A 57,671-nucleotide genomic window follows, 5' to 3' on the forward strand; every position below is an offset into this window, starting at 1 on the left:
TCACGGCCTCGTCTTTGTACTCAGGAGTGAACTCCCGGCGTGTCTTTCCCATGTGAACATTCTCTCTTGTGAGGTGTCCACTCAACGGGGGCAAGGCCAGGGACGGCAACGTGTGGTCATGATACGCGGGTGCCCTATGAAGGCAGGATGCTTCATTCCCGTAAGACGCCCGAGAAGATGCCCGGTCAACGGGTGCTAAACGCTACAGCCAAAACTATGACCGTTATGCCCACCGGCTCACCGAAGGTGTCGAGACAACGGCATAGGTCGCGCGCGCTTTCGGAATATCCCGCGCCGCCTTCTATAGTCGGGCACGCTCCCTAGGGCTAATGCCAGACCGATCCGGTGACGAGACGGACGACGGCGCTAGCTAGCGAAGACAGAACGTGCGCAGAGAACCAACGCACTCTTGCGAATTTCTTAGTTCGATCCGCTCGCGCGCGGGGGCTTGCCGACTCACAACTCCCCGCCCTGACAACGGAATATAGGCATCGCGTCAGGAAACGAGACTATGGCCAGTTGCTCAGTTGCGGCTTGTCCGAGCTAGGTGGCAGAAGTCCGAATTAGCGTGGGACGTGACAGGTGTGCCCCCAGGCAGATTCGAACTGCCGCCCCTGCCTCCGGAGGGCAGTGCTCTATCCCCTGAGCTATGGGGGCCAGGGTGGTTCAAGGTTAGCATCATGGGCCGGTTGCGATGAGCCATCCGGGCCGGGCCGCCAGCATCCGCTACCCGAGGTGCGCCAGAATCACCGAGAGGAGACCCTCAGCGTCTCCGGGCTCACCGAATGCGGGGGTACTCAGGGTGATCCAGTAGGTTCCGGTGAACACCTGCGCCTGGCCGCTGCCACCGGAGTAGGTGAAGAAGCCGTCCACAGTTGGCGGGGTGCCGTAGGTCGGCACGGCCTGGCTGTCGGCATCCGCTTGCTGCTTGAGCGTGGCCATCAACACATCGTTGGGGGCCACGACCGAGACCTCGATGAGCTCGCCGCTGGTCTGGTTCGACCAGCCGCAGGTCAGCCCGTTGTAGGTTGCGGCGGTCGCGGCCAGACCGTCAGCGGTCGGCGAATAATCCGGGGCGGAGCCGTAATTCGGGTTGAAATCGTAGACATCCTGCAGGGTGAGAAGGTCACCACAGATCTGCGTGATCGGAGCGCCGGTCGCTTCCGGTGTCGGTGTCGGGGTCGGAGACGACGCCGACTCAGCGCTCGTCGTCGGGTCAGCGGATGCCCCGCTCGTCGCGACCGCAGAATTCGTCGGCGTCGGTTCGCCTCCTGCGCTGCAGCCGGCCAACAGGAGGGCGAACAGTGCTCCGCCGGCAAGCATCAGCCCGGTACGGCGGCGTGTGGACGCTCCGCCGGTGCGTGCAGCGGTACGAGCAAAAGAGGGGTAGACGCGTGTATCAGTCACGCGTTGACCTTACCAACAGGACGGGCCGGTACGATTATGCAGTGACTCCTGCCGAACTCTCCCAGTCCCTTTTCAACCTCATCCAGAGCGTCAGCGAACGCCGACGCGAGGCTGATACGGCAGGGGTAGACCTTGGACTCACCCTCGCCGACGTGGCTGTCGAACGACCACGCAACCGCGACCACGGCGATTGGGCTTCAAGCATCGCGCTGAAGATTGCCAAACCTCTCGGCACCAACCCGCGTGAAATCGCGGCCGAATTAGCTGCCGGTCTCGAACAGCTGGCGGATGTCTCATCCGTCGAAATCGCCGGCCCTGGCTTCATCAACATTCGTCTCGAAGCGGCGGCGGCCGGTGCGCTCGCCAAAACCATCGTCGACCAGGGCTCGGTCTACGGCACCGGCCACCTGTATGACGGTCTCAAAATCAACCTCGAATTCGTTTCGGCCAACCCCACCGGCCCCATCCACATGGGCGGCGTGCGCTGGGCCGCGGTCGGCGACAGCCTGGCCCGCGTGCTGGCAGCCGAGGGCGCCGACGTGACCCGTGAGTACTACTTCAACGACCACGGTTCGCAGATCGACCGCTTCGCCCGCAGCGTGCTCGCCAGCTACCTCGGCGAACCCACCCCGGAGGACGGTTACGGCGGCGCGTACATCGGCGACATTGCCGCCAACGTACTCGATAAGTACGACGGTGACGTCGCAGCCCTTTCCCGCGATGAACAGCAGGAAGTGTTTCGCTCGATCGGCGTCGACCTGATGTTCACCGAGATCAAAGACAAACTACACGGATTCGGCGTCGACTTCGACGTGTACTTTCACGAGGATTCGCTGCACGAATCTGGCGCCGTCGACCGCGCCATCGATCGCCTGCGCGAACAGGGCCACATCTTCGAAGCGGACGGCGCGATCTGGCTGCGCACGACCACCTTCGGTGACGATCGTGACCGGGTGATCATCCGCTCCAATGGCGAGCCCGCCTACATCTCAGGCGACCTTGGCTACTACCTCGACAAGCGCGAACGCGGATTCGACCAGTGCCTGATCATGCTCGGTGCCGACCACCACGGCTACGTCGGCCGCATGATGGCCATGGTCTCTGCCTTCGGCGACGAGCCCGGTGTGAACCTGCAGATTCTGATCGGTCAGATGGTCAACCTGCTCAAAGACGGCGAACCGGTGCGCATGAGTAAGCGGGCCGGCACCATCGTCACCCTCGACGACCTCGTCGACGCGGTCGGTGTCGACGCCGGCCGCTACGCTTTGGTGCGCTCGAACAGCGACTCGCAGCTCGACATCGACCTCGACCTGCTGGGCAAGCGCACCAACGACAACCCCGTCTTCTACGTGCAGTACGCCCACGCCCGCACCTGCTCGGTCGCCAACAATGCTGCCGCCAGCGGCGTCGAACGCTTTGTCTTCGCCCCGGAACTGCTGGTGCACGACAGCGAATCCGCGCTGCTGGGCGTGCTGCAGGAATTTCCGCGCGTCGTCGCGCAGGCTGCGCAGCTGCGGGAGCCGCACCGCGTCGCCCGCTATATCGAGGAGGTCGCCGGCTACTACCATCGCTGGTACGACAACTGCCGTGTCATTCCGCTCGGTGAAGAACCGGTGACCGACCTGCACCGCACCCGTTTGTGGCTGAACGACGCGACCGGCCAAGTGATCCGCAACGGCCTGGGCCTGCTCGGCGTCACCGCGCCGGAGCGCATGTAATCATGGCCAAAACCAAGCGTCGCGGCCTCGTTCCGCTGATCATCGTCGGCGTACTCGCGATTCTGCTGGTCGTCGCCTACTTTCTCATCGATAGCGGCGTGCGTGCGTTCGCGCAGGACCGCGCCGAAGTCGAAATCAGCAACCGGATGCCCGCTTCCGTGACCGGCGACATCACCGTCACCATCGGCGGTACCTCCGTCATTGCACAGTTCATCGCCGGCAGCTTCGATGAGATTGAGTTGACCGCGCCGAACCTGGCGGTCGACGGAGTGCCGGCATCCGTTCACGTGATCGCCCACGATGTGTCGACGAACACCGCTAAGGCCATTGGCTCGCTCACCGCCACGCTCGACCTCGATCAGGACGCGGTCAATCAGCTGGTGCGGGCTTCCGGAACCGCGCCCGCCGACGCTGTGATGACCCTCGGCGACGGCACGGTGGCGTACACCGGCACGGTGAAGTTGTTCGAGTTCAACGTCGGCTATAGCGCCACGGCCACGGCCAGCGCCGTTGGCGACACCCTGAACTTCACTCCCACCGAAGCCACCGTGACGAGCGGTGTCGGCGACATCGACGCGACACCCCTCGTGAACCTGATCCTGCAGCAGGCACCGATCGCGGTCTGCGTTGCGAGTTATCTGCCCGAAGGAGTCGAACTGAGTGGCGTCGATATTTCGCCCGAGCGGGCACGCGTTACGCTGGAGTCAAGCACTCTCATGCTCACCGCGCAGTCGCTGACAACCCTCGGCAACTGCGCCGGCTAATTCGAACCTCGCCACTCGCGACGGTAGAATCGTAGCCAGGCACGCTCGCTCACCCGGGCTGGCCAATTTTCCGGCTTCAGGGACCAATCCGGGTTCGCTCGCTGAGACTCCCCTTCGACTCTCGTGAGGTACCTCCCGTGACATCTGCACCGAATCCGCTGGCGCCCGACTGGCTGCGCCTTCCCGCCGACGCCAATGCGCTCGCGCCCGGTCTCTGGCCCACGTCCGCTACCCGCACCAGCACCGGCGAACTCGTCGTCGGCGGGGTCAGTGCCACGGCTCTTGCCGCCGAATTCGGCACACCCCTCTATGTCATCGACGAAGAAGATGCCCGCGCGAGCGCCGCCGAGTTGCTCGCCGTGTTCCAGGCCGAGTTCGCCCGTATCGGCACGAGCGCCAAGGTGTATTACGCGGGGAAGGCTTTTCTCTCGACCGAGGTGGTGCGTTGGATGATCGCTGCCGGCCTCAACATCGACGTGTGCAGTGGCGGAGAACTCACCGTCGCACTGGCCGGCGGCGCCGATCCGGCCCGGCTCGGTTTTCACGGCAATAACAAGTCACTGGCCGAGCTCGACCAAGCCACCAGGGTCGGTGTCGGCACGATCGTGATCGACAGCGAGGTTGAAATCGGTCGCGTTGCCGAAGCCGCCACCCGCAACGGCCGGGTGCAGAACGTGCGCCTGCGCGTGAACAGTGGTGTGCACGCCCACACCCACAATTTTTTGGCTACCTCGCACGAAGACCAGAAATTCGGCATCGTGCTCACCGACGCTCCGAAGCTCGTCGCACGTATTCGCGCCGAGCCAGCCCTCAATTTCGTCGGCCTGCACTGCCACATCGGCTCGCAGATCTTCGGCGCCGAGGGATTCGCCGAGTCGGCCGCACGGTTGCTCGATGTGCACGCCGAACTGCTCGCGGACGGCCCGATACCCGAGCTCAACCTTGGCGGCGGGTTCGGCATTGCTTACACGAGTGCAGACGAACCCACCCCGATTCGCGAACTGGCCGTCGCCCTGGCCGACATCGTCGCCACCGAGTGCGCGCGGCTGAACATTCCGCTGCCGGTCGTCGCGTTCGAACCCGGGCGCGTCATCATCGGTCGCGCCGGCGTGAGCCTCTACCGCGTCGGCACGACCAAGGCCGTCGATATCTCCGGCACCTCGCGGCTCTACGTGAGCGTCGATGGTGGAATGAGCGATAACGTGCGCCCCGCCCTCTACGGCGCCGATTATGCTGTGCGCCTGGCCGATCGTGCGTCGACCGCTCCGCCGGTGCTCGTGCGCATCGCCGGCAAACACTGCGAGAGTGGCGACATCGTGGTCGATGCCGACTATCTACCCGGTGATGTGACCCCCGGCGACCTGCTCGCTGTACCTGCCACCGGCGCTTACTGCTGGGCGCTGTCCAACAACTACAACTTTCAGGGTCGTGCGCCCGTCATCGCCGTACTCGGCGGCACAGCGCGCGTGCTCATGCGCGGCGAGACGATTGCCGACCTGCTCGCGCGGGACACCGGGGCGCAGCAGCCCTCCAACGGAGGACAATCGTGAAGATCGAATACCGCAATCTGCGCGTAGCCCTCCTCGGCGGTGGATCCGTCGGCGCCCAGGTCGCCCGCCTACTGCTGGAACAGGGTCCCGAGCTGGCCAACCGCGTCGGGGCCACGCTCGAACTGGTCGGTATCGCGGTGCGCGATGTCAACGCGGAGCGCTCTGTCGACCTGCCCCGCGAACTGTTCACGACCAACGCTGAGGAACTCATCCTCAGCGCCGACATCGTCATCGAACTGATGGGCGGCATCGAGCCGGCCCGCAGCCACATTCTGCTCGCGATCAGCAGTGGAGCGGATGTTGTCACCGCCAACAAGGCGCTCCTCGCCCTCCACGGATCCGAACTGTTCGCGGCCGCGAACCAGGTCGGTGCCCAGATCAACTACGAGGCGGCTGTCGCCGGGGCCATTCCCATCGTGCGCCCGCTGCGGGAAAGCCTCGCCGGAGACCAGATCAAGCGAATCCTCGGCATCGTCAACGGCACCACCAACTTCATTCTCGACCGGATGGACACCGAAGGGTCCAGTCTCGAAGACGCGCTGGCCGAGGCGACCGCGCTCGGTTACGCAGAGGCCGATCCAACCGCCGACATCGGGGGCTACGACGCGGCGCAGAAAGCGGCCATTCTGGCGAGTCTGGCGTTTCACACGACGGTTCCGCTGGCATCCGTCTATCGCGAGGGCATCACCTCGGTCACCTCCGCGCAGATCGAGTCGGCGCGCAAGGCCGGCTATGTCGTGAAGCTGCTGGCCATCTGCGAACGCGTCACAGACGACAATGGCGTGGACGGGGTGTCGGCACGGGTCTACCCGGCTATGGTGCCGCGCAGCCATCCGCTCGCCGCGGTACACGGCGCGAACAATGCCGTCTTCGTCGAAGCGGAATCCGCCGGCAGCCTCATGTTCTACGGAGCTGGAGCTGGGGGAGTGGAGACGGCCTCGGCCGTGCTCGGCGACGTCGTCTCCATTGCCAGGCGTCATGTCGCCGGAGGGCCGGGAGTCGCCGCATCGAGCTACGCTACGCTGCCCGTGTTCGACATCGGCCGGGTCACCACACGCTACGCGGTCACCCTCGAGGTCACCGACGAACCCGGCGTGCTCGCGACCATTGCGAGTGTGTTCAGCAAACGCAAGGTCTCGTTGGCGCTCGTGGAACAATCCATGACACCGGCCGTGGTGGCGACGAAGAGTCGCGCAGCCCGCTCAGCCACGGCTACCCTAGTAATCGGGACCCATGACGCAACGGAGGCCGCACTCGCCGCCACCGTGCATGATCTGGCCACCAATAGTGTCGTCAGCGAAGTCGCATCCGTTTTGAGAGTTGAAGGAGTCTGATGTTTAGCCCAAGTGAGACCAGTGCCAACCTGACCAAGCCCGGCGCGATTGTCAGCCGCCAATGGCGCGGGGTGCTGAACGAATACTCCGACCGGCTGAATGTCTCGGCCGCGACCCCGATTATCACTATGGGTGAGGGCGGAACACCGCTGATTCCAGCCGCAGCACTCTCTGCCCGCACCGGCGCCAAGGTCTGGATCAAGTTCGAGGGTATGAACCCGACCGGTTCGTTTAAAGACCGCGGCATGACCATGGCCATCTCCAAGGCCATGGAAGACGGCGCGAAAGCGGTCATCTGCGCCTCGACCGGCAACACCAGCGCCTCCGCTGCGGCCTATGCCGCCCACGCTGGCATCACCGCCGCAGTGCTCGTGCCGGAGGGCAAGATCGCCATGGGCAAGCTCAGCCAGGCCGTCGCGCACAACGCGCAGCTGCTGCAAGTGCAGGGCAACTTCGACGACTGCCTCGATATCGCCCGCGACCTCGCCACAAACTACCCGGTACACCTGGTCAACTCGGTCAACCCCGATCGCATCGAGGGCCAGAAGACGGCCGCGTTCGAGGTCGTCGAGGTGCTCGGTGACGCTCCCGATTTTCAATTCGTTCCGGTCGGCAACGCCGGCAACTACACGGCCTATTTTCGTGGTTACAGCGAAGAGGTAGCTCGCGGCGCCACCACGAAGCTGCCGCGCATGTTCGGCTTCCAGGCCTCGGGCAGCGCTCCGATCGTGCTCGGCCACCGCGTCGATCACCCCGACACCATTGCGAGCGCCATCCGCATCGGAAACCCGGCGTCCTGGGACCTCGCGCTGAGCGCACGTGAGCAGAGCGACGGCTACTTCGGTGCCATAACCGACGCGAAAATTCTCGAAGCCCACCGCATCCTCTCGGCCGAGGTCGGAATTTTCGTGGAACCGGCATCCGCTATCGGTGTCGCCGGCCTGCTGGAGCGTGCCGAAGCCGGATTTATTCCCCGGGGTTCGACCGTGGTTATCACCGTGACCGGCCACGGTTTGAAAGATCCGCAGTGGGCGCTGCGTACCGCCGACGGCTCCGACGTTGCACCGACCATTGTTCCGGTCGACACCGCCGAAATCGCCAGCGTGCTCGGCCTGGCTAAGGCATGAGCAGCCCGGTCTCGTTGATCGGCCGCGCAGTCTCGGTGCAGGTTCCGGCTACAACGGCCAACCTCGGCCCCGGCTTCGACACTCTCGGCTTGGCGCTGGCTAAATATGACCAGCTCGAGGTGACCGTGCGAAGCGTTCCCGGCGTGTCCGTCGAGGTGCACGGTATCGGTGCCGGTGTGGTTCCCACCGACGAGAGCAACCTCGTCGTGCGCGCCATCGCACACGCCTTCGCCGCCGTCGGCCAGCCCATGCCCGGGCTCAACATCGTCGCGCACAACGTCATCCCGCACGGGCGTGGCTTGGGCTCATCGGGCGCCGCGATCGTGTCGGGCATCATGGCGGCGAAAGGCCTGCTCGAGGGCATCGTCGACATCGATGCCGAAATGTTGCTCGTGCTCGCCACCGAGATGGAAGGTCACCCTGACAACGTCGCGCCGGCGCTGTTCGGCGGCCTGACCATTGCCTGGACCACCCCGGAGGGGCCGCGTCACAAGAAGCTCATGGTGCATCGCGGCGTCAAGCCGCTGGTTTTCGTGCCCGAGCAGGAGATGTCCACCGCGCTTGCGCGTAGCCTGCAGCCGGCCTCGGTGCCGCACGAGGATGCCGTCTTCAACCTGTCGCGTTCCGCTTTGCTCATCGCCGCGCTGATCCAGAGTCCCGAATTGTTGCTCGCTGCGACCGAGGACAAGCTGCACCAGAGCTACCGCGCAGCCGCCATGCCGGAGACGAACAAACTCATCACCCTGCTGCGCGCCGCCGGCTTCGCCGCCGTCGTGTCCGGTGCCGGGCCATCCATTCTCGTGCTGGCGAGCGACCCGGGCCAGCGTCTGGTGGCGGCCGAACTCGTTGCGAGCAAATCCGATACCCCGTGGCGTTCCCTGATGCTGGCCGTCGACGTTCAGGGTGCAACCGTGCATCCGCTCACCGCGGAGAACGCCGCGTAACGAGCATTCTGATCGGGCCGACCTGCCGCGTGCACGTCGGCCCAACTGGCGGTTCGACTGGTGCAGAAGTGCTATGGTTGTATCGCACCCGATAGAAACCGCCCACGGCGACATCTTCTCCGGTGCATTCCCTGTACCTCACTGCTATTGCGATTTCGTGCGTAGCTGTGTGTGTTTACACCAATCCCCTCCACTGTCGGATTGGATCACCCGCAGCGCATTCGTCGCTGCACACATCTCTCCTGGCCTGAATTTTTGTTCGGCAGGGGAAAGGAACCCCCTTCGTGACTGATGTCAACCTCCGCGCCACCGGCTCGGATCTTCCCCGCCTGAGCACCCTTCGCGTGTCTGAGCTTCAGGCTCTGGCCCTCGAACTAAAAATCCCCGGCGCTTCCAAACTTCGTAAAGGCGAACTCGTCGTTGCAATCGAAACGGCCCAGGCCGGCACGAGCGGCGCTGCTCCGGTTGAGCCTGCACCGGTTGAGCCTTCTTCGGTAGTCGAGACTGCACCGGTAGTCGAGGCTGCTCCGGTCGAGGCTGCTCCGGTCGAGGCTGCTCTCGAGAGCGTACCGATCGCGAGTCTCGCTGAGGCACTCGAGACGGTTCCGCGCAAGCGTGCGCCCCGTCGTGCCAGCACCTCCACCGCCGCTCCCGCCAAGTCCCACGTCAATGCCGACGCCAGCACCGGATTCGGAATCATCCTGCCCGATGCTCCGGCAGCCGGCTCGCGGATCGCACGCAATGCCCGTGGCGCGGTGGCATCCAACGCTCTCGTTCCCGTCGTTGACGAAGCTGCAACCGCCACACCGGACACGGACAAGCCGGTTCGGCAGACACGCAAGCGTGTGCAGGTCTCACCCGTTCACCGCGATGACGCGGGCGCTGTCGTCGTTGACTCCTCCGATGCGCCGGCTGATGCGCCGGTCGAGGCATCCGTCGAGAACACGCCACCCGCTCGACGTCCATCCCGGCGAGCTTCGTCGCAGCGCGCAGCCGCTGAGTCGCCCGCTGAGTCGCCCGCCGAGTCGCCCGCCGAGCCAACCGATGTCGTCGTCGAAGCTCCCGAAGCTGGCGATTTCACCGATTCAGCCGACGAGGCAAACGATTCCGCAGCACCCCGTCAAGGGCGAAGCCGCAGCCGGAGCCGCGGTGGTGACCGTGCGCAAGGTGCTGATCGCAACCAGGCTGACCAAAACCAGAACACCCAGAACCAGAATGACCGCGGCCAGAACGACCGCAGCCAGAACGGCACGAACGACGAGGGTATGACCCGGGCGCAGAGCCAGCGTCAGGCCCGCAACGAGCGCAATCAAGAACGCAACCAGGAGCGCGCCCAGGCGCAAGCCGACCGCAACCAGGGTCAGAACGATCGTGGCCAGGATCGCAACCAGGGTCAGAATGACCGTGGCCAGGATCGCAACCAGGGTCAGAATGACCGTGGCCAGGATCGCAACCAGGGTCAGAACGATCGTGGCCAGGATCGCAACCAGGGTCAGAACGATCGGCTCGACGACGACCTGAACGGCCGCGGCAACCGCAATCGGTACCGTGACCGCAAGCGTCGCGGGCCGAACCAGGGCGATGACTTCGAACCCGAGGTCAACGACGATGACGTACTCATTCCCGTTGCCGGAATTCTGGACGTGCTCGACAACTACGCGTTCGTGCGCACCTCGGGCTATCTGCCCGGGGCGAGCGACGTCTACGTGTCGCTCGGTCAGGTCAAGAAGTACAACCTGCGCAAGGGTGACGCCGTTGTCGGCTCCATTCGCCAGCCGCACGAGGGTGACCAGTCCGGTCGTCAGAAGTACAACGCCATCGTCAAGGTCGACTCGATCAACGGTCAAACCGTTGAGGAGGCTGCCACCCGCGTCGACTTCCACAAGCTCACCCCGCTGTACCCGACGGAACGCCTGCGCCTCGAGACCGAGCCGGGCAAACTCACCCAGCGCATCATCGACCTCGTCGCCCCGATCGGCAAGGGCCAGCGCGGCCTGATCGTCGCACCGCCCAAGGCAGGCAAGACCATCGTCATGCAGCAGATCGCCAACGCCATCGCCACCAACAACCCCGAGGTACACCTCATGGTCGTTCTGGTCGATGAGCGCCCCGAAGAGGTCACCGACATGCAGCGCACGGTGAAGGGTGAGGTCATCGCCTCCACCTTCGATCGCCCCGCCGAAGACCACACCACGGTCGCCGAACTCGCCATCGAGCGCGCCAAGCGTCTGGTCGAACTGGGTCACGATGTCGTCGTGCTGCTCGACTCGATCACCCGCCTCGGCCGCGCCTACAACCTGGTGGCGCCAGCCTCCGGTCGTATCCTCTCCGGCGGCGTCGACGCATCCGCTCTGTATCCGCCGAAGCGCTTCTTCGGCGCGGCGCGCAACATCGAGAACGGTGGCTCGCTCACCATCCTCGCCTCCGCGCTTGTCGAGACCGGCTCCAAAATGGACGAGGTCATCTTCGAGGAATTCAAGGGCACCGGCAACATGGAACTGCGTCTGTCGCGCCAGCTGGCCGACAAGCGTATTTTCCCCGCAGTGGATGTGAACGCATCGGGCACCCGCCGCGAAGAAATGCTGATGAGCGCCGATGAAGTCAAGGTCACCTGGAAGCTGCGCCGCGCCCTCGCCGGGCTTGAACAGCAGCAGGCACTCGAACTCATCCTCGGTCGTCTCAAGGAGACCTCGTCGAACGTTGAATTCCTCATGCAGGTTCAGAAGTCGATGCCGACCCTGAACGGGTCAGACAAGGACAAGTAATGTTCGAATCCGTCCTCACGCTGCTGGCCGAGCACGACGACCTGCAGTCGCAGTTGGCGGATCCGGAGCTGCACGCCAATCCGGTCCGTTCGAAGAAGGTCAACCGGCGCTACGCCGAGCTGAGCCGCATCATCGCGGCGTACCACGAGTGGAAAGAGGTTGACGACAACCTCGAGGCCGCTCGTGAGCTCGCCGATGAAGATGCTGCCTTCGCCGAAGAAATTCCGGATCTGGTGGAACAGCTTGACGTCACGGCTGAGAAGCTGCGACGCCTGCTGATTCCGCGTGACGAACTCGACGCCCGCGACGTGATCATGGAGATCAAGATGGGGGAGGGCGGTGCCGAATCGGCACTGTTCGCCGCCGATCTGCTGCGCATGTACCTGCACTACGCCGAGTCAAATCGCTGGAAGACCGAGATTATCGAGCAGACTTCGAGCGACCTCGGCGGCATCAAAGATATTCAGCTCGCCATCAAGGGCAATTCGAGTGACCCGGCCGAGGGCGTGTGGGCGCACCTGAAGTATGAGGGCGGCGTGCACCGCGTCCAGCGCGTGCCGGCCACCGAGTCGCAGGGACGCATCCACACCTCGGCGGCCGGCGTCCTGGTCTTCCCCGAGGTTGATGAGCCCGAAGAGGTCGAGCTGCACCCGAATGATCTCAAGATCGACGTGTACCGCTCGAGTGGCCCTGGTGGACAGTCGGTCAACACGACCGACTCGGCCGTGCGGATCACCCACCTCCCGACCGGAATCGTCGTCGCGATGCAGAACGAGAAGTCGCAGCTGCAAAACAAGGAAGCCGGCATGCGCGTTCTGCGGGCCCGGGTTCTGGCGCGCCAGCAGGAAGAGATCGATGCGGCGGCGAGCCTCGTGCGCAAGGGTCAGATTCGCACCATGGATCGTTCCGAGCGCATCCGCACGTACAACTTTCCGGAGAATCGCATCGCGGACCACCGCACCGGCTACAAGGCCTACAACCTCGACGCCGTCATGAACGGTGCCCTCGGCCCCGTCATCGACTCCTGCATCCACGCCGACGAGGAAACCCGCCTGGCCGAGCTCGGCGACCCCGAGTAGTACCCCACTGCACGAACCGGGCCCAGGCCCAAAACATCGGCCCAGTCTGCAAACTGGACCGACGTTTTGAGCCTGGGCCCGGTGTACTGCGGGGACTAGAGGTAGTACTCGGGCTCGAGGTTGCCTCCGCGGGCTGACTCGACCGTTGCTGGCGTTTGCGGGCGAATCGTCGCCGGTACGCCCACTAAGAGCGACCGCGGCGGAGAATCCTTGGTCACGACGGCGTTAGACCCGATCGTGCTCCAGGCCCCGATGGTGATCGGGCCGAGCACCTTGGCGCCGGCCCCTACAGTGACGCCGTCATCGAGAAACGGATGCCGCCGCACCCCCCGCGCATGCCCGTGACGGCTCTTGCCGCCCAGCGTCACCGCGTGGTACAGCATCACGTCATCGCCGAGCACCGCCGTCTCCCCGATCACGACTCCCATACCGTGGTCGATGAACAGTCGGCGCCCGATCGTCGCGCCGGGGTGAATCTCAATCCCGGTCAGAAACCGGCTCACCTGGGACAGTAAACGGGCGGGAAGATGCAACCCGGCACGCCACAAGCGGTTCGCAACCCGATACGACCAGACCGCGTGCAACCCGCTGTAGGCAAGGAATACCTCGGTGTTGCTGCGCGCGGCGGGGTCGTGGGTGCGCGCTGCCTGGATGTCTTCGCGCAGGCGCAGGAAAGGATTCATTGAGGGGCAGACGACGTCCGCTTAGTCCAGCAGGTCTTCGTAGAGCACGGTCGAGATGTACCGCTCGCCAAAGCCGGGAATGATGACGACGATGGTCTTGCCGGCATTCTCGGGCAACTTAGCCTGCTCGAGCGCTGCCCAGACGGCGGCGCCGCCGGAGATTCCGCCGAGGATGCCCTCGTCTGTGCCAAGAATGCGGGCCGTGGAGAGCGAGTCGGCCAGGGTCACGTCGGTGATCGAATCGTAGATGCTGCGGTTGAGGGTTTCCGGCACGAAGTTGGCGCCGAGGCCCTGAATCTTGTGCGGGCCAGGCTTGCCGCCCGTGAGGATGGGGGAGTCGATCGGTTCGACACCGACGACCTTGAGACCCGGCTTCCGCTCCTTGAGGTAGCCGCCAGTGCCCGAGAGGGTCCCGCCGGTACCGATGCCAGCGACGAGAATGTCGACTGTGCCCTCGGTGTCGTCCCAGATCTCAACCCCGGTGGTTGCTCGGTGAATGGCCGGGTTGGCCGGGTTCGTAAACTGGCTGGCCAGTACGGCGCCCGGCGTGTTTGCGACGATCTCGGCGGCCTTTTCGACTGCTCCGCGCATGCCATCGGCACCGGAGGTCAGTACGATCTCGGCGCCGTACGCCCGCATCATGACACGGCGTTCCTTGCTCATCGTTTCGGGCATGGCCAGAATGACGGTGTAACCGCGGGCCGCGCCGACCATGGCGAGAGCGATGCCCGTGTTGCCACTGGTCGCTTCAACGATGGTCCCACCCGGCTTGAGCGAACCGTCCTTCTCCGCCGCGTTGATGATTGCAACGCCGATGCGGTCCTTCACGCTGCTGGACGGGTTGTAAAACTCGAGCTTCGCAAGCACTGTTGCACCGAGGCCGGCGGTCAAACGGTTCAGTTTGACGAGGGGAGTCCGGCCAACGGCTTCGGTGATGTCGGAGTAGATCTTGGGCACGAGGGCAACTTTCATTCGGTTTTCATTCGGTGAAATTCGGTGTGAGGGCCAGGTCCAGCCTAGGTCTCTCGACCGAAATCCTATTGGTGCGTTACATTTCACTACGTGCCTTCTTCAGATTCTGCCCTGCCAGCCACCGTGACTTCCCTGCGAAACCGAGCGATCAGCCTGCTTGCCGCGGCCGGGGTCACCGACGCCGAGGTTGACGCCGATCTACTGATCGGTCACGTGCTCGGCCAGAGCCGCGGCGAAGTTCAGGCTGGCAGCATCCTGAATCGACCGATCAGCCCGGTGGATGCCGCCACCATTGAGACCCTGCTGGTCCGTCGCAGTACGCGCGAACCACTGCAGCACATCACGGGGCGGGCCCCGTTCCGGTCGCTGTCGTTGAACGTGGGACCCGGCGTCTTCGTGCCACGGCCCGAAACCGAACAGGTCGCTCAATTCGCCATCGATGCTCTTCGATCCATGCCCGACCCGCAGCCGATCGGCATCGACCTCGGCACCGGGAGCGGCGCGATCGCGTTGGCCCTGGCCACCGAGGTGCCCCACGCACGCATTTTCGCGATTGAGAACTCGCCGGAGGCCTTTCCCTGGACCACTCGAAATTTCGAAGAAGTGGCCGCCGAAAACGCCATCCTCATCTTCGGTGATCTAGCGGACGCGTTCGCGGAACTCGACGGTACGGTTGCCGTCGTCATCTCCAATCCGCCGTACATTCCAGCCGACGCGATTCCCCGCGACCCCGAGGTGCGCCTGTTCGACCCCGCCCACGCCCTGTTCGGCGGCCCAGACGGCCTTGACGTGGTCCGCAGCGTGTCGGCAACAGGTCTTCGGCTTCTGCGCCCCGGTGGGGTGCTCGTGATCGAGCACGGCGAGCTGCAGGGTGCAGCGATTAGGGAGTTGCTGGCGATCGATGGTTGGCGCGCCGCGGCCACCCACCGCGACTACACCAGCCGAGACCGGGCCACGACAGCACTTCGACCCTAAACAATACGCGCCATGCGCCGTTGAGATGTATGGTCTGCGCACCCGTTCTTCACAACCACACTGGGTTAGGATTGCCGGAAATGACACGCATATACGATTGCACGAGTGACTCGCACGCGAGCGACACAAACACGAGCGAAAACTACCAGGCGCACATCGCGCTGGCTCGCACGGCTATCGGACGCGGGGCGCTCGTCGTCATCCCTACCGACACGGTCTACGGCGTTGCTGCTGACGCATTCAACCCCGAAGCGGTTCAGCTGCTCCTCGACGCGAAGGGCCGAAGCCGGCAGTCGCCGCCGCCGGTGCTCATCCCCGGCCTCGCCGCCCTCGACGCCCTCGCCGTGGACGTGCCGCAGCCGGTACGTGACCTGGTCGCGGCGTTCTGGCCCGGCGGACTCACCGTCATCGTCAATGCCCAGCCGTCGCTGGTCTGGGATCTCGGCGAAACCCGCGGCACCGTGGCGCTTCGCATGCCAAGTAACCAAGTCGCGCTCGACCTGCTCGCGCAGACCGGTCCGCTGGCCGTATCCAGTGCAAACCTCAGCGGCATGGCTGCCACCGTTGATGCACAGTCCGCCGCAGCCGCGCTCGGCGAGAGCGTCGACGTGTACCTCGACGGTGGAACCGCCGGCAGCACCTATGAAAGTGTGTTCAGTCAGACCAGTGACGGGGCGTCGACGATAGTGGATGCCGCCGGTTTCGAGGTCAACGGTGGTTTTCTGCACATCGTGCGCAGCGGCGTCATTTCCCGCGAGGCGATCGCGGCCGTCGTGGGAGACGTGCTCGCGGCCGTTCCGCCTATTCCCGGTACACCGGCGGAAGTGACTGAAACGGATGCTGCGCCATCCATCGTTGCCCCGTCCCAGAATGACAGCACGGAAGACGCGCACGACGGAACGGAGGCCAGCCGGTAGCCCATGACCCTTTTTCTTCTCCTCGCGCTCGTTTCAGCGATCGTGACTTTTGTGCTGTCGATCGTGGTTTACAAGCTCAGCCACAAGTACCACCTGTACCCGAAAATTCGCGAACGCGACGTACACACCCGTCCCACTCCGCGCCTTGGCGGCATCGCCATGTTCCTCGGAATTCTCGTGGCTTTCGGTGTCGCCTATCTCATCTCGGCTCACTTTGCCCCGCTGCGTATGCTTTTCGCCGATCCGCAGCAGATCCTGGCCATCCTCGGCGCCGCCCTTCTGATCGTTCTCGTCGGCGTTGCCGACGATATCTGGGATCTCGACTGGATGACGAAGCTCGCTGGGCAATTCATTGCCGCCGGACTCGTCGCCTGGCAAGGCGTACAGATCTATTCCCTGCCGATCGGTGGACTGACGGTCTGGAGCGGCTGGATATCGATTGTGGTCACGATCGTCGCCATCGTCGTCGTCATGAACATGATCAACTTCATCGACGGCCTCGACGGTCTCGTCACCGGCGTGGCCCTGATCGCCAACGGTGTCTTCTTTCTCTACAGTTACCTTCTCGTGCGGGATACGTCACCGACCAACTACTTCAATCTTGCGTCCCTCATCGCCGCCATCCTGGTGGGTGCCTGTGTGGGGTTCCTGCCATTGAACTGGCATCCGGCCAAAATGTTCATGGGCGATGCCGGCGCACTCCTGGTCGGGCTGCTCATGGCCACGAGCGCGATCGCCATCACCGGCCAGATCGACCCCACCGCCATCAACCGCTCAGAACTCTTCCCGGCATTCATCCCCATTCTGTTGCCGGTGGCGATCATGATCATTCCGCTGCTCGACTTCGCACTCGCCGTGTTCCGGCGGGTGCGGGCCGGCAAATCGCCCTTCAGCGCCGACCGAAAACACCTGCACCACCGCCTGCTCGATATGGGACACTCCCACCTGCACGCCGTATTGATCTTCTACGGGTGGACAGCAGCAGCGTCTATCGGATGCCTGCTCTATTACATTCTTCCCGTGTATTTCGGTCTACCGACCTGGTACGCGACCATCTTCCTGATTACGTCGCTGCTGATCTGCACCATCGTCACGCTCGCCCCGCTCGGCCGCCGCAAGACCGGTGAATGGGTCAGTCAGTCAGCACCGGCGCAGATAGCAGTACTGCACCAATTCGACCCGCTTGACGAGGCCGCTGCGCCCGCGACAGCACTACCAGTCCCAACAACGACACGAGCGACCGCCTCCGCGGCGGCGCCTGCCGAGGAGAACGTATGACCAGCGCCACCCCACCCGTCGCTACCCAACCCACCTCGATCCCCGTGCTGCGCCGGATCCTGATCTACGGTGGATATGTCGCCCTCGCCATCGCCGTGGTGGGTTCGGTCGTCGGCTATGTCATCGATGGCGGCACGGGTGTGATCAGCGCCCTGATCGGAACGCTCATGTCAGTTGTCTTCATGGGCGTCACGGCCGGCAGCATTCTGCTGGCCAACCGCGTCGCTGGAAACGAATCAGCCATTGGTGCCTTTTTCGGCATCATCATGGGAGGCTGGTTGCTCAAGTTTGTGGTGTTCCTGGTGTTGCTCGTGGTGTTGCAGGATCGCGGGTGGATTCAACCGATGGTGCTGTTCTTCTGCATTATCGCCGGCGTCGTGGGTTCCCTCGTCGTCGACGCTGTCGTGGTGTTGAAGAGCCGGATGCCCTACGTCGGCGACGTTGTACTGCCCCCCGCCCCGGTCGACGACTAGCCCTTCGACCCATTCACCCACGGATCCTGCTCTCGATTCGGCTCCGCGCCTGATCTTTGCTAGAATAATGTCAATCCCACACCGGTTTACGCATGCTCTCTAGCGTCGTAGACCTGCCCACATTCGTCGTTGCGCGAGCAGAGCTCACCGCCCCGAAACAGGAGAAAGCGCTGCTAGAAATCGCCGTAAACCTGATGGTCCCGTCTGCCACCGGCGACGGTGAATTCCACGGTCCCTCCATCAATGAGTTCTTCCCCGACGTAATATTTTTTGCCGATACTCCGTTCGAGATCAACCGCATCATCCTGATTCGCTTCCTCGCGGTCGCGGTGTTGATGTTGGTCTTCTGGCTTGGCACTCGTCGCATGAAGGTCATCCCGACCCGCGGCCAGAGCCTGGCCGAAATGGGTCTCGACTTCGTTCGTCTGAACATCGCCGAAGACCTGCTGGGCAAGAAAGACGGCAAACGTTTTCTGCCGCTTCTGACCACAATCTTCTTCATGGTGTTATTCATGAACCTCACGGGAATCATTCCATTCCTCAACATCGCCGGCACGTCGGTGATCGGGGTCCCGCTGCTTCTGGGGCTTATCGCCTACGCCACGTTCATCTACGCCGGCGTCAAGAAAAACCCCGCGAAGTTCTTCCGTAACTCGCTCTTCCCGCCCGGAGTGCCGGTGGGGCTCTACATCATCGTGACGCCGATCGAATTCATCTCGACGTTCCTGGTGCGGCCATTCACCCTCACGCTCCGACTGATGATGAACATGATCGTCGGGCACCTGCTGCTTGTGCTGTTCTTCAGCGCTACCCAGTTTTTCTTCTTCACTGCCGACGGCGGGTTCAAGCTCTTCGGCGCTGGCACTCTCATCTTCGGTTTCGCGTTCACGCTCTTCGAAGTGCTGATTGCGCTCCTCCAGGCTTACATTTTCGCCCTACTCACCGCCGTCTACATCCAGCTCGCGCTGGCTGAGGAACACTAGACACTTTAGGAATCCGGCACTCGCCGCATTCACCATCACGGAAGGAAACATACGTGGACGCAACAACCGTTCTCGCGGAAATCAACGGAAACATCGCGACCGTCGGTTATGGCCTCGCAGCCATCGGCCCGGCAATTGGTATCGGTATCGTCGTTGGCAAGACCATCGAGGGTGTCGCTCGCCAGCCTGAACTGGCCGGCCGCCTGCAGGTGCTGATGTACATCGGTATCGCCTTCACCGAGGCGCTCGCCTTCATCGGCATCGCCACCTACTTCATCTTCACGAACTAGTCCTCTTCACTGCTGAGTAAGGAGGCATAATGCTTCACGCAGTAATTGCAGCCGCGACGGAAGAAGTCGCTAAGAACCCGCTCATCCCAGAGTGGTACGACATTATTTGGTCGGCGGTTTGCTTTGTCGTGATTTTCTTTTTCTTCTGGAAGCTTGTGTTGCCCAAAATGCAAAAGCTTCTCGATGATCGTGCTGAAGCCATCGAGGGCAACATCGCCAAGGCAGACGACGCCCAGCGCAAGGCCGAAGCTGCACTCGTGCAGTACACGGCTCAGCTTGCTGACGCTCGCGCCGAAGCCGGTGCTATTCGTGACCAGGCCCGTACCGACGGCCAGCGCATTGTCGCTGAGCACAAGGATCAGGCAGCTGCCGAAGCCGGTCGCATCGCGGCCAGTGCCAAGACGCAGATCGAAGCCGAACGTCAGGCCGCCGTCGTGTCCCTTCGCAGCGAGGTCGGCACCCTTGCCATTGACCTCGCCTCGGGTGTCATCGGCGAAAGCCTGTCCGACGACGCTAAGGCCAGTGCCATCGTCGACCGTTTTCTGGCCGAACTCGAAGCCAGCGAAGTACCGTCTCAGGCAACAGCTCCTACAGTTGGAAAGATCTAGCACATGGGAAGCGCCACCAGAGAAGCACTCGCAACGTCGAGGGCGGCACTGTCCGTTCCCGGCGGCACGACTGATCTGGCGACGGGCGAAAGCCTGTTCGGTGCCGGTCGTGTAATCGGTTCGTCGTCCCAGCTACTGTCAGCGCTCGGTGATGCGTCAGCGGATGCTGCGGCCAAGGTCACCCTCGTGCGCGCCGTTTTCGGCGCAAGCGTGACACCTCGGGCGCTGGACCTGCTTGCCGCCGCTGTGTCCGAACGATGGTCCAACCACGACGACTTGCTCGCCGGGATCGAAGAACTGGGCCTGCGGGCACTGGCACTGTCTGTTTCGGACGGTGGAGCGTCAGCCGCCGGAACGTCGATTGAAGGGGAACTATTCGCCTTCGGTAAGACGGTGTCCTCCGACGCTGAGCTCGAGCTGGCCCTGGCCAGCAAGCTGGGCAAGATTGACGCCAAAGCGGCCCTGGTTGAAAAACTTCTGGCCGGCAAAGTCTCCGGTCAGACGCTCGCCATTGTTCGTCACCTGGTGCAGCAGCCTCGCGGCCGTCGCATCGGTGAACTGCTGAGACAGGCAGCAGCCGTCGTCGCGGACGAGTCTGGTACGTCGATCGCCACGATCACGTCGGCCAGTGTTCTCACAGCCGACCAGCTCGCCCGCTTGCAGAAGAACCTCCAGCTGCGTCACGGACGGGCACTCACCACCAACCAGGTCGTTGACCCGGAACTGGTCGGGGGAGTGCGCGTACAAATCGGTGATTTGGTCATCGACGGCAGCATTGCAACCCGCTTGGCGGATTTGAGACTCCAGCTCGCTCGCTGAGTCACTTCCGTGACACCATAAACCCAGCAGTACCAGATGACTCAGGGCGGCAGCGCCCTCGAACAGACAGAACCTGTACAGCCGTACAGAAAAGGGAAGATGATGGCAGAACTAACGATCAGCCCCGATGAGATCCGTGGTGCTCTCCAGGACTTCGTCAAGTCCTACGAGCCCAACAAAACATCAACGACCGAGGTTGGCTACGTCACCACGGCCGGCGACGGCATCGCGCACGTTGAGGGCTTGCCCGGCGTGATGGCGAACGAGCTCATCAAGTTCGCCGATGGCACTCTGGGCCTGGCCCAGAACCTCGACGAGGATGAAATCGGCGTCGTCGTGCTCGGCGAGTTCGGTGGCATCGTTGAGGGCATGGAAGTGCACCGCACCGGCGAGGTACTCTCCGTTCCCGTCGGCGACGGCTACCTCGGCCGCGTTGTGGACCCGCTCGGCGCGCCTATTGACGGACTCGGCGACATTGCAGCTGAAGGCCGTCGCGCCCTCGAACTGCAGGCCCCCGGCGTCATGAGCCGCAAGTCGGTTCACGAGCCGATGCAGACCGGTATCAAGGCCATCGACGCCATGATCCCGATCGGCCGCGGCCAGCGTCAGCTGATCATCGGTGACCGCCAGACCGGCAAGACCGCGATCGCGATCGACACCATCATCAACCAGAAAGCCAACTGGGAGTCCGGCGACACGAATAAGCAGGTTCGTTGCATCTATGTCGCCATCGGCCAGAAGGGTTCCACCATCGCTTCGGTGAAGGGTGCGCTCGAGGATGCCGGAGCGATGGAGTACACCACCATCGTCGCCGCTCCCGCGTCTGACCCGGCCGGCTTCAAGTACCTCGCCCCGTACACCGGCTCGGCTATCGGCCAGCACTGGATGTATGCGGGCAAGCACGTTCTCATCGTCTTCGATGACCTGTCCAAGCAGGCCGAAGCATACCGCGCCGTATCGCTCCTGCTGCGTCGCCCGCCGGGACGCGAGGCGTACCCCGGTGACGTGTTCTACCTGCACTCTCGCCTGCTCGAGCGTTGTGCCAAGCTCTCCGACGAGCTCGGTGCCGGATCGATGACCGGTCTTCCGATCATTGAAACCAAAGCCAACGACGTTGCGGCTTACATTCCGACCAACGTGATTTCGATTACCGACGGTCAGATCTTCCTGCAGTCCGACCTGTTCAACGCCAACCAGCGTCCCGCTGTTGACGTTGGTATCTCCGTCTCCCGAGTCGGTGGCGACGCGCAGGTCAAGTCGATCAAGAAGGTTTCGGGCACGCTCAAGCTTGAGCTGGCCCAGTACCGTTCACTCGAGGCGTTCGCAATGTTCGCCTCCGACCTCGACGCGGCCAGCCGTCGTCAGCTCGCCCGCGGAGCCCGCCTGACCGAACTGTTGCGTCAGCCGCAGTACTCGCCGTACCCCGTCGAGGACCAGGTCGTCTCTATCTGGGCCGGCATCAACGGCAAGCTCGATGAGGTCCCCGTTGCCGACGTGTTGCGCTTCGAGCGCGAGCTGCTCGACTTCCTCGGACGCAGCACCGACATCCTGAAGACCCTGCGCGAGACCAACGTTCTCTCCGATGAGACCGTTACCGCCCTCACCGCCGGCGTTGACAAGTTCAAACTAGAATTCCAGACCGGTGAGGGCAAGCCGCTCGCCTCGGTGGGCAAGGAAAAGTTTGAGGCTATTGCCGTTGAAGACGTCAACCAGGAAAAGATCGTCAAGCACCGCCGCTAATTTCGTCGATTTCGACGAGGCAGTCACACTGATGATGCTGTAACACTGACGACGACAAACTGAAAGACAAGGAAGCAGACACATGGGAGCGCAACTTCGGGTCTACCGGCAGAAGATCAAGTCTGCCCAGACGACCAAGAAGATCACTCGGGCCATGGAGCTGATCTCCGCCTCGCGCATCCAGAAAGCGCAGGCGCGAGTAGCTGCGTCAACCCCGTACTCGCGCGCGGTAACGCGTGCCGTTTCAGCGGTGGCCACGTACTCGAACGTCGAGCACGTACTCACAACGGAGCCCGAGAAGATCGAGCGCGCAGCGGTCGTCATTTTTGCGTCCGACCGCGGCTTGGCCGGTGCCTTCAGCTCGCAGGTACTGCGGGAAGCGGAGTCGTTGAGTGAACTGCTCCGCGGCCAGGGTAAAGAGATTGTCTATTTCCTGGTGGGCCGAAAGGCCATCGCGTATTTCAACTTTCGAAACCGCGCCTCGGAGCGAATTTGGACTGGCGGAACCGACCAGCCGCAGTTCGAAACGGCCAAGGAAATCGGCGAGGCCCTTCTGGAAACGTTCCTGACGGACTATTCCGATGGTGGCGTCGACGAGATCCACATCGTGTACAACCGTTTCGTCAGCATGGTCACCCAGGTGCCCGAAGTCGTTCGACTGCTTCCCCTCGAGGTCGTCGAGGGAGTGGAAGAGCCCGGCGACAACAAGGTCCTTCCGCTTTACGAGTTCGAACCCGACGTTGAAACCGTTCTAGACAGCCTCCTCCCGGTGTACATCGAGAGTCGTCTGTTCAACGCCATGTTGCAGTCGGCGGCGTCGGAGCACGCGAGTCGTCAGAAGGCGATGAAGTCGGCCAGCGATAATGCCGACAAGCTGATTACGGACTACACACGCCTGTCGAACAATGCGCGCCAGTCCGAGATTACCCAGCAGATTTCCGAGATCGTGGGTGGAGCCGACGCGCTCTCATCCGCTAAGAAGTAGTTCACATGTCCCATGGGCAGAGAAGAGAGAGCAATGACTGACACCGCAATCGCGCCAGTCCGGGCGGAGGACACGGCCGGCTCGGTTGGCCGCATCGCGCGCGTCACGGGCCCCGTTGTCGACATCGAGTTTCCGCATGACTCGATCCCCGGCATCTACAACGCCCTGAAGACCACGATCACCATCGGTGACGAGTCGAACGAGATCACGCTCGAGGTCGCTCTGCACCTCGGTGACGACCTCGTTCGGGCTATCGCGCTCAACCCGACCGACGGTCTCGTCCGCGGGCAGGAAGTACGCGACACCGGCAGCCCCATCACGGTTCCGGTGGGAAACGTCACCAAGGGCAAGGTCTTCAACGTTATTGGTGATGTCCTCAACGCCACGCCCGGCGAGAAGATCGAAATCACCGAGCGCTGGCCCATCCACCGCAAGCCGCCGGCCTTCGACCAGCTCGAGTCCAAGACTCAGCTGTTCGAAACCGGAATCAAGGTCATCGACCTTCTGACGCCGTACGTTCTCGGTGGAAAGATCGGCCTCTTCGGTGGTGCCGGAGTCGGCAAGACCGTCCTCATCCAGGAAATGATCCAGCGCGTCGCGCAGGACCACGGTGGAGTATCGGTGTTCGCCGGAGTCGGCGAGCGTACCCGTGAGGGCAACGACCTTATCGCCGAAATGGAAGAAGCCGGCGTCTTCGACAAGACCGCCCTAGTCTTCGGCCAGATGGACGAGCCGCCGGGAACGCGTCTGCGCGTCGCCCTCTCCGCCCTCACCATGGCTGAGTACTTCCGCGACGTGGAGAAGCAAGACGTCTTGCTCTTCATCGACAACATCTTCCGATTCACCCAGGCTGGTTCCGAGGTGTCGACCCTACTGGGCCGTATGCCTTCGGCCGTGGGCTACCAGCCCAACCTGGCCGACGAGATGGGCATCCTGCAGGAGCGCATCACGTCGACCCGCGGTCACTCGATCACCTCCCTCCAGGCGATCTACGTTCCCGCCGACGACTACACCGATCCGGCACCGGCGACCACCTTCGCTCACCTGGACGCTACGACCGAGCTGTCTCGGGCGATCGCGTCGAAGGGCCTGTACCCGGCCGTTGACCCGCTCACCTCGACCAGTCGTATCCTCGACCCCCGCTATTTGGGTGCCGATCACTACAACACGGCCGTTCGCGTCAAGGCCATCCTGCAGAAGAACAAAGAACTCCAGGAGATCATCGCGATCCTCGGTGTCGACGAGCTGTCGGAGGAAGATAAGGTCACGGTTTCCCGTGCCCGCCGCATCGAGCAGTTCCTGTCGCAGAACACGTACATGGCGAAGAAGTTCACCGGTGTCGAGGGCTCAACGGTTCCGCTCAAGGACACCATCGAGTCGTTCACGGCAATTGCCAACGGTGACTTCGACCACGTGGCCGAGCAGGCTTTCTTCAACGTCGGTGGCATCAACGACGTCGAAGAGAAGTGGGCTCAGATTCAGAAGGAGAACGACTAAGCATGGCGAAGTCGTTGTCTGTCAGCGTCGTTTCGGCCGACCAGCAGGTGTGGGCCGGCGAGGTGACCATGGTTGTCGCCAAGACGGTCGAGGGCGAAATCGGCATCCTGGCCGGTCACGAACCGATGCTGGCGATTCTGGCCGCGGGTGACGTGCGTCTCACCCTGCCAGACGGCTCCAAGGTTCTGGCCCAGGCTGAGGATGGATTCTTGTCGGTCGACAACGACACGATCACCATCGTGGCCCGCAAGGCTGAACTCGTGGGTTCCAAATAGCCCGTCTGACACGCCAGTGCTGATACTGCTTCCGCCGTCGGAGACGAAACGCTCCGGCGGCGAAGCTGTACCCCTGGACTGGGAAAAACTGGCCTACCCGAGCCTGAACGTGAAACGTCGTGCGCTGGCGCGGGCGCTGGTAGCGCTGACACGGTATCCCGAAGCTGCCAGCACCGCCCTCAAACTTGGCCGCACACAGCTGTTCGAGATTGACCGCAACCGGGAGTTGCTTGCCTCTCCGACCCTTCCGGTAATTGATCGCTATACCGGGGTGCTGTTCGACGGTCTGGATGCTGCCACGCTCTCAGGCTCGCAGCGCGAGTTCGCGCACGCTCACCTGGTCGTACACTCTGCGCTGCTCGGGCCGCTCGCTGCACTTGATCCAATACCGGTCTACCGGCTGTCCCACGATTCGCGCGTGCCGGGCGTCACGCTGGCCAACCACACTCTCAAACAGCACTGGAGCAGCGATATTCAGCGGCTCCTGGGACGGACCGAAGGACTCCTGCTCGACCTGAGGTCCGAGGCTTATGTTGGCCTCGGCGCCCGACCCGTGCGGGCGGACTCACTGTACCTGCGGGTGGTCGCCGACGGCGCAGACGGTCAAAAGCGTGCCCTGAACCACTTCAATAAGAAGTCGAAGGGCGAGTTCACCCGGGCTCTGCTCGAACACGAACACAATTTCACGAACGCGCAGGAACTTATCCGCTGGGCGCAATCGGTCGGAATCCGACTCGGCCATGGAGCACCCGGCGAACTCGAGCTCGTCGTTGAGCAGCACCTCGCTGCCCCGGGACGCGCAGCCTCATCGACGATCTTTACCGGGGCTAGGCTGGGCGCGTGAGTACAGACACCAGCACCTTCCCCCCAGCGGTCAATGTTCCCATCCTGCGGCAAACGGTCAATGTGACCGTCACCGGGGCAGGCGGGCAGATCGGGTATGCGTTGCTCTTTCGCATTGCTGCCGGCGCGCTGCTGGGGCCGATGACGCCGATCCGTCTCACCCTGCTGGAGATTCCCCAGGGGTTGAAAGCAGCTGAGGGCACTGCGCTCGAGCTCGAGGACTGTGCCTTCGGCCTGCTGCGCGGTGTGACGGTCACCGATGACCCCACAGTCGCATTCGACGGGGTGAATATCGCACTGCTCGTTGGATCTCGCCCGCGTGGGCCGGGGATGGAACGTGCTGATCTTCTAGGGGCCAACGGTCGCATTTTCGCACCGCAGGGGGCAGCCATCAACGCGGGCGCAGCCGATGACGTGCGCGTGCTGGTGGTGGGCAATCCAGCCAATACAAATGCCCTCATCGCCGCCGCTCACGCGCCGGATGTGCCGAGTGACCGATTCACTGCCATGACCCGGCTTGACCACAACCGGGCCGTCGGGCAATTGGCCAGCCACCTGGACGTCTCAGTAGGGGCGATTCATGGGCTGACCGTGTGGGGAAACCACTCGGCCAGTCAATACCCGGATATCTTCCATGCCACCGCAGAGGGCCGAGCGGTTCGCGATCTCGTCGATGAGCAGTGGCTGGCGCAGACGTTCATCCCGCGAGTCGCCCAGCGTGGGTCGGAGATCATTGCCGTGCGGGGAGGCTCGTCGGTCGCGTCCGCCGCCAATGCAGCTATCGATCATGTGGGCGACTGGGTCACCGGCCGCGGCGTCGACTGGACCAGCGCCGGGGTCGTTTCCGATGGCTCCTACGATGTTCCGCCTGGACTGGTGTGCTCGTTCCCGGTGCGCTCGGTTGAGGGGCATTGGCGCATCGTGAACGGGTTGCAGCTCAACGAATTCTCGCGCAGTCGAATCGCGGCATCTGTTGCAGAACTCGTGGAGGAACGAGACGCAGTGCGGGCGCTCGGCCTGCTGCCATTGGACCGTCGCTGAGTTTCACGGTCATGCTGCCCAGCTACCGGTGCGCGATGCCCTCGTGGTTGAGCAGCCAAGCTTTCGTGGGGATGCCCTGCCCGGCGCTGTAGCCGGTGATCTGCCCGCTCGTCGCGAGTACGCGGTGACAGCCGATGATGATCGGCACCGGATTGGCGCCGACGGCCCCGCCGATGGCGCGGGCCGCACCCGGCCGACCGACGTCACTGCCGAGCGCCCCGTAGGAGATGACATCGCCGAAGTTGAGGCTGGTCAGCCGAGCCCATACGCTGCGCTGAAAATCGGTGCCGCGCGTGAGGTGTACGGGAAGATCGAACGACCGCCGCGTTCCGGCGAAGTACTCGTCGAGCTGTTCGGCCGCGCGTCGTAGCACGGGAGAAGGCATCTCCGCGGTCGCGTCGAGCGGTAGTTGACCGTCGGTTTCGATGGAAAGAGAGAGGATACCCTCATCGTCGGCGGTAAGTTCCAGGCGACCGACGGGGCTGGGGATGCGTAGGAGCGCGTTCGCCGTTGTGGGGCGCTGGGCGACATGCGCCGGGATGCTGTCCATGATTCGACTGTAGCCCTCGCTTCGGCCGAAACCATGTGGGGTTCAGACCGGGGTGCACAAGTGCCCGGTACGCGCACCTGTGCAGGAGATGGCTGCGCCCCTATTCTGTAGTGATGGCTCAAATTGAATATCGCCGACTTGGCTCCTCCGGGCTGACCGTCTCGACGATCGGGCTCGGGTGCAATAATTTCGGTCGCGCCGGGACCGCATCCAAGAGTCAGGAAGGCACGACGGCGGTGATCGACGCCGCTTTCGAAGCAGGCGTGACGCTCTTCGACACCGCGGATATTTACGGTGCGGAGCGAGGATTGAGCGAAACGCTCATGGGACACTCGCTGAGCGGCAAGCGCGACCAAATCGTGCTGGCCTCGAAATTCGGCATGGACATGGGTGGGTCGAACGGTCCGGACTGGGGCGCGCGGGGCTCACGCCGGTACATCCGCTTGGCCGTCGAGGCGTCCCTCCGCCGACTGCAGACCGACTGGATCGACCTGTACCAGCTGCACGTGCCCGACCCGTCAACACCGATCGAAGAGACCCTTTCAACCCTGCACGACCTCATTACCGAGGGCAAGATTCGTTACATCGGTCACTCCAACCTAGCCGGATGGCAGATCGCCGAAGCCGAGTTCACCGCCCGGATGAACGGTCACCCCGCCTTCATCTCGAGCCAGAACGAATACAGCCTACTCGTGCGTGATGTCGAAGACGAGGTTCTGCCGGCTGTGAACGCCTACGGTCTCGGGTTTCTGCCCTTCTTCCCGCTCTACAACGGCCTGTTCAGCGGCAAGTTCTCGCGCACGGGAGGGCCAGCCGACAGCCGCATCATGATGATCAGACGCCATCTCGCCGACGATGCCCCGTGGGACACGATCGAGCAGTATCAGAAATGGTGTGATGCGCGCGGGGTGAGTATGCTGACGGCGACGTTCGCGTGGCTACTGGCGCAGCCGGGACTGACCAGCGTCATCGCCGGCGCTACCAGGCCCGAGCAAATCGTTCAGAACGCGAATGCCGCGACGTCCTGGCAGCCGTCGGCTGACGAGGTTGCCTACATTTCCAACCTTTTCGCCTGACCTCACCCTAGGAGAAATTCGTGCTGCGGTCCTTGCTCGTGCGTTACCTGCGCCCGTACTGGCAGCCGCTGCTCGGGGTGTTTGTCTTTCAACTGGCCCAATCGATCGCCTCCCTCTTTCTGCCCACCCTCAACGCCGACATCATCGATGAGGGTGTCGCAACCGGTGACACCGGCTACATTCTGCGTGTTGGTGCACTGATGTTGCTGATCACCCTCGCGCAGATCCTGTGCGCGATCGTGGCAGTTTACTTTGGTGCGAAGGTGGCGATGAAGGTCGGGCGCGACCTGCGCGGGGATGTCTTCAGCAGGGTGGGCGAGTTCTCCGAGCAGGAGGTCACCCGGTTCGGTGCCCCATCGCTCATCACCCGCTCCACCAACGACGTGCAACAGGTGCAGATGCTCGTGCTCACTACCTGCACCCTGCTGGTTTCGGCGCCCATCCTCAGCATCGGCGGCGTGATCATGGCGATCCGTCAGGACGTGCAGCTGTCCTGGCTCATCGCAGTGAGCGTGCCGATCCTGCTCATCGCCGTCGGATTCATCGTGGTCAAGATGGTGCCGCTGTTTCGCAAGATGCAGACACGCATCGACACCGTCAATCGGGTACTCAGGGAACAACTGACCGGCATCCGGGTGGTGCGGGCGTTCGTACGCGAAGACGTTGAGATCGCCCGGTTCGCTACGGCCAACCAAGACGTGACCGACGTCGCCCTGAGCTCGGGTCGGCTGATGGCGCTCATGTTCCCCATCGTCATGCTCGTGCTCAACGTCTCCAGCGTCGCCGTGATTTGGTTCGGCGCGTTTCGTATCGAAGACGGATCGATGCAGGTGGGAACGTTGATCGCGTTCCTCAGCTATCTCATGCAGATTCTCATGGCCGTCATGATGGCCACGTTCATGGCCGTCATGATTCCGCGCGCTGCCGTCTCGGCGGACCGCATCGGTGACGTGCTCGCGACCGAGTCGAGCGTTGTACCGCCGGCTGAGCCGGTGAATGCCACGGTCGGTCAGGGCGAACTCGAACTGCTTGATGTTGGATTTGCCTATCCGGGCGCCGAACAGCCGGTGCTGCAAAACGTCAGCTTCATCGCTCGCCACGGCCAAACCACCGCGATCATCGGCAGCACCGGCAGCGGTAAAACCACCCTGATCAACCTGCTGCCGCGCTTGTTCGACGCCACGAGCGGCTCTGTGCTCGTCGACGGCTTCAACGTACGCGAGCTCAATCCCGACCTGCTCTGGGGGCAGATCGGCCTCGTGCCACAAAAGCCCTACCTGTTCTCCGGAACGGTGCGCAGCAATCTGCTCTACGGCAAACCGGATGCGACCGAAGAGGAACTCTGGCAGGCTCTCACGACCGCCCAGGCTCGGGACTTCGTCACCGAAATGGACGGCGGGCTCGACGCCATGATTTCACAGGGAGGCACCAACGTGTCGGGTGGCCAGCGCCAACGCCTCGCAATCGCTCGCGCCCTCGTAAAACGGCCGGCGCTGTACATTTTCGACGACTCATTCTCGGCCCTCGACCTCGCCACCGACGCCCGACTCCGGCTCGCCCTCAAGCAGAGCGCCACGGGCGCCACCATGATCGTCGTCGCCCAGCGGGTGTCGAGCATCATCGATGCAGACCAGATTCTGGTGCTCGAAGACGGCCGCATCGTCGGTCGGGGAACTCACGAGCAGCTTCTCGACACAAACACCACGTATCAGGAAATTGTGTCGTCTCAGCTCACCGCGGAGGAGACAGCATGAGCGAGACTCACGCCGATGACAAACCGGCCCCGCGTCCGCAGCGCGGCGGCGGTCCGTTTGGCGGCATGAGCCTGCCGGCCGAGAAATCGTTGAACTTCACCGCGTCGGGCAAACGCCTACTCGGCAAGCTGAGTCCCGAGCGGCTCTGGCTCTTTATCGTGCTCGTGCTCGCCGTTATCAGTGTCTCGTTCGCCGTGCTCGGCCCGCGTCTGCTCGGCGAAGGTACCAACCTGATCTTCTCCGGCGTCGTGTCCAAGAGTCTGCCGAGCGGCAGCAGCCAGGCCGAGGTGATCGCGGGACTGCGAGCAGCCGGCAACACCGCCCAGGCCGACATGCTCAGCGGCATGACGCTCACTCCGGGTTTCGGCATCGACTTCGCCATGCTCTCCAGCGTGCTGTTCTGGGCGCTCGCGCTTTACGTGCTCTCCAGTGTGTTCAGCTGGATGCAGGCCTACGTGCTCAACGGTGTCGTGCAGCGCACGGTGTACCGGCTGCGTGAGGAGATCGAGGCGAAGATCAACCGCCTGCCGCTGAGCTACTTCGACAAGAAGCCGCGCGGGGAGCTGCTCAGCCGGGTCACTAACGACGTCGACAACATCTCGCAGAGCCTGCAACAGTCGCTGAGTCAGGTGGTGACCAGTCTGCTCACTGTCATCGGCGTGATAGTGATGATGCTCCTCCTCTCGCCGCTGCTTGCTCTGATCGCACTCGTCACGGTGCCGCTCACCCTCGTGATCACGGCGTTCATCGCGAAGCGCTCCCAAAAACTGTTCGTGGCTCAATGGACGAACACCGGCGAACTCAACGGTCAGATCGAGGAGACGTTCACCGGCCATGCGCTGGTCAAGGTGTTCGGCCGGCAGAAAGAGGTCGACGCCCGGTTCACGGCCAAGAACAACGAACTCTATGAGGCCAGCTTCGGCGCCCAGTTCATCAGCGGCATGATCATGCCGGCCATGACATTCATCGGCAACCTCGTCTACGTTGCTATCGCGGTTGTCGGCGGATTGCGGGTCGCTTCCGGTGCCATGCAACTGGGCGACGTGCAGGCGTTCATCCAATACTCCCGCCAGTTCACTCAGCCGCTCGCGCAGCTCGGGTCGATGGCGAACCTGCTGCAGTCGGGCGTGGCATCCGCTGAACGCGTGTTCGACCTGCTCGACGCCGCAGAGCAGAGCGAAGACCCCGACCATGCCGACGCACCCGCCGAGGTGCGCGGGCGTCTGGTCTTTGAAAACGTGTCGTTCCGATACACCGAGGACAAGCCGCTGATCGAGCAACTCAGCCTCGTCGCCGAACCCGGGCAGACCATCGCGATCGTCGGTCCTACCGGAGCAGGCAAGACCACGCTGGTCAACCTCATGATGCGGTTCTATGAGATCCACTCGGGACGCATACTGCTTGACGGCGTCGATGTTGCCACCATGACCCGGCATGACCTGCGCAGCCGCATGGGCATGGTGCTGCAGGACACCTGGCTGTTCGGTGGCACGATTCGCGACAACATCGCCTATGGTCGACCGGATGCGACGGAGCAGGATATTCTCGCGGCCGCCACCGCGACCTATGTCGACCGGTTCGTGCACTCGCTGCCCGACGGCTACGACACCGTGCTGGACGACCAGGGCAGTAACGTGAGCGCCGGCGAAATGCAGTTGCTCACTATCGCCCGCGCGTTCCTGGCACAGCCGAGCGTGCTCATCCTCGATGAGGCGACCAGCTCGGTAGACACCCGCACCGAAGTTCTCGTTCAAAAGGCGATGAGTGCTCTGCGCGCCGAACGCACGAGCTTCGTCATCGCCCATCGCCTGTCGACGATTCGCGACGCCGACCTGATTCTGGTCATGGAATCGGGGCGCATCGTGGAGCAGGGCAGTCACGTGGAGCTGCTCGCGGCAAACGGTGCCTATCAGGCGCTGTATGCCGCACAATTCGCGGCGCCTATTGCCGACGAGGTCTAAAGCTGCCTCCTCCCCAACGCGTCGTCTGCGCGAATCAAACCCAGATTCGCCTTTGGCGCAGATCCGGGGCCCGACGGGCGAGCACAGTGGCGGCATGCATCCCACCATTGTCAAAGCCCAGAAGGCCCAGGACTTTCTGGCACTCGTTCCCCAGCTGCTCGGTTTTGCTCCCGAGACCAGCGCCGTGCTCGTCGCGTTTCGTGGCAACCGCACCTGCGGCGCGCTGCGTTTCAACCTGCCAGACGACGGTGCATCCCTCAAGGTGTATAAGCGCATCGCGACGACCCTCGCCGGGATGCTGTGCAAGATTCCCGGAGTGGACGCCGTCGTTCCGGTCATCTACACCGATGATTCCTTCATCACTGCCGTTGGTATCCCGCGCGAACAGTTTGCCGAGATTTTAAACCGGCGACTCGAATGGAGCGGTTTTCTGCTGCGCGATTCCCTGTGCGTGGCAGCGGATGCGTGGGGAAGTTACCTCGATCCCAAGTGCCCCGCTGGCGGGCATCCACTGAACGATATTGCCGAGTCACCGGTGAACACTGCGGCGAACGAGGGGGCGGGGACCAAGACCGTACGCCCGCTCGGCACCCTACAGAACGGCGCGGATCCGGTTGGTGTCCACCCGGCGACCCAGGAACGCCTGGCCCGGATCTACCGGCGGTACCGCCACCTGCTTGCGCGCGCCGAGAACTCTCCACCACTGTTCGACGCCCTCGGCGTTGCACTCGACCCGGTAGCGATCGCCGAGGAAGCACTCACCTGGCCGAATCCGCCCATCGAGGAAAACGTCGCCGCGCTTCTTGTGCTCGTGCAGTCCCCGCCCAACCGCGATCAGATCATGGTGCAGTTCGCCTTTGGACGCGATGAAGGGGTGCGCGCCCACGCTATCAACGGGCGGTACGCTCGGCTCCAGCACGAGACCGGGCGAAGCCTCGACGACCTCGTAGCCGAGGAGATCGACATCGGTGACCCAACCGCCGAGCACACCGGCGACATCATGCTCGGCCTGCAGTGTGAACGTCCCGATATCGACCGGATCCGTGTCGCGATCACCCTGCTACGCCTCGTCGTTGCCATGGCGCCTCGATCAGCCAGACCGGCGCCGCTCTGCATGCTGGCTTGGCTGTCGTGGGCACTTGGCAGCGGGTCCGTAGCCGGATTTTTCGTGGACCAAGCTCTTGCCATCGAGTCGCAGTACAGCATGGCGATCCTGCTGAAACTGCTGCTCGATTCGGGGCACCTGCCGGAGTGGGCGTTCGCGGTCCCGCAACACGATGACGACGATAATGACGACGCGGATGAAAAGAGCGAGAGCTACGAACTCGACGATGACTTTGATCAAAACTGGGGTGAAGACTTCGACGAGCGTGCAGCCGGCCGCTGAACCCTGTTCGCCGTCAGCTCCATGTACTTCGCCGCCTCCATTGGTTAGGTGGCCCATCAGCTTCCAGTAATACTTGGCGAGCTTGAACGCGGTCTCGACCGCTCTACCGCCTCCGGTGGGGGAGAACACGCGGTTGAGATAGCCGGGAGCATAGGAGGCGAGCCGATCGGTGAGTTCGATGACGTTCGGGTGAGCGTATGACCAGACCGGGAAGAATGCCGAGTTCCTCGGCCTGCTTGGCAGCTACTTCGGCCAGGCGCTTACGTCCATGGCCCGCGTTGACGTCGACAGACCACTGAGGCCTTCAATGTACTGCTTACCCGGGGAATTCCAGATGTGATGTCCATGGCCCTTGACGATGAGGGGCACTCCAGCGCCGGATTCCATTGCTGACTGACGCGACAACTGCATGCAGGGGCGCTCCTTGGCCTTCTGCTGCAGCTCGGCCGTGTGGGCGTCGTCGGAGCCATTTTTTACCGTGTTCTCCGGTTATATGACTGTTTATGGAGTTTGAGATAAACGAACGTCTCGGTGGAGAGCACTCCCTCGAGATTGCGGATCTTGGAGTTGAGTAGTTCGAGCAGTTGGTCGTCGTCTTCGCAGACGACCTCGGCGAGAATGTCAAAGGTGCCAGCCGTGAGCACGACGGAGTCCACGGCATCGATCTTGGCCAGCTGCTCGGCGAGTACGCGGGTGTCGGACGAGGCGCGAACGCCGATCATGGCCTGACGGAAGAAACCCAGCTGCTTCGGGTCTGTGACGGCTACCACCTGCATGACACCGGAGTCAGTGAGTTTCTGTACCCGTTGGCGCACGGCCGCTTCGCTGAGGCCGACGGCTTTGCCGATCTCCGCATACGAGCGACGACCGTCGGCTTGAAGCTGTTCGATGATCTTTTTCGACACATCGTCGAGCTGGGCCGGCTTGGGTGGCTGACCGCGCTTTTGTCCATTCATGCATCGATTCTGTCAGCCTAAATACTCTCGGCAAGCGAATCCGTCGTGTCGCTTGACACTGGCAAGCCTCGCTCCACCCTGGTCGACGATGAGATTTTGCTCTCGGTCGAGCAGATTCGGTTCTTTGCCGGGGCCGCCCGCAACCTCGAGGGTCGCGCGGGCGGGAATGGCCATCGCCGCGCTCGCCGTCTATGCCCGGGACAACGCCCGCACGGGGACTCCTCGCGAGGCGGGCATTCTGTTCAAACCGGTCAACAACGCGCACCAGCTTGCTCGGGTAACCGGCTTCGTACACCGGCTGCCCGACCACGCGTGCTCGAACTCGGCGGACGTTGCATTGGCCATACCCGTTATTTTCACGAAACGACCATCGTGAGCGGGCTTTTGCAGACCGATGAGGCAGTGCAGCAGGAGATCTGCGGGCCGATGATGACCGTGCAGCGCTTCACCGACGAGGCCGAGGCGCTTCCCTGGGCGAACGACGTGCAATAGGGTTTGGCTTCGTCGGTGTGGACCCGCGACCACGGGCGCGCGATGCGTTTCGCCAAGCACCTTGACTTTGGTTGCGTCTGGATCAGTTCGCATATTTCCATCATTGCCGAGATGCGGCACGGTGGTTTCAAGCACTCCGGGTATGGCAAGGATCTGTCGATGTATGGGTTCGAGGATTAAACCCGGATCAAGCACGTGATGAGCTATATCGGGCACTGGCCGGTGAAATGGCCGTGAGCGGTGACGTTATTATGGTCCAAGTCCTTCGGCGAACGTTGGAACGGCGGGGACGAATTCGTACCCACACTCGGAAGGCACCACCCGTGACCCAGATTGGTCAAGGTTCGACCGAATTTCGTGTCGAACTGCCCAGCGTTGCCACGACGCTGACGCTGGCGTGGGCAGCCCTGACCGATGTCGGCCATCGCCGCGAGGTCAACGAGGACAGCCTCCTCGCCGCGCCGCCCTTGTTCGCCGTCGCCGACGGCATGGGCGGCCACTCAGCCGGCGATGTCGCAAGTGGCGCCGTAGTGACCAGGCTTGCCGAGCTTTCCGGAACACTCGTGGCGGAGGCCGGTTCGATCGATCGGGCGCTCGCTCTCGCCGTGGAGGACATGGCGCAGGGTGTCGGCGTCACCGACCAGGGCACCGGAACGACCGTGACCGGCGTGGCGCTGGCACTCGTTTCGGACGCCGTTAGCTGGATCGTCTATAACATCGGCGATTCCCGGGTCTACCGGCTGACCGGCGGTGTCCTCGAGCAAATCACCAATGACCATTCGGTCGTGCAGGAACTCGTCGACGCCGGTCGCATCACCCGTGAAGAGGCAGATGTTCACCCGCACGGCAACATCATCACTCGCGCCGTCGGTTTTCACGAACCGCCCATTCCCGACTATCGCATCCTGCCGATCCAGGCCGGCATGCGCATCCTGGTCTGTTCCGACGGACTCACGAAAGAACTCACCTCCTACGGAATCCGTCATTTTCTGCTTGAACAGAAGCTGGCAGCGGATGCCGTCGCAGCGATGGTCACAGCCGCCCTGGAAAACGGTGGTCGCGACAACGTCACCGCAATCGTGATCGATGTGCTCGCCGTCGAACCCTACGAGGCGTCCAACACCTGACCTGGCACCTGCTAGCTAGTATTCCCAGCTATTAGGCATTGCCGACTACGGCGCGATGGCACTCTCTGATTGCGATCGTGCACACCGGTCTCGGCGCAATCCCCACAGCTGAACCAGACGAGCGAGAACTAGCGGGAGAGGACCAAAATTGAACGCCCAAACCACCGAGGCCAGATCAACGTTTGCTGTCTGGCGTCGCCGTGAGTCCTATCTGTTTCGGTTCGATCTCGCGCTCGAAGAGTCGGTCACGACGCGCGAACGCCGATCGATCCTGCGGGAGATTCGTGACAATATCGAAGTCGATGCCGCCGCCCGCGGCATCGACGCCGCTCTCGACTCGCTCGGCTCACCGCGCGCCCTGGCCCGAAGTTTCGCCGAGGACGGCCGCGGCAACCGGCCGTCCTGGGTGCGGGCAATCTACTGGTTCACGGGCCTGCTGCTGCTCTGGTGGACCCTGGCCTTCACCTACACGGCTGGCCTGCTCTCGGCACTGTTGTCCACCGGAGCCGAGTCGGCCCAGTCACACTTCTTCGGACTGTCGGTATCGGCTTTCAATCGTGACGGCGGAATCGGGATCGGCTGGGAAGCATCCTCTTTCATCGCCTACATTCCGCTGATCATCATGGTCATCGCGGCCGTCATTGCCGGCCGGCTCTGGCGTGTGCTGGCCCGCCGCCGGTAGCCCGGCGGCGCAGTGCGGTCGCGTATTATGGAATGAATGAACGAGACCCTGCCTCCGTGCCCTGAATGTTCCAGTGACCTGGCCTACGAGATGGGTTCCTTGCTGGTGTGCCCGCTCTGCGCCCACGAATGGTCGAGCGAACCGGTCGAAGAAGAGCAGGAAGTCCAGGTCAAAGACGCCTTCGGAACCGTTTTGACCGACGGGGACACCGTTTCGATCATCAAGGACCTCAAGGTCAAAGGCCAGTCATTGTCGATCAAGGTCGGCACCAAGGTTCGCAATATTCGCGTCGTCGATCCGGTCGACGGCCATGACATCGACTGCAAGGTCGATGGTTTCGGATTCATTCAGCTCAAGTCCAGCGTGGTCAAAAAGGTCTAGGCCTGGCCGATGGTGACGTGTCAGATTTGCGGGGCCTGGTTGCCGGCCTTGGCCATGTTCTGTGGCGAATGCGGCAGCTCTCGCACCGCTACCGTGGAGTCGCGCAAGCGTCCGGACCCTCGCCCCAACGACACGACGATCATTGCGCGCCTGCCACGCACCACCGTCGTCATCTCGGTACCGATTCCCGTGGAGGTGCCGGTGCCAGTGCGGGCCGTCACTGTCGTGACCGCCGCGCCAACCGTGCCAGCGGCAGTGCCGCCCGCACTCCCCGCCGCCGTGCTGCTGACCCGTGCGACCTTCGTGCTGACCTTCAGTACCGGTCAGGTGGTCTCCGTGCGGGGCTCCGGCCTGATCGGGCGCAAACCCCTGGCCCAACCCGACGAGGTTTTTGATGACCTCATTCAAGTAGCGGATGCCGACCGCTCGGTCTCGAAGACTCACCTCGAGTTCGGCCAGCATGACGACGAGTTCTGGGTCAGCGACCGGGTCTCGGCTAACGGCACCGTGATTCGCCGCCCGGGCGAAACGGCCGAGACACTCGAACCGGGCCGACGGTACGTTCTGCCGCGCGGTAGCCGGGTCGAAATCGCCGACCACTCGTTCAGCGTCGCGTGAGGACGTCCTCCACCGCTGACTGGAACGCTGATTGTGCACCGATAGTCACGTTACGAGTGTTTCTCGACCGATAATCTGGTCCGCTGGCGGGGTGTCCACCGTCGATGAAACCCTCGCTCTGCCGCCCGCGCCGGCCGCTCTGCCGCCGGCAGGGTTTCCCCTACTCGCCACAGTGGCGCCGCTGGTCGCCGCCGGACTGATCTGGATGATCACCGGCTCGGCCTTCGCATTGATTTTCGCCGTTCTCAGCCCGATCATCGCGGTAGCCAGCATGTTCGACTCGAAACGTTCGGGCCGCAAACGCCGCCGGGCCGAGACGGCCTCGCATAGCGACGCTGTGGCGGTGCTGCATTCAATGATCACTGAACGTCACACCCGCTGGCGCGACGAAGCCTGGCGGCACACGCCTTCGGCGAGAAATATTGTGCTCGGGCGTGCGGCGGCCGCGCGTTGGCGACAAACGGACGGCACGCTCGTCTCGCTGGGCGTCGGCTCGGCCCCGAGCGGTATCCGACTCGGCGGAGGGAGCGCACCGAACGATAACCGGCAACTGCGGGAGTGGGCAGCAACAGTCACCGGTGCGCCCATCGTCGTCGACCTGGCCCAGGGGCTCGGCATCGTCGGGCTAATACCGCTCGCAGCAGCCCTCGGTCGCGCCGTTTGTGTGCAGGTCTGTTTCGCGGTGTCGCCGACCGATTTGGGTGTTGCCGGCCCGGGCGATGCCGGGTCCACCGATTGGGACTGGGTGACTCAGCTGCCGCACGTGGCGCCATCGCCGCGCCGGTTCACACTCCTACTGCGCACCACGACCACCACGACCAGCACCACCGATCCACGCCGTGGTGAACCAGAAAGCGGGCGGCTGCTGCTCGCCTTGGCGATGAGACTCGAAGACCTGCCGCCGGGCTGCGGAACGGTCGTGCGCGTGCTTGGCCCGGCACGGGCGCAGATTATTCGCTCGCCGAATCGTGCGCCGCCTCTGGATTTCTGTCCGGAACTTCTCGCCAGGGCCGAAGCTGTCGATTTCGCGGTGTCACTCGCTGGGCAGGCCAAGTCAGCAGGCCTCGTGAGTACGACGGGAGTGATCCCAGCCATGGTCCCGGTCATGCAACTGCTCGAGCACGTCACCGATGCTGCATCGTTCGACCGGTCGGTGACGCCACCGACCCTCGCCTGCCCGATCGGAGTGGGCCGAGACGGCCCGGCGTACCTTGACCTGGTGCAGTCCGGACCTCACGCTGTGGTCGGGGGAACGACCGGCAGCGGCAAGAGCGAGCTCTTGACCACCTGGGTTGCCGCGCTGGCCGCGACTTACTCGCCGCGGCAGGTGAACTTTCTCCTGGTTGATTTCAAGGGCGGCGCGGCCTTTCAACCGCTTGCCCGACTGCCGCACTGCGTCGGACTCATTACCGACCTCGACTCGAACGCAGCCACTCGGGCTCTCGCGAGTCTCGGTGCCGAATTACGTTACCGGGAGCGCACGCTGAGCGCGGCCGGGGCGCGCGACGTGACCGACGTACGCCTGGAGCATCCGCTTCCCCGGCTGATCATCGTCGTCGATGAATTCGCGACCATGCTCGGGCTGTTTCCCGAGCTGCACGCCCTCTTTGTGGACATTGCCGCCAGGGGACGGTCGCTCGGCGTGCACCTGATTCTGTGTACCCAACGGCCGGCCGGGATCGTGCGCGACGCGCTGCTGGCTAATTGCAGCCTGCGTTTGTCGCTGCGGGTGAACAACCGGGCCGACAGCCAGGCCGTGATCGGAACGGATGCCGCGGCCGGGCTGGCACCGAATCAGCCCGGGCGGTGTTTGGTCGCCACGGAAGCCGGAGAACCGGTACTCTGCCAAGTCGCGACAACGGGCGAACTCGACATTGCGAGCATCGTAGCGGCGCCATTGTCAGCATCGTGCGGATACGTTCCAAGACGTCCATGGCTCGATGCGCTGCCGCCGATTGTGACCGAGTTCGATCTGGACGCGGCGACGGTGGAGAAAGCGCCGGTGACGGGGTATCCGGTCGGGTTGCTGGATGAACCCGAGCGCCAGCGCTACTGCGTGTTCACCTACGACCCCGACAGTGATGGGCACTTGTTGGTGGTCGGCGGGGCCGGTTCGGGCAAATCCACCCTGCTGCACACGCTCGCCCGGGTGGCCGAACATCGGGTCGCGACCCAGCTATTCACAGCTGATATCGAGTCCGTTTGGGATGCGCTTGCGAGTCTGAGTGCTCGCGTGGAAACCGGGCAGCAGACTTCGGCTTCACCCCGGTTGGTACTCTTCGACGATTTTGATTCCGTCTGCGCCCGCTGGCAGCCCGACCACCGGCTGTCAGCCGTTGATCTGCTCGTCGGCCTGCTGCGGGACGGACCGGCCGCTGGCGTGCATGTCGTGGTCGCCGTACAACGGCACACGAGCGTGGTTCCTGGGCTGGCCGCTCTGTGCCAGAGTACCCTGCTACTGAAACTGCCGAGCGTGCAGGACCATCTCGCGGCCGGGGGACAATCGGCCGGTTACATCGCGTCGCTGCCGCCGGGCGGGGGAGTGTGGCGCACCTTGCGCGTGCAGCTATTGGCGCCGACTCCGGGCCTGATCGTTCCTGCTGTCGTGGTGCCCAATTCGCTACCGGCTGAAGGTCCGCTTCTGATCGTGTCATCATCGCCGACGAGCACGGCGACCCGCCTGCGCAATGTCATGGGTGTTCCGGTGCTGGAACTTGCCGGAACCAGCGGACCAGAGGTATCAGCTCTGCTGGTCCCCGGCACTGTAGGCCAAGCGGATGCTGCTGTTCGACTGATTGTCGTCGGTGACGCTGAAACCTGGCAGGCGCACTGGACTTTGCTGGCACGGCTTCGTGGGTCGACTTCGAGCGAGCAAGCGGCCAGCCTGGTGTTCGACCGCTGCAGCCTGTCGGACTTTCGGCTCCTCAGTCACCGCCGGGAGCTACCGCCTCCGCTGGCACCCGGACGTGGACGGGTCTGGGTCTTGCACTCCGACGGAGAGGTCACCAGGGCGATCTTGCCGGGCTAGGTCAGAATCTCGGCCACCGACAAGACCATCCGCTCGTTCAACCGGGCGCTCTTCATCGACGTCCGTGACGTCAACGTACTCGCCTCCGCCGTGTTCATCGTCATCGTCGTCGAGGTCGAGGTCGAGGTCGAGGTCGAGGTCGAGGTCGAGGTCGCGATGGTGCATATCTCCGGTGCAGCGAAAGCGCGGCGGCTGGCGAAGCTGAAATAGCTTCTTTACACGTAGCTGGCGCGAATCTCGCCGACCGGTAAGCCGCCGCCGGTCACGGTGAGACCGAGCTCGGGCAGCAGCTCAGCGACATCCGTTCGGGCGATTGCGCCGGCATCGGCCAGCAGGCTCAGTGCCACCGCCGCAGCGGCGCGCAGGTTGCCGTCGAGGATTTTCAACGCCACGGTGGTGCCGTTCTCGGCGGCAGCGACCATGATGCCCTCGGCGCCGCCCTTCATAAACAGGCCGAGCCGGTCGATCACGATGCTGTCGGAGTGGCCGGGTCCGGCCACAACCCAGCCATTGGCGCGCACTGCTTCGGCCAGAAAACCGGCCTCGCGGTAAATCGCAAACGGTGAGTTCGACTTGCTCGTACTGATGCGGGCGATGCCACGGGCCAGCCCGGTGAGGGAGATCGCGTGCACCGGGGCGCCGCAGCCATCGACGCCCGAGGCGACCGGCCGTTCTCCGGTGAAGCGTTCGAGCACGTCGAGAATACGCTTTTGCAACGGATGCGAAGGGTCCAGATACCCGTCCAGCGCCCAACCGTTCTGCTGGCATGCCACGAGCATTGCCGCGTGCTTGCCGGAACACTCCATATAGATCGGCGCCTTGTTGGCACCGAGGCGTACGAGCGTGTCGCGGGCGGCGGAATCGATCGGCCAGGCCGCCGGGCAGGCGAGCGCTGTCTCGGGCACTTGCGCGCGGAAGAGGAGCCCGCGAACGAGATCGATGTGGGCGGCGGTGCCGCTGTGACTGGCCGTGGCGATGGCAGCATCCGCTCCCCGCAGGGCGGCGCCACTCGCCATGACCGCAACGGCCTGGAAGGGTTTCATCGCCGAACGGGGAAAGATCGGACTGGTTACGTCGCCGAGCGCACGCAACACCTCACCGTTGGTGCCGAGCACGATTGCCGAACCGGCGTGACGGGATTCGACGAAGCCGCTGCGCTCGACGATGGCGAGCTCGACGGAATCGTCGACCGTGAAAGTTTCAGTCACGGCGTTAGTGTGACGACTCGGTGAGTGCTGCAGCGTGTGCAGCGATGGCGTCGTCGATCACCGAGAGGGCGTCGACGATGAGCGCATCGGACAGTGCCAGGCTCGGCAGGAAGCGCAGCACGTTGCCGTAGGTGCCGGCCGTCAGCAGTAGAACCCCGTGCTGGCCGGCGTAGGTGGAGATGGCGCTCACCGCGGCGGCGTTCGGCATTTTCGTGGTGTCGCCGGTGCCTGGCTGCACGAGCTCGATTGCCATCATGGCGCCGTGGCCCCGAATCTCGCCGATGATGTCGTACTTGTTCTTCAGCACGGTCAGCCCTGCGGTGAGGGACTTTTCGATGCGCATTGCCTCGCCGAGCAGGTTGTTGGCCTCGATCGCGTCGAATACGGCAATGGCGGCGGCGCAGGCGACCGGGTTGCCGCCGAAGGTACCGCCGAGGCCGCCGGGCTGCGAGGCATCCATGATCTCGACGCGGCCGGTGACAGCGGCAAGCGGGAAGCCGCCGGCAATGCCCTTGGCGGTGAGGACGAGGTCGGGGATCCAACCGAAGTGCTCACTCGCGAAGTACTTGCCCGAGCGGGCCATGCCGCTTTGAATCTCATCGGCGATCATGACGACACCGTTGGCGGTGCACCATTTCTGCAGGGCTGGCAGGTAGCCATCCGCTGGCACCATAAAACCTCCCTCGCCCTGGATGGGTTCGACGACGAGGCAGGCCAGGTCGGATGCCCCGATCACCTTGTCGAGGTACGTGATGGTGCGGACGGCCGCCTCGGCACCGGTCAGACCATCGTGATAGGGGTAGGAACTCGGTGCGTGGTAGACGTCGCTGGCCAGCGGGCCGAAGCCGGTGGCGTATGGCATGGCCTTGTAGTTCATTGCCATGGTCAGCACGGTGCGACCGTGGTAGGCGTGGTCGAGCACCGCGACGGCGCGACGGCCGGTGTATTTGCGGGCGATCTTCACGCCGTTCTCGACGGCTTCGGCGCCGGAGTTGATGAGCACACTCTTCTTGGGAAAATCGCCTGGGGTGTGTTCGGCGAGCAGCTCGGCGACACGCACGTATTCTTCGTACGGCGTGATGGTGAACAGGGTGTGGATGAAGTCCTGGGACTGTTCGACGGCCGCCGCGACAACGCTGGTCTCGGTGTGGCCGATCGTGGTCACGCCGATTCCGGCACCGAGGTCGATGAACTGGTTTCCGTCAACGTCGACGACGATCGCTCCGTTGGCCTTCTTGATGTAGACGGGGAGCATGGAGCTGACGCCGTCGGAGACGACCGCTCGGCGCCGCTCATGCAACGCCGCTGAGATCGGACCGGGAATGGCGGTCACGATCTTTCGTTCTTGCGTAACCGAGTATGTCGGTGCGGAAACGGTAGCAGGGTCGATAAGGGTGTCAGTCATGATGAGACCACTTTACCGACCGTGACCGCCGTGAACCTGAACCGGCTGCAAGAATCGTATAGAGCCAAGGGAGAAGCATGAACGGAGTGCACGAATATGCGGTGCTGGTCGAGTGGACCGGCAATCGCGGCACCGGAACGAGTCACTACAAGGCATACGGACGCGCTCATCTGATTTCGCCGGCCGGCCGGGCATCCCCTGACAAGGCCGCAATCAGCGGTTCGTCCGATCCGACCTTTCACGGCGACAATGATCGCTGGAACCCGGAGGAGCTTCTGCTCGCGGCGCTCAGCCAGTGCCATCTTTTGTCGTACCTGCACGTGGCCGCCCGAAACGGGGTGATCGTGACGGCCTACACGGATGCCCCGGTCGGCGCGATGGAACAGCTGTACGGGGGCGGTGGCCACTTCACGACGGTCACGCTGCGGCCACGGGTGACGATCACCGACCCCGAGCAGGTCGAGTTCGCGCAGTCGTTGCACGCCGAGGCTGCCCGGGAATGCTTTATCGCGGCCTCGGTGAATTTTCCGGTCGGTCATGAGCCGGTGACCACCGCCTGAGCGCTGATGCGCTGCCGAGCTGTGAGCTCGAGTGCTTTCCCGTGCTGAAACGAGCCGAAACTCACGACTCGGCGAGCAGGTTCAGCAGTAGAAGGCGCGTGTCGTGTCGGGCGCCACGATGCTGACGACTTCTCCGCCGGTCACAAGGCGGGCGACGCCTCCGTAGGCGTTGCTTTCGCCCCACGGGGACGCGTCCGCTACCTTGTCATAGACGAAGGGCCCAGAGCCGTCGTTGTACTCGTCGACAGCCTGCTCGCGGGGAAGCGCATCGAAGAAAGCTTGGGCATTGTCGCCGACCGCGAAGTTGCCGCTGCTTTTCAGGGCGACACCATTCACGCTGGGCTCGTTGAAAGTGACAACAAAACCAGCTGGTTCCCAGGCATCGAGCACGAGCGCGGTGCCGCCCCAGGAATAGCGGGCCGTCACGTTGCTGCACGCCTCGATCTCGCCCGTCGATAGCTCTGGCATAGTCGCCAATGCGTCGCTGAGGAAGACCACGGCAGCGTCAGTTCCCTCCGCAAAGTCAACGCTGGAGCGCGGCTGCTCGATAGCCGTTTCGCTCATCAACTGCGAACCGCTCATCGTAATGGTCGAAACGCTCGTGGCCGTCCCCTCTCTGTCAACCTTGTGTGGGGGCGCTGGCGTTGTGTGGGCTTGCGTTGGTGACACGCTCGCTTCCGGGGTAGCTGGCGCGGATGAGGCGCATCCAGAAAGCACGAGTGCCGACAGCATAACTATCGCTGCACGGGCGATCACCGTAGCCTGGCGGCGCCTCGATGTCTCCATTGCGCGTGTGGGCTGGCCACTGCGGGAAATATCGCCACCGGCATTACTGAAATTCATTGAGCCCCCGCTCGTTCACTGCACGGAATCTGCTTCCACGCGCAAGTGTAGTCCGGCCGGTCCGGAGCCGGTCACGACGGTTGGAGCGTGCTAGGTGTCGTCGAGCCGTGAATTTGAGCGCTTTTCGGCGCTGGAACGAGCCGAATCTCACGGCGCGGCGAGGTCGGCTCTCATTGTGGATGACGCAGTACTGTGGTTTGCGTAGTAGCGTGGGGTGCGTTGAAGACGCGTGCTAATCGAAGGGATACCGATGGATACCACCCAGTTGCTCAAGGGGGTGCTCGATATGGCCGTTTTGGCCGTGATCGTCGATGACGACGGCTACGGCTACGACATCGTGCGTCGGTTGCGCGCCGCCGGGCTCGATGAGGTCGGCGACGCGTCGGTCTACGGCACCCTCCGGCGGCTGTACAGCGCGGGGGCGCTGTCCAGCTACGTCGTGCCCTCCGACGGGGGGCCGCACCGTAAGTACTACGGCATGAACGCGAACGGCCGGGCCATGCTCGCCGAACAACGTGAGAACTGGACTCACTTCGCCGATACCCTCACCCGGCTGCTCGAACAGCCCCAGCCCTCAGTTCCCCTACTCACGATCGGCGACAACTCATGAGCGACACCACCACCACCACCACCAAGCCCATTCGTGACTTCGCACTGGCCGTGCGGGCCGCTCTGAGCGATCTGCCGGCCGACGATGTCGACGACCTCACGGACGGCCTTGAGGCCGACCTAACCGAGCAGGCGGCTGACTTCGGTGATGCCGATGCCGGTGTCGCTGCGCCAGACCTCGAGCTCGGCGATCCGGTCGCCTACGCCGACGAGTTGCGCGGCGCGGCCGGGCTTCCCGTGCGGGGAGCTACACCGACGCTTCGGATGTCGGTGCTGCACCGGCTGCGCGCCCGGGCCGGTGTCGTGTGTGCGGGCGCGGCCCGGCGCATCCGCTCGACTGCGGCCGGTGCGGCCGTACTCGACTTTCTGCTCGTGTTGCGACCGCTGTGGTGGGTGCTGCGCGGCTGGGTCGTCTATGCGGTCGCGGAAATATTCTTGGGAGGTGCGATCAGTACCGTGCCGACCGACCCGGTGCGTTGGCTGGTTCTCGGGTCCTTCGTGGTTTTGAGCGTGCAGTGGGGTCGCGGCCGCTGGCTGCCCTGGCGTTGGCTTCCTGGCTTTCGCACCGTGGTCAGCGTGTGCGCGCTCCTTGTCTTACCCCTGGTGCTGGTGCTCACGGCGCATCAGACAGTGAACGCAGAGGCCAGCGCGTATGTGGATTCCACCCCGAGCAGCTCGCCGGGACTCGTGCAGAACGGCCAGGAGGTGACCAACGTGTTCGCCTATGACGCTAATGGCCAGCCGCTCACCGATGTGCAGTTGTTCGACCAGGACGGCCGCGCGCTCAACGTGGTCATTGACCCGGCCATTACCGATCACCTGCTCCAGTTTGATGCGGCCGGTGAGCAGGACATGGTCGTGCCGAGCCTGCTGGTACCGGGCGGCAGCGGCTGGAATGTGTACCCGCTGCGGCTGGTCGCCTCGGCCGACATCGACTACACCTACGATTATCTCGGCCAGGCCTCCCAGGCGGATGCCACGCCCGCGCCGCTCCCGTTTGCCCAGGTACGGCCGCTGGTCGACGTGCCCGCTGCCGGAGAGCCTTCGCCCGCATCCTCGCTTGCACCTTCGCCGGCAACGACACTAGCGCCCACGCAATCGCCGGAACCGGCAGCATCCGCTGCGCCAGTGGCTGAACAATGACGCGCTCGCCCGATGTGCCGACTGTCATCAGCCCATCGGCACTCGAACTACCGCCCACCCAGTCCGTGGACATCACGGACTGGGTCACTACGGCCGAATACGCGGGGTAGGCGCGAACCTCCACCCGACAGGACTACCCGGGCCAGGGCGGCAGCGAAGGGGAATCAGGAGTCGAAACGACGCCCACGGGCCGCGTGATCTCGCCCGGCGAACACGGCTGTTCAACGCGTCTCGTGACGAGCCCACCCCTTGAGCCACTCACACCGTGACTTTGACCCGTCGAACTGCGAGCCTGAGGCCAATTCGGCCCTGGACGGGCCTTGAACTCACGGCTCGGTGACGGGGAGCGACGACGGAGGGCACTACGCGGGGTAGCCGGCTACCAGAGCCGTAAGTGCTTCTTCGAGCACGGTTGCAGCGTCGTCGATCAGTTCGTCGGAGATCACAACACTCGGCATGATGCGCAGCACGGAATCCCAGCTGCCGGCATCCAGCGCGATGACCCCGTTCGTCGTCGCGTGCTTGATCACCGCGGTGAGTGCTTCGGGGTAGGGCTTTCTGGTGCCGGGGTGCACGAGCTCGACACCGAACATGGCGCCCTTGCCGCGAACCTCGCCGACGATGGAGAACTTCTGCGCCCAGTCACCGATACGCGCCCAGAGTGCGGCCTCGACTCGCTTCGCCTCGCCCAGCAGGTTGTCCCGCTCGATGAGGTTGAACACCGCGAGGGCGGCTGCGGTTGAGACCGGGTTGCCGCCGAAGGTGCCGCCGATACCACCAGGCTGCACGGAATCCATGATGTCGGCGCGGCCGGTGACGGCGGCGAGGGGAAAGCCGCCGGCGATTCCCTTGGCCGTGGTGACGAGGTCGGGCACGACGTCGTGGTGCTCGATCGAATACCAGACGCCGGTGCGGGCGATGCCGGCCTGAATCTCGTCGGCGACGAAGACGATACCGTTCTCGGTGCAGAATTCGCGAATGCGCTTGAAATAGCCGGGCGCAGGAATGATGATGCCGCCGTCGCCCTGGATCGGCTCGACGAAGAACGCCGCGATCTCGGTCGCTCCGATGTGAGTCGTGATGTAGTCGATGGTCTTCTCGGCCGCTTCGAGCCCGCTGAGCCCGTCGCGGAACGGGTAGCTGGTGGGCACACTGTAAATCTCACCGGGGAACGGACCCATGCCGGCACGTTCCGGCCAGGGGCGGTAGGTCATTGTCATGGTCAGGTTGGTGCGTCCGTGGAAAGCGTGATCGAGGGCCACGATCGCACGGCGGCCGGTGAACTTGCGGGCAATCTTGACCGCGTTCTCAACGGCCTCAGCGCCGGTGTTGACCAGAATCGAGTGCTTTTCAAAGTCGCCGGGGGTGATCTCGGCGAGCTTCTCGGCTACCGCCACATAGTTTTCGTAGGGAGTTACCGTGAATAGGGTGTGGGTCAGCTTCGCTGCCTGGGCGGATGCCGCCGCCGCGACATCCGGATGCGCGTGACCGATGGTGGTCACCCCGATACCACTGCCGAGGTCGATGATCTGGTTGCCGTCGACGTCGACCAGGATCGCTCCTGCGCCGTGATCCATGTAGATATTGGCGAGGGTACCGGCGCCGCGGGCGACCGACTTCTCCCGCCTGGCCTGAAGTTCGACCGACTTGGGCCCGGGAAGAGCCGTGACGAGTTTGCGTTGCTGGGGCACCGAATACGTTGCAGTCATTAGTCCACCCTATGACTGTCGGCGCTTGTGGCCGACCGTCTGAGGTTTACGGCTACAGGCGTTCGCGCGGAAAGACGCGGCGAGCGAGGCGATTCAGTGTGCCGACCGGTGGCGATTCGTTGTAGGCATGAGCCAATTCCTGGCCGGACAGACCGTGAATGGCCGCCATGACCTCATCCGTTGCCTGGCGGCGGGCCTTCCCCGATGTGGCCTGGCCGTGATGGCTGAGGTCGAGCGGCTTGCCGAAAGCCACCGTGACCTTGCGGATGCGCGGCAGGGTGGTTCCCACCGGCTGAATCTCCTGCGTGCCGATCAATCCAACCGGAACCACGACAGCGCCTGTGGTGAGGGCCAGCCAGGCAACGCCGGTGCGTCCTTTATAGAGGCGGCCGTCGAGTGAACGCGTGCCCTCCGGGTAGATCGCGAACGCGCCCTCGGCGTCGAGTACCGCGCGGCCCTCATCGAGAGCAACCTGCGCTGCCTGACCGGCGCCGCGTTCCACGCCAATGGCCCCGATCGCGGTGAAGAAGGTTCGGGAGACCCAGCCCCGAAAACCGATTCCGGTGAAGTAGGTCGATTTGGCTAGAAATTGCACCCGTCGGGTAGCGACCAAGGGTATGACGATGCTGTCGATGAAGGAGAGATGATTACTGGCCAGAATGACGCGTCCGGTGGCAGGGATGTTCTCGCGGCCCACGATTCGTGGGCGAAACACGACGCGGGCGACGGGGGCCATGATGCCGTAGCCGAGAAAATAGACGAAACCCGGACGTTTCACGCGTTCGGGTTCGTCGGGCTGGTCGGCAGTCGGGTCTGGCATGACCGCTGCGGGAGTGCTGTCGCTCGTGTCGGTTGCATCAGTGTTATCGGGTTCTGCTTTGGCACCAGTCACCCGTTGACACTACCTCTCCGACGGCGTGCACCTAGCATGGAGGGGTGCAGAGAGTAATTATCCTCGGGTCCACGGGCTCGATCGGAACCCAGGCCCTCGACGTCATCCGTTCCCACCCTGACCGATTCGAGGTGGTTGGCCTCGCGGCCGGCAGTAACCGCGATCTGCTCGCGGTGCAAGCCCTCGACTTCCAAGTCGAGCACACCGCCTTGGGAGCGGATGCTGCCGAGCAGCTTGTGCGAGACATCGACGCCGACGTCGTGCTGAACGGCATCACCGGTTCGGTCGGTCTCGGACCGACGCTCGCCGCATTGAAGGCTGGTCGCATCCTGGCCCTGGCCAATAAGGAGTCGCTCATTGTCGGCGGTGATCTGGTGAAGTCGCTCGCGGCACCCGGGCAGATCGTGCCGGTCGATTCCGAACACTCCGCCATTGCACAAGCATTGCTTGCCGGAACCCCGCCGGAGGTGCGTCGACTCGTGCTGACGGCATCCGGTGGACCGTTTCGAGGTTTTACCCGGGAGCAGCTTGCCCGGGTCACTCCCGCGCAGGCGCTCGCCCACCCGACCTGGAACATGGGCCTCGTGGTAACCACCAACTCGGCCACCCTCGTGAACAAGGGCCTGGAGATCATCGAGGCGCACCTGTTGTTCGACGTGGAGTATGACCGGATCGACGCTGTCGTCCACCCGCAATCAGTGGTGCATTCGATGGTCGAATTCGTCGATGGGTCGACGATCGCGCAGGCAAGCCCCCCGGACATGCGGTTGCCGATCTCGCTTGGGCTGGACTGGCCGAACCGAGTGGCCGCGGTTGGCACTCCGATCGACTGGACCGTGCCGCACAGCTGGACTTTTGAACCCCTCGACAACGCGGCTTTTCCAGCGGTCGAACTGGCCAAAAAGGTCGGCCGCATGGGTGGCACCTATCCCGCGGTCTTCAACGCGGCCAACGAGCAGGCCGTTGCTGCCTTTCACGCTGGGCGCATCGAATTCCTGGATATCGTCGACACGGTGCTGCGCGTGGTCGAATCCCACGAACAGGCACCAGAGCTTACCCGGGAGTCGCTGGCTGAGGCCGAACGGTGGGCGCGTGACGCCGCCGACAAGCTGATAGCGAAGCGCTGACGGACTAATGCGCTAGTTGCACTCGCCGGCCTCGACCTTGTCCCTATCGTCGAGGCAGTCCTCCCGAGCTTTTTTGGCCTCTTCCGCGGCGTCTTTGGCGTCTTCCCGAGCGTTTTCTGCGTCTTTCCTATCCTGTTCGGCGCGGTTCTTGGCCTCTTCGTCGTTCTGTTGTGCGGCCGCGGCTGCGGCCTCCGCAGCGGCCCGAGCTGCGGCCTCCGCGGCCACGACGGCGGCATCGATCTCAGCGGTCAAATCGTCTCGTACCAGATTGATCGCGGATTGTATCGATGCCGATCGTTCAGAGCCGACCTGATCGGAAGCGGCCGCCGTGCGCAGATTTTCTTGCATGGCGGTGAGCAACGACTGGGCGTTGGCGAAGTCTCCGGCGGCGGAGGCCTCACTGATCGCCAGAATCTCGCCTTGCAGCTGCTCGGCGGTGGCAGCCGGCAGGTCGACAGGGGTGGCCGTGCAACCGGTCAGCGGCAGCAGGAGCAGGGCGGCGACGGACAGGGTCAGTCGATAGCGTCGATTCACGGATTCACGCTTTCCTGAAGAATTTGAAGGTGGGTGCCCAGCGTGCCGTCCACGGCCGGATAGCTCGGTGGTACCGCGACTGGCGCTTCGGCCGGGTTGAGCAGGAGCAGGGCGGCAACGGCGACGGCGATCAAGGTGAGCCCACTCGCGACCATGAGAAGTACCTGGCGGCGCACGGGGCGGCGAGGCCTGGCGGAGGCGCTGGACGCGGAGAGACTGGACGCGGGCACGCTGGACGCGGGGATGCTGGCGGCGGGGACGCTGGACGCGGGGATGCTGGCGGGAGCGTCCGTTTTCAGAATCTCGGTCTGAGCGTCAGCGTTAGCCGGCAGCAGCAACGTGGGGTCGGGCTCAGCGGCGGGAAGTAACAAAGTAGGGCCGGGCGCAGCGGCCGGCAGCAACAGGGTGGCAGTGGGCGCCGCCGCGGGCAACAGCGCGGTGGGCGCATCGGCATTGCTGCCGCCGGTGGCGAGCGCACGCAGCAACCCCGCGGCGTCGGCGGCAGTGGGCCGGTCGGCGAAATCGCGGGCGGTCATGGCGCGGAGAACGTCGGTCCACCGGTGGCCGAGCTGGCTGGGAATCTCCGGCTGACGCTGCAGCCGCGCTATCGCCGATTCCACGGCGGTCCCGGGGTAGGCGCGCACTCCAGTGAGGCATTCCAGCAGCACCAGGCCGAGCGAATAGACATCCGTTGGCGCAGCGATAACTCCACCGAGCGCCTGCTCGGGACTGAGGTAGCTGGCGGTGCCGAGCAACGACCCGGTCGCCGTCAGGCGGGTCTCGTCGAGGAGCCGGGCAATACCGAAATCGGCGAGCTTGGCGTGCATGCCACGCCCGGGAAAACCCGACGGCGCCAGCAAGACGTTGGCCGGTTTGACGTCACGGTGAATGATGCCCTGCTCGTGCACGTAGTGCAGCGCTTCGGCCAGGTCGGCGCCCATTATGGCCACATCGAGGCTCGGCAGCGGGCCGCTCTCGATGCGGGTGCGCAGGTCGGGGCCGTCGACGAATTCCATCACGATGAAGGTGCGCGAGGCGCCGTCGACGACTGCAGTACCGGCGTCGAACAGGGTGACCAGAGCAAAATGGTTCAGGCTTGCCAGTAAGGCGATTTCGCCGCTCTGGCGTTCGGGCTCGGAGGCACCTCCATCGACTCGAAACAATTTGACGGCTACGGTTCGGCCGAGCGCGGTATCGGTCGCTCGATAAACGGATGCCATCCCGCCTGCGCCGACCAGGCTCTCGATTGAAAAACGGTCGGCCAACAGGCTGCCGACCGGGCCGAGTATGGCGGGAACGGGCAGCTTCTGCGTGGGAACAGGTTCGTAAGACACGGGACCTCCTGATGCATCCGCGCTCTAGCAAAGCACATGCACCCCTGTAACGGGTGGACGACGTTCACAGCCAGCCGCTTTGCAGCTTGATGCAGTTACTCTACGACAGTGGAAACCGTACTGCTATTCATACTGGGCGTCGCGATCGTCGTCGTCGGACTCGCCGTGTCCATCGGCCTGCATGAGATTGGCCACCTCGTGCCCGCGAAGCTCTTCGGCGTCAAGGTCACCCAATACATGATCGGCTTCGGACCCACGATTTGGTCGCGCACCAAGGGCGAGACGGAATACGGCGTCAAAGCGCTGCCTCTGGGTGGCTATATCGCCATGATCGGAATGTTCCCGCCTTCCAAGAAGGGCGGAGCCCCCCGCAGCACCACCACCGGCTTCTTCGACCAGATGGTGCAGGAGGGCGCACCGGAGAAGAAAACCAGTGCCTTGTCCACCCTGGTCGACGACGCCCGCCAGGCCAGCGCGGAGACCATCGGCGAGGGTGAAGATCACCGCGCGTTCTACCAACTGCCGGTCTACAAACGCGTGATCATCATGCTCGGCGGGCCGACCATGAACCTGCTCATCGCGATCGTGATGTTCGCAATTTTGCTCATGGGATTCGGCAGCGCGCAGATCAGCACCAGCGTTGGCAGCGTGAGCGAGTGTGTGCTGCCCGCATCAAACGACCGACAGACCTGCGCGGCCACTGATGAAGCATCACCCGGTGCCGCTGCTGGTCTACTGCCCGGAGACCGACTGGTCAGTATCGGCGGCACCGCCATCGCGAGCTGGGAGCAGTCGACCGAGATCATCCGCTCGGCACCCGGTCGCACCCTCGCCGTCGTCGTGGAACGGGCCGGTGCCGACGTCGATCTCTCGCTCACCCCCAAACTCACCGAACGCTACGTCTATACCGCCGATAACAAGGTCAAAACGGATGCTTCCGGCGCTGCGATTACCGAGGAGGTCGGCTTCGTCGGAATCGGAGCGGCCAGCGAACTCGTACCGCAGCCCGCGACCGCCGTACTACCCGCAGTCGGCGACAACATCGCCGGAGTCGCGCACGTGATCCTCAACCTGCCCGACCGCCTCGTGGCCGTCGCCAATGCTGCGTTCGGCCCGGGGGAGCGCGACCTGAACGGACCGATCAGCGTGGTCGGTGTCGGCCGGGTGGCCGGCGAACTCGCGAGCTTGGACACGATCCCGGTCGCGACCAAGGTCGCGAGCATGCTCGGCTTGCTCGGATCGCTGAATATCGCCCTGTTCGTCTTCAACCTCGTGCCGCTGCTGCCGCTCGACGGCGGCCACGTTGCCGGGGCGCTGTGGGAAGGGATCCGTCGATTCTTCGCGAAACTGTTCAAGCGGCCAGATCCGGGGCCGGTCGACATGGCCAAGCTCATGCCGCTTACGCTGGCGGTCGTTGTTCTGCTCGGCGGGATGAGCCTGTTGCTCATCTACGCCGACATCGTCAAGCCGATCAACTTCTTCGGATAGCGAACGGCGCTCCCCGATTCACACCAGCAGGTATGACTCCACCTTGAACTGAACCTGTTGACCGCGCGGCGGGACGAAAGTCTGGGCGCGCTCGCGGCACGGCCGCGCCCCGCCGCTGCGACCCTGAAAAAAGCCACCGCGAGAAAAGCTACCGCGACAGAAGTAGCGCTTCGCCCTGGCCGCCGCCGCCGCACAGGGCCACGGCGGCCTTGCCGGTGCCGCGACGCGCCAGTTCGAGCGCGGCATGCAGGGCAATGCGCCCGCCGCTCGACCCGATGGGGTGACCGATCGCGATGCCACCGCCGTGAATGTTGACCTCGTCGGCGCTCACCCCGAGCACCTTCGACGACTGCGCCACGACCGAGGCGAAGGCCTCGTTGATCTCGATCACGTCGAGGTCCGCCACGGTCCAGCCCTGGCGGGCGAGTGCATGCGTGATCGCGTTGGCCGGCTGGGAGTGCAGGGAGTTGTCGGGGCCAGCGACCTGGCCATTGGCCTCAATCACGGCCAGCCAGGGCAGACCGTGCTTCTCGGCCCAGGCGCGGCTGGTCACGACGATCGCGCTCGCGCCGTCGCTCAGTGGCGCCGCGTTGCCGGCGGTGATGCTTCCCGCCGGGTCGAATGCCGGGCGCAATCGGCCGAGCGTCTCGGTCGTGCTCTCGGCACGCACACCCTCGTCGGTGCTGATCAGGAGCGGCTCGCCCTTACGCTGCGGCACGCTGATTGGCGTGATCTCGTCGTGAAAGACGTCATGGGCTGCGGCCGCGGCGGCCCGCTGGTGCGAGGCGGCCGCAATTTGGTCCTGCTCGAGCCGTGTCTGGCCGAGTTCAACGTTGGCGCGCTCGGTCGAGAGTCCCATCGAGAGTCCGTCGAACGCGTCGGTGAGTCCGTCGTGGGCGGCGTGATCGAGGGCCGATACGGTTCCGTAGGCCCAACCTTGGCGTGCGCCGGGCAGCAGGTGGGGAGCGCGCGACATGGATTCCTGGCCACCGGCCACGACGACATCCGCTTCGCCGAGCCGCACCAGCCGGGCGGCGTCGATTACGGCGGCCAGGCCGGACAGGCACACCTTGTTGAGCGTCATGGCCGGCACGTTCCAGGGGATGCCCGCAGCCACGCTGGACTGCCGCGCCGGGTTCTGCCCGCAGCCGGCTTGTAGTACCTGCCCCATGAGCACGAAGTCGACCTGCTCCGGAGCTACTCCGGCCCGGGCGAGGGCCCCTTCAATGGCGGCGGCGCCGAGGTCAACGGCGGTGAGGGATGAAAGTTGTCCGTTCACGCGACCCTGCGGGGTGCGTGATCCGGCCAGGATTACGACGTCGGTTTCGGTCATCGGGACTCCTTTGTCTATGAGATGCTACATACCACCTTCCCAGCATATTGGGGTGCGCCCCAGATATCTTCAGAGAACTTCGGACTGTGCCATCTCAAAACCCCGGATTGCTGAAATCAGCCAACCCGCACGGCGGCAGTGCGCGCTGTGTACGACGTGTGAACACGACGAGTCACGAGTACCGGCCGCTCCCAGCCCCGGTGTCGGCGGAGACGTGTTCTCTGTCCAGTGACGTGCGCGGCAGCAGGGCGAGGATGAGCGGGCAGCATTCAGCTTGGCGCAGACTGCGACAACTAAGCTCGTCCTGTGGCTGCAATCAACTTGGGGATGCCCAAAGTACCTGAGGTACTCGCTCCCAGACGTAAATCCCGTCAGATCAAGGTCGGAAAGGTCCTGGTCGGTGGCAATGCTCAAGTGAGCGTGCAATCGATGACGACGACTCCGACGACGAACATCAATGCAACGCTCCAGCAGATCGCCGAACTCACAGCGACCGGCTGCGACATCGTGCGCGTGGCGGTACCGACGCGCGACGACGCCGAGGCGCTGCCGATCATCGCGAAGAAGAGCCAGATTCCGGTGATCGCGGATATCCACTTTCAGCCGAACTATGTCTTCGCCGCAATCGACGCTGGCTGCGCTGCCGTGCGGGTCAACCCCGGCAACATCCGCAAGTTCGATGACCAAGTCGGCAAGATCGCTGCTGCCGCGAAGGCGGCGGGCGTGAGCCTGCGCATCGGAGTCAACGCCGGATCGCTCGAGCCGAGCCTCATGCAAAAATACGGTAAGGCTACCCCTGAGGCGCTCGTCGAGAGCGCCGTCTGGGAGGCGAGCCTATTCGAGGAACACGACTTTCACGACTTCAAAATCTCGGTCAAGCACAACGACCCGGTGATCATGGTCAAGGCCTACCGTTTGCTCGCGGAACGTGGCGACTGGCCCTTGCACCTCGGCGTCACCGAGGCTGGCCCGAGCTTCCAAGGCACGATTAAGAGCGCAACAGCATTCGGAATCTTGCTCGGCGAGGGGATCGGGGACACCATCCGTGTGTCCCTGAGCGCGCCTCCGGTCGAGGAGATCAAGGTGGGCCTGCAGATTCTGCAGTCGCTCAACCTGCGCGAACGCAAGCTCGAGATCGTCTCCTGCCCGAGCTGCGGCCGGGCGCAGGTAGATGTCTACAAGCTCGCCAACGACGTCACCGACGGACTCGAAGGCATGACCGTGCCGCTGCGTGTCGCAGTCATGGGTTGTGTCGTCAACGGGCCGGGGGAGGCCCGTGAAGCCGACCTCGGCGTCGCAAGCGGCAACGGCAAGGGTCAGATCTTTGTGCGCGGCGAGGTCATCAAGACCGTACCCGAATCCGAGATCGTGGCCACGCTGATCGAAGAGGCCAACCGTCTCGCCGCAGAGATGCCTGCCGCCGAGCTCGGGAGCCCCACGGTGTCCGTCGGCGCGAAGTAGCAGGTCCAATCTTTAGGCGAGCGGATTCGTCAGTAACGTCACGAAGACGCCGTTCAGCAGAGGAAAGCGAACGTACGCAGCGAAAGGACGGAGTGGATGGCGGCGCCCGCGTAAGGTAGACGGGTGCCTACACGTCTCTCCAACTATTTTCTCCGTACTCTCCGCGAAGACCCCTCCGACGCCGAGGTGACCAGCCACCGCCTGCTCGTGCGGGCCGGCTACATCCGTCGACAGGCCCCGGGTATTTTTGCCTGGCTGCCGCTCGGACTGCGGGTGAAGGCCAAAGTGGAGCGCATCATCCGCGAGGAGATGACCGCCGCTGGCGCGCACGAGGTGCACTTTCCGGCACTGCTGCCGCGCGAGCCGTACGAGGTGACCGGCCGCTGGGACGAATACGGCGAGGGGATTTTTCGCCTGAAAGACCGCAAGGGCTCCGACATGCTCCTCGCGCCGACCCACGAAGAGGTCTTCGCGCTGCTGGTGAAAGACCTGTACGGCAGCTATAAAGACCTGCCGCTGGCGATTTACCAGATTCAGGATAAGTACCGCGATGAGGCCCGCTCGCGGGGCGGACTGCTGCGCGGCCGCGAGTTCACCATGAAAGACGCGTACTCGTTCGACTACACCGACGCCGGCCTCGACGTCAGTTATCAGCTGCAGCGCGATGCCTATGAGCGCATCTTCACCCGTTTCGGCCTCGATTACGAGATCGTGCAAGCGGATGCCGGCGCGATGGGTGGCTCCAAAAGCGAAGAGTTTCTGCACCCCACCCTTGTCGGCGAAGACACCTTCGTGCGCAGTGCCGGCGGTTACGCGGCCAACATCGAGGCGTTCCGTACCCTCGTGCCGGCCGACAAGGATTTCACCGCGCTGCCCGCCGCGCAGGTCTTCGACACCCCGAACACCCCGACTATCCAGACGCTGGTCGACAAGGCCAACGCCGAAC

At 63.8% G+C, this 57,671-nt stretch carries 51 protein-coding genes, 1 tRNA gene and 2 pseudogenes (1 of these 54 running past the window's edge); 39 read left to right on the top strand and 15 right to left on the bottom strand.

Features of this window, described 5'->3' with window-relative positions:
* Positions 1-585: 585 nt before the first annotated feature.
* Positions 586-657 (bottom strand) — tRNA-Arg (locus tag E3T38_RS12945).
* A gap of 69 nt (positions 658-726) precedes the next feature.
* Entirely contained in the window at positions 727-1,407 is a 681-nt protein-coding gene (locus E3T38_RS12950) for an iron ABC transporter ATP-binding protein (RefSeq protein ID WP_134548575.1), read from the bottom strand.
* Between the two features lie 41 nt (positions 1,408-1,448).
* Here E3T38_RS12950 and argS point away from each other — a divergent pair, with 41 nt between their 5' ends.
* The 8 genes from argS to prfA all read left to right on the top strand — a co-directional run bounded on the left by argS (position 1,449) and on the right by prfA (position 12,688).
* The gene (gene argS, locus E3T38_RS12955) at positions 1,449-3,125 is read left to right on the top strand and encodes an arginine--tRNA ligase (RefSeq protein ID WP_134548576.1); all 1,677 of its coding nucleotides are present in this window, start codon (positions 1,449-1,451) and stop codon (positions 3,123-3,125) included.
* A 2-nt stretch (positions 3,126-3,127) separates the two neighbouring features.
* Complete coding sequence (locus tag E3T38_RS12960) at positions 3,128-3,889, top strand: DUF2993 domain-containing protein (RefSeq protein WP_134548577.1); 762 nt, start codon at positions 3,128-3,130, stop codon at positions 3,887-3,889.
* 137 nt (positions 3,890-4,026) lie between these two features.
* A complete protein-coding gene (lysA, locus tag E3T38_RS12965; protein ID WP_134548578.1) occupies positions 4,027-5,439 on the top strand; it encodes a diaminopimelate decarboxylase in 1,413 nt (470 codons plus the stop codon).
* Positions 5,436-6,773, top strand: coding sequence for a homoserine dehydrogenase (locus E3T38_RS12970; RefSeq protein ID WP_241984476.1), 1,338 nt, complete (start codon positions 5,436-5,438; stop codon positions 6,771-6,773). The genes lysA and E3T38_RS12970 overlap by 4 nt, the downstream gene beginning before the upstream one ends.
* The gene (gene thrC, locus E3T38_RS12975) at positions 6,773-7,900 is read left to right on the top strand and encodes a threonine synthase (protein ID WP_134548579.1); all 1,128 of its coding nucleotides are present in this window, start codon (positions 6,773-6,775) and stop codon (positions 7,898-7,900) included. Before E3T38_RS12970 ends, thrC begins: the two co-directional genes overlap by 1 nt.
* Positions 7,897-8,844, top strand: a complete 948-nt coding sequence (gene thrB / locus E3T38_RS12980) for a homoserine kinase (RefSeq protein WP_134548580.1) — start codon at positions 7,897-7,899, stop codon at positions 8,842-8,844. The genes thrC and thrB overlap by 4 nt, the downstream gene beginning before the upstream one ends.
* 284 nt (positions 8,845-9,128) lie before the next feature.
* Positions 9,129-11,609 carry a transcription termination factor Rho gene (gene rho / locus E3T38_RS12985; RefSeq protein ID WP_134548581.1) on the top strand — a complete coding sequence of 827 codons (2,481 nt, stop codon included), beginning with the start codon at positions 9,129-9,131 and terminating at the stop codon, positions 11,607-11,609.
* On the top strand, positions 11,609-12,688 hold the full coding sequence (gene prfA, locus E3T38_RS12990; protein WP_134548582.1) for a peptide chain release factor 1: 1,080 nt from the start codon (positions 11,609-11,611) through the stop codon (positions 12,686-12,688). The genes rho and prfA overlap by 1 nt, the downstream gene beginning before the upstream one ends.
* A 95-nt stretch (positions 12,689-12,783) precedes the next feature.
* Here the strand turns inward: prfA and epsC are convergent, their stop codons facing one another.
* Together epsC and cysK are read right to left on the bottom strand one after the other, a co-directional pair.
* Positions 12,784-13,371 carry a serine O-acetyltransferase EpsC gene (gene epsC / locus E3T38_RS12995; RefSeq protein WP_134548583.1) on the bottom strand — a complete coding sequence of 196 codons (588 nt, stop codon included), beginning with the start codon at positions 13,369-13,371 and terminating at the stop codon, positions 12,784-12,786.
* Between the two features lie 21 nt (positions 13,372-13,392).
* On the bottom strand, positions 13,393-14,343 hold the full coding sequence (cysK, locus tag E3T38_RS13000) for a cysteine synthase A (protein WP_194088095.1): 951 nt from the start codon (positions 14,341-14,343) through the stop codon (positions 13,393-13,395).
* Between the two features lie 90 nt (positions 14,344-14,433).
* Here cysK and prmC point away from each other — a divergent pair, with 90 nt between their 5' ends.
* The 14 genes from prmC to E3T38_RS13070 all read left to right on the top strand — a co-directional run bounded on the left by prmC (position 14,434) and on the right by E3T38_RS13070 (position 27,067).
* Positions 14,434-15,318, top strand: coding sequence for a peptide chain release factor N(5)-glutamine methyltransferase (gene prmC, locus E3T38_RS13005; protein WP_166805519.1), 885 nt, complete (start codon positions 14,434-14,436; stop codon positions 15,316-15,318).
* A gap of 80 nt (positions 15,319-15,398) precedes the next feature.
* Positions 15,399-16,235 (top strand): L-threonylcarbamoyladenylate synthase, encoded by an 837-nt coding sequence (locus E3T38_RS13010; protein ID WP_134548584.1) that lies wholly within the window; start codon positions 15,399-15,401, stop codon positions 16,233-16,235.
* A gap of 3 nt (positions 16,236-16,238) precedes the next feature.
* Entirely contained in the window at positions 16,239-17,513 is a 1,275-nt protein-coding gene (locus tag E3T38_RS13015) for an MraY family glycosyltransferase (RefSeq protein ID WP_134548585.1), read from the top strand.
* Positions 17,510-17,986 (top strand): hypothetical protein, encoded by a 477-nt coding sequence (locus E3T38_RS13020; RefSeq protein ID WP_134548586.1) that lies wholly within the window; start codon positions 17,510-17,512, stop codon positions 17,984-17,986. The genes E3T38_RS13015 and E3T38_RS13020 overlap by 4 nt, the downstream gene beginning before the upstream one ends.
* A 194-nt stretch (positions 17,987-18,180) precedes the next feature.
* The gene (atpB, locus tag E3T38_RS13025; protein ID WP_241984485.1) at positions 18,181-18,969 is read left to right on the top strand and encodes a F0F1 ATP synthase subunit A; all 789 of its coding nucleotides are present in this window, start codon (positions 18,181-18,183) and stop codon (positions 18,967-18,969) included.
* Positions 18,970-19,022: 53 nt separating this feature from the next.
* Positions 19,023-19,259, top strand: a complete 237-nt coding sequence (gene atpE, locus E3T38_RS13030; RefSeq protein WP_104126466.1) for an ATP synthase F0 subunit C — start codon at positions 19,023-19,025, stop codon at positions 19,257-19,259.
* A gap of 29 nt (positions 19,260-19,288) precedes the next feature.
* Positions 19,289-19,867 carry a F0F1 ATP synthase subunit B gene (locus tag E3T38_RS13035; protein ID WP_134548588.1) on the top strand — a complete coding sequence of 193 codons (579 nt, stop codon included), beginning with the start codon at positions 19,289-19,291 and terminating at the stop codon, positions 19,865-19,867.
* 3 nt (positions 19,868-19,870) lie between these two features.
* Positions 19,871-20,686, top strand: coding sequence for a F0F1 ATP synthase subunit delta (locus E3T38_RS13040; protein ID WP_134548589.1), 816 nt, complete (start codon positions 19,871-19,873; stop codon positions 20,684-20,686).
* 102 nt (positions 20,687-20,788) lie between these two features.
* On the top strand, positions 20,789-22,426 hold the full coding sequence (gene atpA, locus E3T38_RS13045) for a F0F1 ATP synthase subunit alpha (RefSeq protein ID WP_134548723.1): 1,638 nt from the start codon (positions 20,789-20,791) through the stop codon (positions 22,424-22,426).
* Between the two features lie 82 nt (positions 22,427-22,508).
* Entirely contained in the window at positions 22,509-23,411 is a 903-nt protein-coding gene (locus E3T38_RS13050; protein WP_104200098.1) for a F0F1 ATP synthase subunit gamma, read from the top strand.
* Between the two features lie 33 nt (positions 23,412-23,444).
* Positions 23,445-24,908, top strand: a complete 1,464-nt coding sequence (atpD, locus tag E3T38_RS13055) for a F0F1 ATP synthase subunit beta (RefSeq protein ID WP_134548590.1) — start codon at positions 23,445-23,447, stop codon at positions 24,906-24,908.
* Positions 24,909-24,910: 2 nt separating this feature from the next.
* Positions 24,911-25,183 (top strand): F0F1 ATP synthase subunit epsilon, encoded by a 273-nt coding sequence (locus E3T38_RS13060; protein ID WP_104126471.1) that lies wholly within the window; start codon positions 24,911-24,913, stop codon positions 25,181-25,183.
* Positions 25,184-25,199: 16 nt separating this feature from the next.
* On the top strand, positions 25,200-26,027 hold the full coding sequence (locus E3T38_RS13065) for a YaaA family protein (protein WP_134548591.1): 828 nt from the start codon (positions 25,200-25,202) through the stop codon (positions 26,025-26,027).
* A 41-nt stretch (positions 26,028-26,068) separates the two neighbouring features.
* Positions 26,069-27,067: a malate dehydrogenase gene (locus tag E3T38_RS13070; protein WP_134548724.1), complete on the top strand. Its 999-nt coding sequence runs from the start codon at positions 26,069-26,071 to the stop codon at positions 27,065-27,067.
* Between the two features lie 22 nt (positions 27,068-27,089).
* Here E3T38_RS13070 and E3T38_RS13075 read toward each other — a convergent pair whose 3' ends face one another.
* Positions 27,090-27,617, bottom strand: a complete 528-nt coding sequence (locus tag E3T38_RS13075) for a methylated-DNA--[protein]-cysteine S-methyltransferase (RefSeq protein WP_134548592.1) — start codon at positions 27,615-27,617, stop codon at positions 27,090-27,092.
* 113 nt (positions 27,618-27,730) lie between these two features.
* On the opposite strand from E3T38_RS13075, the gene E3T38_RS13080 reads away from it, so the two are divergent.
* The 4 genes from E3T38_RS13080 to E3T38_RS13095 all read left to right on the top strand — a co-directional run bounded on the left by E3T38_RS13080 (position 27,731) and on the right by E3T38_RS13095 (position 33,795).
* A complete protein-coding gene (locus tag E3T38_RS13080) occupies positions 27,731-28,693 on the top strand; it encodes an aldo/keto reductase (RefSeq protein WP_134548593.1) in 963 nt (320 codons plus the stop codon).
* Positions 28,694-28,713: 20 nt separating this feature from the next.
* Positions 28,714-30,447: an ABC transporter ATP-binding protein gene (locus E3T38_RS13085; RefSeq protein WP_134548594.1), complete on the top strand. Its 1,734-nt coding sequence runs from the start codon at positions 28,714-28,716 to the stop codon at positions 30,445-30,447.
* On the top strand, positions 30,444-32,408 hold the full coding sequence (locus tag E3T38_RS13090; RefSeq protein ID WP_134548595.1) for an ABC transporter ATP-binding protein: 1,965 nt from the start codon (positions 30,444-30,446) through the stop codon (positions 32,406-32,408). The genes E3T38_RS13085 and E3T38_RS13090 overlap by 4 nt, the downstream gene beginning before the upstream one ends.
* Before the next feature lie 94 nt (positions 32,409-32,502).
* Positions 32,503-33,795 (top strand): DUF4192 domain-containing protein, encoded by a 1,293-nt coding sequence (locus E3T38_RS13095; protein ID WP_166805520.1) that lies wholly within the window; start codon positions 32,503-32,505, stop codon positions 33,793-33,795.
* Between the two features lie 42 nt (positions 33,796-33,837).
* Here the strand turns inward: E3T38_RS13095 and E3T38_RS13100 are convergent.
* Together E3T38_RS13100 and E3T38_RS13105 are read right to left on the bottom strand one after the other, a co-directional pair.
* Positions 33,838-34,206: pseudogene (locus E3T38_RS13100) on the bottom strand (aminotransferase class III-fold pyridoxal phosphate-dependent enzyme); the annotation flags it as partial.
* Between the two features lie 62 nt (positions 34,207-34,268).
* On the bottom strand, positions 34,269-34,751 hold the full coding sequence (locus E3T38_RS13105) for an Lrp/AsnC family transcriptional regulator (protein WP_134548597.1): 483 nt from the start codon (positions 34,749-34,751) through the stop codon (positions 34,269-34,271).
* Positions 34,752-34,923: 172 nt separating this feature from the next.
* Between E3T38_RS13105 and E3T38_RS13110 the strand changes: the two are divergent.
* From E3T38_RS13110 to E3T38_RS13135, 6 genes and pseudogenes are all read left to right on the top strand, one after another.
* Positions 34,924-35,423 (top strand): annotated as a pseudogene (locus tag E3T38_RS13110) (aldehyde dehydrogenase family protein); the annotation flags it as partial.
* 143 nt (positions 35,424-35,566) lie between these two features.
* On the top strand, positions 35,567-36,370 hold the full coding sequence (locus E3T38_RS13115) for a PP2C family serine/threonine-protein phosphatase (protein WP_370449035.1): 804 nt from the start codon (positions 35,567-35,569) through the stop codon (positions 36,368-36,370).
* 148 nt (positions 36,371-36,518) lie between these two features.
* Entirely contained in the window at positions 36,519-37,052 is a 534-nt protein-coding gene (locus E3T38_RS13120) for a hypothetical protein (RefSeq protein WP_134548599.1), read from the top strand.
* A gap of 36 nt (positions 37,053-37,088) precedes the next feature.
* Positions 37,089-37,433 (top strand): zinc ribbon domain-containing protein YjdM, encoded by a 345-nt coding sequence (locus E3T38_RS13125; protein ID WP_134548600.1) that lies wholly within the window; start codon positions 37,089-37,091, stop codon positions 37,431-37,433.
* A 93-nt stretch (positions 37,434-37,526) separates the two neighbouring features.
* Entirely contained in the window at positions 37,527-38,051 is a 525-nt protein-coding gene (locus E3T38_RS13130; protein WP_241984477.1) for an FHA domain-containing protein, read from the top strand.
* 91 nt (positions 38,052-38,142) lie between these two features.
* A complete protein-coding gene (locus E3T38_RS13135; protein WP_134548601.1) occupies positions 38,143-41,079 on the top strand; it encodes an FtsK/SpoIIIE domain-containing protein in 2,937 nt (978 codons plus the stop codon).
* Between the two features lie 215 nt (positions 41,080-41,294).
* Here the strand turns inward: E3T38_RS13135 and E3T38_RS13140 are convergent, their stop codons facing one another.
* Together E3T38_RS13140 and gabT are read right to left on the bottom strand one after the other, a co-directional pair.
* Positions 41,295-42,287, bottom strand: a complete 993-nt coding sequence (locus E3T38_RS13140) for an asparaginase (RefSeq protein WP_134548602.1) — start codon at positions 42,285-42,287, stop codon at positions 41,295-41,297.
* Between the two features lie 4 nt (positions 42,288-42,291).
* A complete protein-coding gene (gene gabT / locus E3T38_RS13145; RefSeq protein WP_134548603.1) occupies positions 42,292-43,692 on the bottom strand; it encodes a 4-aminobutyrate--2-oxoglutarate transaminase in 1,401 nt (466 codons plus the stop codon).
* A gap of 77 nt (positions 43,693-43,769) precedes the next feature.
* On the opposite strand from gabT, the gene E3T38_RS13150 reads away from it, so the two are divergent.
* Positions 43,770-44,252, top strand: coding sequence for an OsmC family protein (locus tag E3T38_RS13150; protein ID WP_134548604.1), 483 nt, complete (start codon positions 43,770-43,772; stop codon positions 44,250-44,252).
* A gap of 81 nt (positions 44,253-44,333) precedes the next feature.
* On the opposite strand, the gene E3T38_RS13155 is transcribed toward E3T38_RS13150, so the two are convergent.
* The gene (locus E3T38_RS13155) at positions 44,334-44,834 is read right to left on the bottom strand and encodes a hypothetical protein (protein WP_134548605.1); all 501 of its coding nucleotides are present in this window, start codon (positions 44,832-44,834) and stop codon (positions 44,334-44,336) included.
* 511 nt (positions 44,835-45,345) lie between these two features.
* Between E3T38_RS13155 and E3T38_RS13160 the strand changes: the two genes are divergently transcribed.
* Together E3T38_RS13160 and E3T38_RS13165 are read left to right on the top strand one after the other, a co-directional pair.
* Positions 45,346-45,705 (top strand): PadR family transcriptional regulator, encoded by a 360-nt coding sequence (locus tag E3T38_RS13160; RefSeq protein ID WP_134548606.1) that lies wholly within the window; start codon positions 45,346-45,348, stop codon positions 45,703-45,705.
* On the top strand, positions 45,702-46,847 hold the full coding sequence (locus E3T38_RS13165; protein WP_134548607.1) for a hypothetical protein: 1,146 nt from the start codon (positions 45,702-45,704) through the stop codon (positions 46,845-46,847). Before E3T38_RS13160 ends, E3T38_RS13165 begins: the two co-directional genes overlap by 4 nt.
* 362 nt (positions 46,848-47,209) lie before the next feature.
* Here E3T38_RS13165 and E3T38_RS13170 read toward each other — a convergent pair whose 3' ends face one another.
* Together E3T38_RS13170 and E3T38_RS13175 are read right to left on the bottom strand one after the other, a co-directional pair.
* Positions 47,210-48,556 carry an aminotransferase class III-fold pyridoxal phosphate-dependent enzyme gene (locus E3T38_RS13170; protein WP_134548608.1) on the bottom strand — a complete coding sequence of 449 codons (1,347 nt, stop codon included), beginning with the start codon at positions 48,554-48,556 and terminating at the stop codon, positions 47,210-47,212.
* A gap of 52 nt (positions 48,557-48,608) precedes the next feature.
* Positions 48,609-49,376 (bottom strand): 1-acyl-sn-glycerol-3-phosphate acyltransferase, encoded by a 768-nt coding sequence (locus E3T38_RS13175; RefSeq protein ID WP_134548726.1) that lies wholly within the window; start codon positions 49,374-49,376, stop codon positions 48,609-48,611.
* 116 nt (positions 49,377-49,492) lie between these two features.
* Here E3T38_RS13175 and dxr point away from each other — a divergent pair, with 116 nt between their 5' ends.
* Positions 49,493-50,575, top strand: a complete 1,083-nt coding sequence (dxr, locus tag E3T38_RS13180) for a 1-deoxy-D-xylulose-5-phosphate reductoisomerase (RefSeq protein WP_134548609.1) — start codon at positions 49,493-49,495, stop codon at positions 50,573-50,575.
* Positions 50,576-50,587: 12 nt separating this feature from the next.
* On the opposite strand, the gene E3T38_RS16960 is transcribed toward dxr, so the two are convergent.
* Positions 50,588-51,109 (bottom strand): hypothetical protein, encoded by a 522-nt coding sequence (locus E3T38_RS16960; RefSeq protein WP_134548610.1) that lies wholly within the window; start codon positions 51,107-51,109, stop codon positions 50,588-50,590.
* Positions 51,106-52,443 carry a serine/threonine-protein kinase gene (locus tag E3T38_RS13190; protein WP_241984478.1) on the bottom strand — a complete coding sequence of 446 codons (1,338 nt, stop codon included), beginning with the start codon at positions 52,441-52,443 and terminating at the stop codon, positions 51,106-51,108. The genes E3T38_RS16960 and E3T38_RS13190 overlap by 4 nt, the downstream gene beginning before the upstream one ends.
* A gap of 108 nt (positions 52,444-52,551) precedes the next feature.
* Between E3T38_RS13190 and E3T38_RS13195 the strand changes: the two genes are divergently transcribed.
* Complete coding sequence (locus E3T38_RS13195) at positions 52,552-53,931, top strand: RIP metalloprotease (RefSeq protein ID WP_134548611.1); 1,380 nt, start codon at positions 52,552-52,554, stop codon at positions 53,929-53,931.
* A gap of 148 nt (positions 53,932-54,079) precedes the next feature.
* Here E3T38_RS13195 and E3T38_RS13200 read toward each other — a convergent pair whose 3' ends face one another.
* Positions 54,080-55,264: an acetyl-CoA C-acetyltransferase gene (locus E3T38_RS13200; RefSeq protein WP_134548612.1), complete on the bottom strand. Its 1,185-nt coding sequence runs from the start codon at positions 55,262-55,264 to the stop codon at positions 54,080-54,082.
* Between the two features lie 306 nt (positions 55,265-55,570).
* Between E3T38_RS13200 and ispG the strand changes: the two genes are divergently transcribed.
* Positions 55,571-56,725, top strand: coding sequence for a flavodoxin-dependent (E)-4-hydroxy-3-methylbut-2-enyl-diphosphate synthase (gene ispG, locus E3T38_RS13205; RefSeq protein WP_174775246.1), 1,155 nt, complete (start codon positions 55,571-55,573; stop codon positions 56,723-56,725).
* Between the two features lie 123 nt (positions 56,726-56,848).
* Positions 56,849-57,671 carry the 5' portion of a proline--tRNA ligase gene (locus E3T38_RS13210; protein ID WP_134548613.1) on the top strand. The gene runs 953 nt beyond the window's last position, so the window shows 823 of its 1,776 coding nt (coding positions 1-823); it begins with the start codon at positions 56,849-56,851; its stop codon lies beyond the right edge, outside the window.

It is taken from the genome of Cryobacterium sp. Hb1 (genome assembly GCF_004403585.1).
GTDB classification, from domain to species: domain Bacteria; phylum Actinomycetota; class Actinomycetes; order Actinomycetales; family Microbacteriaceae; genus Cryobacterium; species Cryobacterium lyxosi.

Coding starts and splice junctions, on each gene's coding strand:
- E3T38_RS12960 (WP_134548577.1), top strand. CDS start 3,128: ATGGCCAAAACCAAGCGTCGCGGCCTCGTTCCGCTGATCATCGTCGGC.
- thrC (WP_134548579.1), top strand. CDS start 6,773: ATGTTTAGCCCAAGTGAGACCAGTGCCAACCTGACCAAGCCCGGCGCG.
- thrB (WP_134548580.1), top strand. CDS start 7,897: ATGAGCAGCCCGGTCTCGTTGATCGGCCGCGCAGTCTCGGTGCAGGTT.
- prfA (WP_134548582.1), top strand. CDS start 11,609: ATGTTCGAATCCGTCCTCACGCTGCTGGCCGAGCACGACGACCTGCAG.
- epsC (WP_134548583.1), bottom strand. CDS start 13,371: ATGAATCCTTTCCTGCGCCTGCGCGAAGACATCCAGGCAGCGCGCACC.
- cysK (WP_194088095.1), bottom strand. CDS start 14,343: ATGAAAGTTGCCCTCGTGCCCAAGATCTACTCCGACATCACCGAAGCC.
- E3T38_RS13010 (WP_134548584.1), top strand. CDS start 15,399: ATGACACGCATATACGATTGCACGAGTGACTCGCACGCGAGCGACACA.
- E3T38_RS13015 (WP_134548585.1), top strand. CDS start 16,239: ATGACCCTTTTTCTTCTCCTCGCGCTCGTTTCAGCGATCGTGACTTTT.
- E3T38_RS13020 (WP_134548586.1), top strand. CDS start 17,510: ATGACCAGCGCCACCCCACCCGTCGCTACCCAACCCACCTCGATCCCC.
- atpB (WP_241984485.1), top strand. CDS start 18,181: ATGGTCCCGTCTGCCACCGGCGACGGTGAATTCCACGGTCCCTCCATC.
- E3T38_RS13035 (WP_134548588.1), top strand. CDS start 19,289: ATGCTTCACGCAGTAATTGCAGCCGCGACGGAAGAAGTCGCTAAGAAC.
- E3T38_RS13040 (WP_134548589.1), top strand. CDS start 19,871: ATGGGAAGCGCCACCAGAGAAGCACTCGCAACGTCGAGGGCGGCACTG.
- atpA (WP_134548723.1), top strand. CDS start 20,789: ATGGCAGAACTAACGATCAGCCCCGATGAGATCCGTGGTGCTCTCCAG.
- E3T38_RS13050 (WP_104200098.1), top strand. CDS start 22,509: ATGGGAGCGCAACTTCGGGTCTACCGGCAGAAGATCAAGTCTGCCCAG.
- atpD (WP_134548590.1), top strand. CDS start 23,445: ATGACTGACACCGCAATCGCGCCAGTCCGGGCGGAGGACACGGCCGGC.
- E3T38_RS13060 (WP_104126471.1), top strand. CDS start 24,911: ATGGCGAAGTCGTTGTCTGTCAGCGTCGTTTCGGCCGACCAGCAGGTG.
- E3T38_RS13075 (WP_134548592.1), bottom strand. CDS start 27,617: ATGGACAGCATCCCGGCGCATGTCGCCCAGCGCCCCACAACGGCGAAC.
- E3T38_RS13080 (WP_134548593.1), top strand. CDS start 27,731: ATGGCTCAAATTGAATATCGCCGACTTGGCTCCTCCGGGCTGACCGTC.
- E3T38_RS13090 (WP_134548595.1), top strand. CDS start 30,444: ATGAGCGAGACTCACGCCGATGACAAACCGGCCCCGCGTCCGCAGCGC.
- E3T38_RS13095 (WP_166805520.1), top strand. CDS start 32,503: ATGCATCCCACCATTGTCAAAGCCCAGAAGGCCCAGGACTTTCTGGCA.
- E3T38_RS13105 (WP_134548597.1), bottom strand. CDS start 34,751: ATGAATGGACAAAAGCGCGGTCAGCCACCCAAGCCGGCCCAGCTCGAC.
- E3T38_RS13125 (WP_134548600.1), top strand. CDS start 37,089: ATGAACGAGACCCTGCCTCCGTGCCCTGAATGTTCCAGTGACCTGGCC.
- gabT (WP_134548603.1), bottom strand. CDS start 43,692: ATGACTGACACCCTTATCGACCCTGCTACCGTTTCCGCACCGACATAC.
- E3T38_RS13150 (WP_134548604.1), top strand. CDS start 43,770: ATGAACGGAGTGCACGAATATGCGGTGCTGGTCGAGTGGACCGGCAAT.
- E3T38_RS13155 (WP_134548605.1), bottom strand. CDS start 44,834: ATGAGCGGTTCGCAGTTGATGAGCGAAACGGCTATCGAGCAGCCGCGC.
- E3T38_RS13160 (WP_134548606.1), top strand. CDS start 45,346: ATGGATACCACCCAGTTGCTCAAGGGGGTGCTCGATATGGCCGTTTTG.
- E3T38_RS13165 (WP_134548607.1), top strand. CDS start 45,702: ATGAGCGACACCACCACCACCACCACCAAGCCCATTCGTGACTTCGCA.
- E3T38_RS13170 (WP_134548608.1), bottom strand. CDS start 48,556: ATGACTGCAACGTATTCGGTGCCCCAGCAACGCAAACTCGTCACGGCT.
- E3T38_RS13175 (WP_134548726.1), bottom strand. CDS start 49,376: ATGCCAGACCCGACTGCCGACCAGCCCGACGAACCCGAACGCGTGAAA.
- E3T38_RS13200 (WP_134548612.1), bottom strand. CDS start 55,264: ATGACCGAAACCGACGTCGTAATCCTGGCCGGATCACGCACCCCGCAG.